This window comes from Phenylobacterium sp., from assembly GCF_004299445.1.
In the GTDB taxonomy this organism is placed as follows: domain Bacteria; phylum Pseudomonadota; class Alphaproteobacteria; order Caulobacterales; family Caulobacteraceae; genus Phenylobacterium.
In genome coordinates this window covers 1-55,520 of record NZ_SCTC01000008.1, presented here as the reverse complement: position 1 = coordinate 55,520, position 55,520 = coordinate 1, and the positions used below count along the sequence as shown (strand labels likewise).

The window sequence follows — 55,520 nt, the reverse complement described above, 5'->3', positions numbered from 1 at the left end:
AGACGCCAGGGGAGGGGTCGCGATGCGGATGCTGCTGGTCTCGGACCTGCACTACGCACTCAAGCAATACGACTGGACGGCGGCGGCGGCGCCGGCGTTCGACCTCGTGGTCATCGCGGGCGACCAGCTCGACATCTCGAGCAGCCTCGACGGGGGCGTGCAGGTGCTGGTGATCCTCAAATACCTGCAACGCCTCGCCCGCTCGACCCGGCTGGTCGTCTCGTCGGGCAACCACGACCTGGATCGCCGCGACGACGACGGCGAGCGGGTCGCGACCTGGATGGAGCGGGTCCGGCGCTTGGGGGTGCCCACCGACGGCGACAGCCTGACGCTCGGCGACACCCTGGTCACCATCTGCCCCTGGTGGGACGGCCCCAAGGCCCGAGAGGCCATCGCCCGCCAGCTCGCCCGCGATGCGGCGACGCCCAAGCGCCGCTGGATCTGGGTGTACCACGCCCCGCCCGAGGGCTCGCCCACCGCCTGGGACGGCCGCCGCTGCTGGGGCGACGCCGAACTTTCGGCCTGGATCGACCTCTATCGCCCCGACATGGTCCTGGCCGGCCATATCCATCAGGCGCCCTTCAAGCGCGACGGCTCTTGGGTGGATCGCATCGGCGACACCTGGGTCTTCAACTCGGGTCAGCAGATCGGGCCCGAACCGCCGCACATCGTGATCGATACGGACGAGCCGGCCGCCGCCTGGTTCTCGCTGGCCGGCGTCGAGATGGTGCGGCTGGACGAGCCCCTCGTGCGCCCTGTTGATTCCCTGTCGCGCCTTCCGGACTGGGCGCCGGCTATCCCGGGTCCCGGTCCGATCCTGGCGTGAACGCCGGCCCCTGCGAGTGGACGAGGCTCTCGAGAATCTCGTCCACGAACCCCAGGTGGCTCTGGTCGTCCGCGAACTGGCGCTTCAGGTCCACGAGGTAGCTGGTCACGCCGTTCAGCCGCTGCGCCAGGGTGCGGGCCAGGTGGTGGGCGATCTGCGGGTGGTCCCGAAGGAAGGCCTCGCCGTCGTCGCAGCGGTAAGCCCGGCAGGCGCTGAGCGCCCGCACGGTGGCCATGTGCGGCATGGCCAGCAGCACCGACATCTCGCCGAAGATGGCGCCCGGCTCGCCCACCACGTTGATCTGGAAGTCGCCCTTCAGGATCTCGACCTCGCCCGCGACCAGCACGTAGAGGCGCCCGGTGGACAGGCCCTCCTGGAGGAGGACGCCGCCCGGCTCGAAATCGGCGATCGGCAGGTCGCGGCAGAGGGCCAGCAATTCGGCGGACATCGGCGCCAGCGTTAGCCGATCCTCGCCGTCCGAGACCCCATGTTTCCGACCCGCAGACACATTCCTGCGGTAGGCGCCTGAATATTAGGCGCCGCGGAGTCGAAGCCGGATTCGCTGCGGTCCGCACACCCTGCGACCGCTTTTGTCGTAGGGGCGTGTTTCCCTCCCGACCATGTCCGCTGGTCTCACCCGCGATGAGGAGATTCTCGCCCGCCTGGCGGAGCGCGACCTCGCGGCCGTGGAACGGACGCACGACAAGCTCATGGCGGCGGAGGACGCCGCCGAGATCGCCGAACTGGGCCGCACCTACACGCGGATGGCGCGCTCCCTGCGCCAGACCCTGGCCCTGAAGGCCAAGCTCGCCCGTGAGCGGGAAGATGCCGCCGCCAAGCGGCCCGGGCCGCCCGGGCCCGAGCTGGTCCGCGAGGGTCTGCGGACCGTCAGTCCGGACCAGCGCGCCCAGATCGAGCGCGCCCGCGACGCCGTCATGCTCCGCTTCGACGTCGAGCGTCCCGACTGGGACGAGCTCGACGAGGCCATGGTCTACGACATCCTGATCACCCTGGCCGAGGAGGACGAGGACTTCCTCGAGGCGCCTGTCGGGACCCTCGTCGCCCGCGTGATTGAACTCATCGCCAGCCTGGAGGACGACGCCGAGCCCGGCGACCGTCCGTGTGAAGAACCCGTCCCCCAGGACTCCGCCTGACCGTCAAATTCGCGCTGAAGCGTCCCTCGCCTGTCGTGGATATGTCCGGACCCGCCCGCCGCCTTCGCTGCGGCGCCGAAACGCGTGCAGAATCAGCCGCGAACCCTATATAGGGAGGCATGGATTTGTAGGCTCCGCGCCTGGCGCGCGGGGCTTCGAGAAGGCGCTCCGGATCCACGGGGTCCGAACCCACCTGCAGGCGCCTCAACTGGACGCGACATGAGCGAAGACAACATCGAGACCAACGGCTCCGACTCCACCGGAGCGGCCGACTACGGCGCGGATTCCATCAAGGTGCTGAAGGGCCTGGACGCGGTGCGCAAGCGCCCGGGCATGTACATTGGCGACACCGACGATGGCTCTGGCCTGCACCACATGGTCTACGAGGTGGTCGACAACGCCATCGACGAAACCCTGGCCGGCTGGGCCACCCGCGTCGAGGTGATCCTGAACGCCGACGGGTCGTGCACGGTCACCGACGACGGCCGCGGCATTCCCACCGACATCCATGAGGGCGAGGGCGTCTCGGCGGCCGAGGTCATCATGACCCAGCTGCACGCGGGCGGTAAGTTCGACCAGAACTCGTACAAGGTCTCGGGCGGCCTGCACGGCGTGGGCGTCTCGGTCGTGAACGCGCTCTCCGACTTCCTGAAGCTCAAGATCCATCGCAACGGCGACGTCCACGAGATGGAGTTCCATCTGGGCGATGCGGTCTCGCCGCTGGTGGTCACCGGCAAGTCGCCGCTGCGCGAGAACGGCGAGCCGCTGACCGGCACCGAGGTGACGTTCCTGCCCTCGCTGGACACCTTCAAGTTCATCGAGTTCGACCTGAAGACGCTGGAGCACCGCCTGCGCGAGCTGGCGTTCCTGAACTCGGGCGTGACTATCTGGCTGAAGGACCATCGCGGGGCCGAGCCCTACGAAGAGGTCATGCACTACGAGGGCGGCATCGAGGCCTTCGTGCGCCACCTCGACAAGGCCAAGACGCCGCTCATCAAGACGCCGATCGTGGTGCGCGGGAAGCGCGAGAACGTCGAGCTGGACCTGTCGCTCTGGTGGAACGACGGCTACCACGAGAACGTCCTCTGCTTCACCAACAACATCCCTCAGCGCGACGGCGGCACCCACCTGGCGGCCTTCCGCTCGGCGCTGACGCGGATCATCACCAACTACGCCGAGAGCTCGGGCGCGGCGAAGCGCGAGAAGGTTTCGGTCAGCGGCGAGGACGCCCGCGAGGGTCTGACCTGCGTGCTGTCGGTGAAGGTGCCCGACCCCAAGTTCTCCTCTCAGACCAAGGACAAGCTTGTTAGCTCCGAGGTGCGCCCGGCGGTGGAGAACCTGGTCGGCGAGGGGCTGGCCTCATGGTTCGAGGAGCATCCCGTCGAAGCCCGGATGATCGTCACCAAGATCGCCGAGGCGGCAGCCGCCCGGGAAGCCGCCCGCAAGGCCCGCGAACTCACCCGGCGCAAGTCGGCGCTGGATATCACCTCGCTGCCCGGTAAGCTGGCCGACTGCGCCGAGAAGGACCCGGCCAAGTCCGAGATCTTCCTGGTCGAGGGTGACTCGGCCGGCGGCTCGGCCAAGCAGGCGCGCAACCGCGACAACCAGGCGATCCTGCCCCTGCGCGGCAAGATCCTGAACGTCGAGCGGGCGCGGTTCGACAAGATGCTGTCGTCGGAACAGATCGGCACGCTGATCATGGCGCTGGGCGCCGGGATCGGCCGCGACGAGTTCAACATCGAGAAGCTGCGCTACCACAAGATCGTCATCATGACGGACGCCGACGTCGACGGCGCCCACATTCGGACCCTGCTGCTCACCTTCTTCTACCGGCAGATGCCCGAGGTGATCGAGAAGGGGTACCTCTATATCGCCCAGCCGCCGCTCTATAAGGCGTCCAAGGGCAAGTCGGTCCGCTACCTGAAGGACGATCCCGAGCTCGAGATCTACCTGATCGACGAGGGCGTGGACCAGGCCACCCTGGATCTGCCGTCGGGCGAGCGCCTGACGGGCGCCGACCTGCTGGCGCTGGTCCAGACCGCGCGCGGCGCCAAGGCCAACATCGAGCGGCTGGCGGCCCGCGCCCCGGCGTTTGCGATCGAGCAGGCGGCTCTGGCGGGTCTGCTGGGCGAGGATGGCGACCCCGCCGCGGCCGCGGCGCGCCTCAACCTGTATGCCGAGGAAGGCGACGGTCCGTGGACCGGGGAGAAGGCCGCCGGCGGCGGCTTCGCCTTCAGCCGCATCAAGCGGGGCGTGTCGGAAAAGGTGGTGCTGGACGACCTGTTGCTGCACGCCGCCGACGCCCGCCGCCTGGCGGAACGGTCCAAGGACCTGGCCCAGGTGTTCTCGGGTCTCGCCACCTTCACCCGTAAGGACCGCACGGCCAAGGTGCGCGGCCCCCTCGACCTGGTGGCCGCCGTCATGGACAACGGCCGCCGCGGCCTCTCCATCCAGCGCTACAAGGGCCTGGGCGAGATGAACGCCGAGCAGCTGTGGGAGACGACGCTGGACGTCGAAGCCCGCACCCTGCTGCAGGTGAAGGTCAACCACTCGGAAGACGCCGACGACCTGTTCGCCCGCCTTATGGGCGACGTGGTCGAACCGCGCCGCGAGTTCATCCAGGAGAACGCCCTGGACGCCGAGGTCGACGTCTAAATCGGCGCCGCTGGTCGCAAAACGAACGGCGTTTTCTACATCTGGTAGAATCGACACAACCAACGGGTGAACTCGTTAGGCCGGCGTTTACGGTTCAGCAACTCTGTTGGCCGGGCAGCGCGGACGGATTCGCGCGAGAGTGGGCAGGTGTACGATGGATATCCGCAAGGTTCTGGCCGCAGGCGCCGCGGCGACGGCTCTTCTGGCGGCGAGCTCCGCCGACGCCGCCATCGTCTTCGTGGGCAGCTGGGAATTGAACAGCGGCGTCGATGACAGCCCGCTCACTGGCCAGCAGGCCGCCGCGCTGATCTTCGGCGGCAACGCGTCCGACTACATGATCTCGACCAGTGGGTCGGACGTGAACCAGATCAACTTCCGCGCCTGGTACGCTTACATCGGCCTGCCCGACACCGTGGGCGTCGACGCCCAGGATGTGAACAGCGCGTTCGGCTTCGACCTGTCGGCCTACATCAACGACGGCGCTCTGGGCAGCTACGTGAACTACGCCTTCAAGGACGACGGCCGGGTGGGCGGCGTGCCCGAGCCCGCCACCTGGGCGCTGATGATCGCAGGCTTCGGTCTCGCCGGCGCGGGCCTGCGTCGCCGACGCTGCGTGGCTCTCGCCTAGAGCTCCGGAACGCGAAGCGCGGGCGAGGGTCCTACGCGCTGCGTCAACCTACCGCAGGCCCGTTTACGGTTTTTATGGTGAACGGTGCTATCCCAATTTCTGATGGGGAAGCCACTTCTGCATAGGGCGGTATCCGTCGGTTTTCTGCTGCCGGCGATCACCGCCCTGATGGCGCTGCTGCTTGTGGCGGGTGGGATCGCCGAGGCGCGCCGCGCCACCGTGCGCTTGGCCGAGGCCGAGCGCGTGGCCTTCGTCACCGACGTTTCCAGCGATCTGTTCTTGGCCATGCAGGAGCTGCGCCTGGAACGTGCGGGCCTGGCCATCGCGCTCATGGCGAAGGAACTGCCCGACGAGGTTTTCTGGCGGGCCGCCACCGCCGAGGCGGCCACCGACCGCGCATTGGCCAAGCTGGCCGGCGGCGCCGAGCGACGCGGTCTGCCGGACGTCAGCGCCGACCTTGCCGACATCCGCGCCCGCCGCGCCGAAGTGCAACGTCTACGCGCGGCGGTCTACGCGGCGATCCGTGATCCTCAGGCCTCTCGTCCCGAGGGGCTGAGCAGCGCCTGGATCACCGCCGACACCGAACTCGTCCGGTTGCTGGACCGGCTGTCGCTTCGCCTCGGCGCCGAGGTCGAGCGCTCGGATCCGTTCGTGACCTCGATGATGAGCGTCAAGCAGGCCGCCTGGGTCACGCGCGATGCGGCCGGCGACGCCTTGCTGCTGATGGGCCAGGCGAGGGGGCGCAACGCGCCGCTGACCGAGGCCCAACGCATCGCCTTCGCGACGCTTGACGGGCGCGTCACCAGCGCCTGGCGTCCGGTGGAGGAACTGGTCGCGCGCCCGGACGCCCCGCCCCGTCTGAAGCGCGCCACCGCCGTGGCGGACGCCGTCTATTTCCGCGAGACGCTCGCCACGCGCGCCGAGGTGCTGGATGAGTTGTCGACCGGCCGTAGGTCCGAGGACACGTCCAGGCGGATGGTCGCTCTCTCGCGCTCCGGCATGAGCGGCCTCATGGGCGTGGCCAACACGGCTATGGCCCTCATGTCCGAGCACGCCGCCGCCAAGGCCGCCGAGGCCCGGCGCGCTGCGGTGGTGGCGCTGACCCTCGCCGCGCTGGCCGCAGCCCTGGGCCTCGCGGCCACGGCCCTGGTGATCTTCCGCGTCGTGCGCCCCATCCGTCGGATCAGCCACACCATGACCATCGTGGCGGAGGGCGACCTGGAGCGGGCCGTGGGCGACCAGACGCGCGGCGACGAGATCGGCGACCTGGCCCGCGCACTGGAGGTGTTCCGCCGCACCGCGCTCGAGAAGCGCCGCGTCGAGCAGGAACTGATCGACAGCCGCGTCGCTCAGGAGGCTGCTGAGGCAGGCAACCGCATGAAGTCCCAGTTCGTAGCCAACATGAGCCACGAGATCCGCACGCCGATGAACGGCGTCCTGGGCCTGCTGCACGTGCTGAGCCGGCGTGGGCTGGACCCTGGTGCGCAGGAGCTGGTTGATGAGGCCATCCGCAGCGGCCGGTTGCTGCAGCGGCTGCTGGACGATGTGATCGACTTGTCCCGCATCGAGGAGGGACGTCTCCAGCTGGATCCGCAGCCGATGGACCCGGTGCGTGCGCTGACTGCCGTTGTGGAGCTCCTGCGTCCCGAGGCTGAGGCCAAGGGCGTAGCCCTGGCGTGCCACGTCGTGGGCGAGCCCGGCTGGGTGACGGCCGACGAACTGCGCCTGTCGCAGATCCTGCTGAACCTCGTGGGCAATGCTGTGAAGTTCACGCTGGCCGGCCGGGTCGACGTGCGGCTGCTGTTCGGAGAGACAGACGCCGACGGCCGCCGCCAGGTCTCCTGCGAGGTGTGCGACACCGGCGTGGGCATCCCGCAGGCGTCGCAGGCGGCGCTGTTCAACCGCTTCACCCAGGCGGACGGAGCGACGTCGCGGCGCTTCGGCGGCTCGGGCCTGGGACTCACCATCAGCCGCTCGCTGGTGGATATGATGGGTGGCCAGATGGGCTTCCACAGCCTGGAGGGGCAGGGCTCGACATTCTGGGCCGCGCTGCACCTGCCGGTGGCGGAGCCCTTCCAGGATGAGACGACGGAGGGCGGCGGTCTGAAGGGCGTGCGACTGCTGGTCGTCGAGGACAATCCCACCAACCGCATGGTCGCCAAGCTGGTGCTTGAGGAACTGGGCGCCGAGGTCGAGACCGCCGACGATGGCGCGCTGGGCCTGGCCGCGGTCCAGGCGCGCCACTTCCACCTGGTGCTGATGGACGTCCAGATGCCCAACATGGACGGCCTGGAGGCCACGCGCTGCATCCGTCAGCTTCCCGGGCCGGTCGGGCGCATACCGATTATAGGTCTCACGGCCAACGTGCTGGAACAGGAGCGCGCCTCATATCTGGCCGCCGGCATGCAGGCTGTGCTGGCCAAGCCGCTGGACATGCTCGAGATGGCAATGACGATCGCCGACACCCTGGATGCCCAGGCCGAGCCGCTGGCGCTGGCGGTCGGCTAGTGGGGGCGCCGCGCGGGGTCCTCCCGCTTGCCCGGGTGTGGCGCCACGATCACGCACGCGAGCATTCATGTGACAGTGTTGTCGGACTATGACCGTTCGGCGACGTCATGGTGTAGCCATTCCCCCGCAGGGCGACTCCCACGCCCGCTGCAATGAGGGATCCCACATGATGACGTCCGCGTCGCTTCGCGCCCTGTTGGCCGCCAGTGTCTCTGTGACCGCGTTCGCCCTGGCCGCCCCGGCCTTGGCCCAGACCGCAACCGCCGATACCGAAGTGGGCGAGGTGCTGGTCACCGCCCAGAAGCGCTCGGAGAACATCAACGACGTCCCGCTGGCCGTGACCGCGGTGAGTGGCGAGAAGCTGGACGCCATCCGCTCGTCGGGCGGCGACATCCGGGTGTTCTCGGCCCGCGTCCCCAGCCTGACCCTGGAAAGCTCGTTCGGCCGGACCTTCCCGCGCCCCTATATCCGCGGCCTGGGCAACACCGACTTCGACCTCAACGCCAGCCAGCCCGTGTCGTTCGTCTACGACGAAGTGGTCATGGAGACGCCGGTCCTGAAGGGCTTCCCGCTCTTCGACATCGACCAGGTGGAAGTGCTGAAGGGCCCGCAGGGCACACTGTTCGGCCGCAACACGCCCGCCGGCGTGCTGAAGTTCGACTCGGCCAAGCCGACCCAGACCTTCGAGGGCTACGCCCAGGGTTCGTACGCGACCTACGACACCATCAACCTCGAGGGCGCGGTCTCGGGTCCGATCATCGAGGGCGTGCTGGCCGGCCGCCTTTCGGCGCTGTACCAGCGCCGCAGCGACTGGGTCGATAACCTGCGGGGCGGCGATAAGAACGACAGCGAGGGCTACAAGCAGTTCGCCATCCGCGGCCAGCTGCTGTGGACGCCCACCGAGAACCTCGATGCCCTGCTGAACCTGCACTACCAGCACCTGAACGGCACGCCGCGCGTCTTCCGCGCCAATATCATCCAGAAGGGTACGAACAACTTCGTCCCCGGGTTCAAGCGCGACGAGATCAGCCAGGACGCCCAATCGCGCGCCGTGCAGAAGATCGAGTCCTCGGGCGCGAACCTCAAGATCACCTACGACTTCGGCGAGGGCATGCCCGAGCTCACGTCGGTCACCGCCTACGAGCGGGTCGACGCCTACTCGCGCGGCGACATCGATGGCGGCTTCGGCGCCTCGTTCGCCCCGCCGTTCGGCCCCGGCTTCATCCCGTTCCCGGCCGAGAGCGCCGACGGCATCCCGTTCCACCGCCAGTTCACCCAGGAGCTGCGGCTGGCCGGAAACAACGGGCCGCTGGGCTACACGGTGGGCGCCTACTACTTCAACGAAAGCATCAAGATCGACAGCTTCGACTATAACACCCTGGGGGGCGGGGCCTTGCAGGGCTACGCCTACCAGAACCAGAAGTCCGAGAGCTGGGCGCTGTTCGCCAACGTCGACTATGACGTGTCGGAACAGCTGAACATCGGCGGCGGCATCCGCTACTCCGACGACAAGAAGGACTTCCTGGCCCAGCGCACGCGCTCGCCGTTCGGCGCCCCGCGAACCGCGATCCTGCGGGCCAACCCCGACACCAGCGAGGTCAGCTTCAACCTCAACGCCACCTATGCCGCGAGCGACACGCTCAACCTCTACGCCCGCGTCTCGCGCGGCTATCGGGCGCCGTCGATCCAGGGCCGCCTGGTGTTCGGCGACACGCTCTCGATCGCCGACAAGGAAACCGTGATGTCCTACGAGGCGGGCATCAAGGGCAAGGTTCCCGAGGCGCGCCTCCGCTACGACGCCGCGGTCTTCTACTACGACGCCAACGACCTGCAGATCACCGCGGTGGGCGGCGGCGCGAACTTCAACCGCCTGCTCAACGCCGACAAGGCGGTGGGCTACGGCTTCGAGTTCAACGCCGAGCTCGAGCCGGTCGATCGCCTGCTGATCACCGCCGGCCTCTCGTACAACAACACCGAGATCAAGGACTCGGCGCTGTTCACCCAGCCCTGCGGCGGCGGCTGCACGGTGCTGGACCCGGCTGGCCCGATCGCCGGCACGGTGCGCATCGACGGCAACAGCCTGCCCAACGCGCCCAAGTGGATCGCCAACGTCACGGCGGGCTATTCCTGGCCGATGGGCGAAGGCGAGCTCTTCGTGTTCACCGACTGGGCCTATCGCTCGAAGGTCAACTTCTTCCTCTACCAGTCGGCCGAGTTCAACGACTCCAAGCTGCTGGAAGGCGGCCTGCGCCTGGGCTACCGCGCGCCCGAGGCCCGTTGGGAAGTGGCCGCCTTCGGCCGCAACATCACCAACGACAAGTCGCTGGAAGGCGGCATCGACTTCAACAACCTGACCGGCTTCGTCAACGATCCCCGCATCCTGGGCGTCGAGGTGAAGACCAAGTTCTAAGTCACACCTGAAACGGGGCCGCGCCGAGCGATCTGCGCGGCCCTTTTCGTCAGGCGAAGCCGCCCACCACTTCCAGCACCGCCTCGCCGTAGTGGGCGAGCTTGGCTTCGCCGACGCCGTTCAGGCTGGCCAGCATGGCGCGGGTGCCCGGCTTCACCACGGCGATCTCGGCCAGGGTGCGGTCGTGGAAGATCACGTAGGGCGGCACGTGCTGGGCCTTGGCCGCCGCCGCGCGCCAGGACCGCAGCGCCTCGAACAGCGGCCGGTCGGTCTCGCTGACCGCCATGGCCTCCTTGCTGCGCTTGCCGCGCCCGCGGGTCGACCGGGCGGCTTCGGCGCCCTCGGGATGCTTGCGCATGGTCACGGCGCGCTCGCCACGGAAGACGGCGCGAACCGCCTCGGCATCGCCCAGGCCGACCAGCGGGCGACCGTCGTTGGGATCCTCCCGGAGCAGCCCCTCGAACAGCAACTGTTCGGTGAGGTCGCGCCATTGGGTCGCCGACAGCTCGGGCCCGATGCCCCAGGTGGACAGCGACGACTCCCAGTCGCTGACGTCCTTGGTCTTGCCCAGCAGGTGGTCGACGACGCGGCCCCGACCGAAGCGGCCGCCCAGCCGATGGACCGCCGACAACGCCTTCTGGGCGGCCTGGGTGGCGTCGGTGGTCTCGACGGTCCCGAGGCAGAGGTCGCACTGGCCGCAGGCCTCGACGCCCTCCTCGCCGAAGTACCGACGCACGGTGGCGGCGCGGCAGCCCGCGCCGTCCAGCAGGGTGTAGAGCTGGCGGACCTTGCGGGCCTGGACCTGCTTGGCCGCCTCGTCCATGTCGCGCTCGGCCACGCGCTTCAGCGCCCAGGCCATGTCGGCGGCGCCGTAGAGCGTGATGCCCTCGGCCGGCTCCCCGTCCCGTCCGGCGCGGCCGATCTCCTGCCAGTAGGCCTCGATCGACCCGGGAGGATCGGCGTGGATCACGAAGCGGACGTCCGGCTTGTCCACGCCCATGCCGAAGGCGATGGTCGCCACCATCACCGCATGGTCGGCCTCCAGGAACTCCTCCAGGCGCGTCTCGCGCAGCCGCTTGTCGAGGCCCGCATGATAGGCCACCGCCGGGACGCCTGCGCTGCGCAGCGCCTCTGCCAGCTTCTCGGTCTTGTCGCGCGAACCGGCATAGACGACGCCCGACCGGTCGGGCCGAGCGGTCACCAGCTCGACGACCCGCTTCTCGGCGCTGCCGCGCTTTCGCTCGGCCGACAGGATCAGCTCGGGGCGGGCGAAGCTGGCGACGAACTCGGCCGAGTCGGTCAGCCGCAGCTCGGCGCGGATGTCGTCACGGGTGCGGGCGTCGGCGGTCGCGGTGACGGCTAGGCGGGGAACCTTGGGGAACAGTTCGGCCAGGCGGCCCAACATCCGGTACTCGGGTCGGAAGTCGTGGCCCCACTGGCTCACGCAGTGGGCTTCGTCGATGGCGATCAGCGCCAGGGGCGTGCGGCTGAGGCGATCCAGCATCCAGGGCTGCATCAGCCCCTCGGGCGAGACGTAGAGGATGTCGAGCTCGCCAGCCTCGATGCGCCGCCAGGTCTCAGCCTTGGCTTCCGGCTCAATGTTGGAGTCAAGCCGGGCCGCCGCCACGCCGGACTGCACCAGGCCGGCCACCTGGTCTGTCATCAGCGCGATGAGGGGCGACACGACTAGGCCCAGGCCGGGCCGCACCAGGCTGGGGATCTGGTAGCAAAGGCTCTTGCCGCCGCCGGTAGGCAACACCGCCAGGGCGTTGCGCCCGGACAGGACCTCCTGGATCACATCGGCCTGCAGGCCCCGGAACTCGGCATGACCGAACGTGCGCCGCAGAATCTCGCGCGCGGCGTCCAGGGGCGAGAGCTCGGCCTCGGCGAGTGCGGCGGGAAGCATTTGGCCCTTATGCCGTGGGTCGGCGCGCGGCGTCCACCCGGCGTTCCGGATTTGATCCGCCGCCGATGCGACGTTCCTGTTGAGGACCTTGCTTTTCTCAGACCCAGGCCGGCGTGAGCCGCCGCACGGGGGCGGTGATCGCCGTCTCGGCGGTGTGGGCGAGCATGCGGCCGGCCACGTCGCAGACGGGCTCGACGACGTCCAGCTGTCGGACCCATTCGTGCGGGACGCCGTCGAGCCCGTGGATCACGCCCCAGATCTGGGCCGCGATCGAGGCTGTAGTGTCGCTGTCGCCATCGTGGATGGCGGCGATCCTGATGGTCTCTTCCAGGCTCCCGGCGCGGAGCACGGCGTAAAGGCCGATGGCCAGCGCCTCCTCGCCGACCCAGCCCTCGCCCAACGACGCCAGCGCGGCCGGCGGCGGCGCATCCGCGTCGGCCAGGCCGCGGGCCAGGCGCACGGCAGTCAGGGTCTCCTCCCCGCCGGCCGCACCTTCGAGCCGGGCCTCCATGCGAGCCAGGGCGGTCGGCATCGGAATCTCGTCCAGCAGATCGCGCAGCAGGCTCGCGAACGCGGCCGCGCTCAGTCGGCCCGACGGATGGCCGTGGGTCAGCGCGGCGGCGGCATGGGCCAGACGGAACGCTTCGTCGGCGTCGATGGATGGGACCAGGCCCAGGGGGGCCACACGCATCACCGCGCCGCTGCCCTTCGAGTCGTTGATCGGCTTGTCGATCGTACCGCGTGCGCCGGCGTGCAGGGCGGTCAGGCATGTGCTGCCCGGCGCGCGCACGGCCCACAGCTCGCGGTGTTGGCTGAGCCCGGTCGCGTTGGGCGTCCAGTCGTCGCGCTGGGTGCGGAACCATGCGAGGTAGGCGTAGCGGATGCGCGCCAGGATCTGCTCCCGCCGCTTCGGTCCGTCAGCCGCCAGGGCGGTCATCAGGCCGTCGGCGGTATAGAGGGTCATTTGGGTCTCGTCGCTGGCGACCAGCCGGCCCTTCGGCTGGGTCAGGCCGGTCTCGCCGTACAGCTTGCGGATCGCCGCGCGCGACTTGAACTCGACCGCATAGCCCAGGGCGTCGCCTACAGCGCCGGCGAAGAGGCCGCCCAGGATCCGGCTGGCCACGTGATGGTCGGCCATCGGCCGTCGCGGGGTCACCGGCGGTGTGGTCGCCAGCGGTCGCAGACGGGCCTTCGCCATCGCCTCGCCGGGGGGGACGCCCAGTTCGGTCAGCAGGCGGGCCGCTGCCCATCGGGCGCGGACGCTCCCCTCGTCGCAGTGGATCAGCACCATGCCACCACGACGGAGAAGCGCCCGCAGCCGATGCCCTGTGTACGTCCAGAGGCGCTCGAACCGCGCGTCTGGCGCGCCACTGGCGCGCAGGGGGACGTGGTGCCATTGCGGCGCCAGGCCCGGCAGGAGATCGGGAAGATCGGATCGCCCGAGGGTCTTAAGCTCATGCGCTGACAGCAGTGTGACGATCGCGTCCGGGCGGACCGCAGTGATCGCCGCCAGGTCCTGGGCCAGCGTCGTCGTCCCGGCGCCCGGACACGCGGCCACGCCGATGGCGCCGCGGCCATAGGCGATCACGTCGATGCGGAACGGAACAGGCGCGCAGGCGAGCCCCATGGCGAAACCCTCGTTGACACAGGGGGGAACTAACTTAGTGTCGGATTCACACTTAGCAGAGGCGACTTAGTGTCGTCAACACACGAACATGCCCTTCACGTACGAATATCCGCACCCCGCTGTGGCGACCGACATCGCGGTGTTCACGCTGCGCCGGGGCGCGCTGAACGTTCTCCTGATCGAGCGGGCCGCCGAGCCGTTTCGGGGCGCCTGGGCGCTGCCCGGCGGGTTCCTGCAGCCGGACGAGGAACTCGACGCCTGCGCGCAGCGGGAACTGAGGGAGGAGACCAGCGTCGACGCCGACCTGCTGGTCCACTTCGGCAACTTCAGCGCGCCGGGGCGCGATCCGCGCGAGCGGGTGATCTCCGTGGCCTACCTGGCGCTGCTGGCCTCGGACGAGCTCCGGATCGCGGCCGACACCGACGCGGCTCAGGCGCGGTGGTTCCCGATCGATGGCCTGCCGGAGCTGGCCTTTGATCACGCGACAATCCTGCGCCGGGCGCTGGAGGCGCTGGGCTCACGGGCGCGGCAGATCTCGCCCTTGTTCGCGCTGCTGCCGCCTCGTTTCACCCTCAGCCAGCTGCAGGGCGCCTATGAAGCGGTGATCGGCGAAGAGGTCGAGAAGCGCAATTTCCGCAAGATGGTGGCCAACCTGGAGTGCGTGCGAGAGACCGACGACTTCGTCCACGGCGCGCACCGGCCAGCGCGGCTCTACGAGCCGGCATGATGCGATTGGACCGGGCCGCGAAGGCTCACGCTTGCTTGACGGCCTTGCTCTGGAAGCCGGCGATGCGGTCCGCCATGTCGGGGCCGCGCCCCTCTCCGCGGTAGATCTCGTGGCTGAGGCCGGCGCCCAGGGGCAGCCCATCGGTCTCGCGGACCAGGCGCTTGTTGGCGCGGTGGCTGAACCAGGAGTTGGCCAGGATCTGCTCGGCCAGGGTCTCCAGCTTCGCGTCGAACTCGGCGTCGGGCACGCAGAAGTCGGCCAGGCCAAGATGGGCGGCCTCGGGGCCCATCACCGTCCGGCAGGTGAACATCATCTCCCGCGCGCGATAAGTTCCGACGCGTCGCGGCAGCCGCTGCGACAGGCCCCAGACCGGAGTCAGCGCCCACTTGGCGTGGGTGTCGGCAAATCGCGCGCCCTCGGCGGCGAAGACAATGTCGCCGGCCAGAGCCAGTTCGAGCGCCCCGGTGTAGCAGTGGCCGTGCACCGCGCTGATCACGGGCTGCGGCAGGTCGGCCAGCCGCTCGATCACCCGCGACTGGAAGAACGGCTCGGGCAGCTTCTCGCCCGCAGCGATGTCCGACAGGTCATGGCCGGCCGAGAAGCAGCGACCCGCCCCGCGCACGATCACCAGTCCGACGGTCTCGGTCTGGGTCGCGAGCTTGCGGGCGTGCGCGTCGAGTTCCTTGAAGAGGTCGACGTTCAGCGCGTTCAGCTTGTCGGGCCGGTTCAACGTGAGCGTGGCGGCGCCATTGCGGTCCGAGCGGGTGACGAGGGTCATTGCCCAACCTTCTCCTGAGCCGCGTCCATACGGCTGATGGTGAGTTTCCTGGCCCAATGCGTTCCCATGCGGTTCACGAACTGGCTGGGCCTGTCGGCCAGCACCTCAGTCTCGAGCCACAGGCGCTTGAGGTGGCGGATCTTCCCCGCGGCGCGGTCGTCCTCGTAGGACGTGCGGCCGTGCAGGACGTGGAAGTTGTTGATGAACTGCATGTCGCCCGGCTGAAAGTCCATGATCACCGAGTACTCGCCGCCCTCGGCCATGTCCTGCATCCAGGCCAGCGCCTCGACGGCCTTTTCGGTCAGGCGCGGGGCGTCGGCGTGGCGCTGGCTGGCCAGTATGTAGGGTCGGATCAGGCGGGTGAAGAGCCGGCCGCCCAGGCGACTGAAGACCGGCATCAGGTACCAACCGGGCTTCCCGGGCGCCTGTTCGCCGCGATAGTCGAAGGGCTGCGGCTTGTAGAGCTCGGCCGCCAGATCGGGCCGTTCACGGACCAGCCGGTTATGCAAAGCCACCGAATTGCAGACGGCTGACAGCCCGCCCGAGACCCCCGTCTGCAGGCACATCAGGCCGACGAGATCGCTGCCATCGCAGTGAAAGTCCAGACCGACCAGACCGATCTCGTTGCCGCGGCTGGTGGGATCGCCCGGCGCCTTGCCGTGGTCGGTCACGTCGCCCAGCACGTGGCCCTTGGCGTTCTGCGGCCACGGCTTGCCCAGGTGCATGCCGACGCCCCAGTAGGCGAGGCTCATCTGGTCGTTGGTCCAGCGCTCACGGGGCAGGCCGCGCAGCAGCACGAAGCCGCGACCGTCGATCAGCTCATTCTCGATCTGCTTCAGACGCGGCCCGAGGGTCGGCAGCGGAAAGTGCGCCTTCCCGATCTCCAGGAAGTTGTCGGAGACGCCCTGGGCGTGAGCGACAGCAGCTTCCAGTTCGGCCACCTCGGCCGGCGACAGGCGCTCGGTCCAGCGCGACGGGTCGGCGACGTCGACCGCCGTCCATTCACAGGCCGTTTCCAGCACCTCAGGGACAAAGTCCGGCGTAACCGCGTTCATGGCCGCTTCCTCCTGCTCGTCTTCGCTACTCCGCCGCCATGCGCTGCGGCGCGCCCTGAGCCCCGCGCAGCAGCCGGCCGGGCAGGGCGTCGGTGGGCGCGCCGTCGCGATAGGTGGTCTGGCCCGCGACGATGGTGGCGGTGTAGCCCTGGGCCCGCTGGATCAGCCTGCGCCCGCCGGTGGGCAGGTCATAGGCCACCTGCGGCGCCATCAGGGTCAGCCGGTCGTAGTCGATGACGTTCAGGTCGGCGCGGTAGCCGGCCTGGATCAGCCCGCGGTCGAACAGGCCGACGGTCTCGGCGGTGTCGCGGCACTGGCCCTTGATCATCCGCTCCAGGCTGAGCTTGGGGCCGCGGGTGCGATCGCGGGTCCAGTGGACGATGTTGGTGGTCGGGAACGATCCGTCGCAGATCATGCCCACGTGGGCCCCGCCGTCCGACAGGCCGGGCACCACGCAGTCGTGGCCCAGCATGGTGTGGACGTGATCCAGGTTGCTGTTCGCGTAGTTCAGCAGCGGCAGATAGAGAATCCCCCGCCCGTCGCCGGCCCCGCCGTCCAGCATGTGGTCCAGCGCGACGGCCCGGGGATCGACCCCGCGGCCGGCGGCGATGGCGGCGATCGATCGGTCGGGCGTGATCTCGTAGTCGGGGCTTTCCAGGCCCATCAGATAGATGCGGTCCCAGGCCCTGGCCGGCGACAGTCCGGGCGCGCGGCCGCTGTCGGGCTCCTGGGCCAGCAGGGTCGCGCGAAACTCCGGGTCGCGCAGCCGGGCGACCCGCTCGCTGAGCGGCAGTTTGGCGATCTCGCGATAGGCCGGGTAGGTGCTGAACGGGTTGGCGGTGAGTTCCAGCCCGAACAGCACGCCCACCGGCCGCGTCGCCACCTGGGCCCGCATCTGCAGCCCCGCGGCCTTGGCGTCGCTCATGTAGCGCAGCATGTCCTGCCACTGGGTCGGGTCGCGCGGGCTCTGCAGCAGCGAAAACGACAGCGGTCGGCCCGACCGCTCGACCACGCGGCGCAGCATGGCGAACTCTTCGGCCGGATCGTTGAAGTCGGAGACCACCTGCAGGACGCCCTTGCCGCCCCCGTTGTTGGCCGCGGCCATGCCCAGGGCGATACCGGTCAGCTCGTCCTCACCGGCGGTCAGGGTAGCGATCGGCGAGCCGTCCGAGCTGCGGTGGTTCAGCGTGCGCGAGGTGCCGAAGCCCAGGGCTCCGGCCTCCATCGAGCGCTTGGCGATAGCGGCCATGGCGTTGATGTCGGCCTCGGTGGCCGGCTCGCGGTCGACGCCGCGCTGGCCCATGACGTAGACGCGCAGCGCCGCGTGCGGCAGCTGGCTGCCGATATCGACGTCGAACCGCCGCGCCGCCAGAGCGTCGAGGTATTCCGGATAGCTCTCCCAGTTCCACGGCAGGCCTTCGGACAACACCGGGAAGGGGATATCTTCGACGCCCTCCATCAGCTGGATCAGCCGATCGTGATCCTCGGGGCGGCAGGGCGCGAAGCCCACGCCGCAGTTGCCCATGACCACGGTCGTCACCCCGTGCCACGACGAAGGCTGCATGCGCCCGTCCCAGGTGGCCTGGCCGTCATAGTGGGTGTGGATGTCGACGAAGCCCGGGGTGACCATCTGGCCCCGCGCGTCGATCTCCTCGACGCCCGATCCGGCGATCTTGCCAACCGCGGCGATCACACCATCCTTCACCGCCACGTCGGCGTCGAAGGCCGGAGCGCCCGTGCCGTCGATCACGGTTCCGCCCCGGATCACGAGGTCCCAGGCCTTTTCCTTGTTGGGGGCCTTCTCCATGGAGCGTCTCCCGTACCGTGTTTTCCGGGAGAGTAGCGCGCTGCCGCAACGTCCGTGAACGAAATTAACCCTGACGGTTCCGGCAGGCTTAACCGTCGCCAAGGCTCATGGCGGGCGAACGCTTGGCCTTGGAGCGCCCCCCATGTTCGTGACCGTGGACCTTCCGATCAGCCTTGAGAGCGAACTGGCCGCCCTGCTGGCCGACTACGACGCCTTCGTCGCGGCTGAAGACACCCTGCTGGCGGCCGACCCGGGCCTCGACGGCGCCGTCGTCGATCCCGTCATCGTCGATCCCCTCTCGGTCGATCCCACGGCCAGCGTCGGCGACGCCGATGCGCCCGTCGATCCGGTCGCTCCGCCAGCCGATGACCCGCCGGCCCCGAACCTCACCGCCACCGACCCGACCCCGGCCGACCCGGTGGACCCGGCGCCTGTCGATCCGGCCGACGGCTTCATTGACCCGGGCGTCGACGCCGCGCCGTTCGATTTCTTCCTGGCGCCCGACGAACTGGCCTTCGACCTCAACGAGGCCGCCCTGGTCGGCCGCCGGATCGGCGGCGAGTTCTTCGACTTCGCCTAGGCGTTCTGCCGCCAAGGCGCTTTTGCGCTGGCCAGATTGACCACAAGCCACACCAGAGGGCTTGCCGCTCCCAGGATCCCGAAAGCGCAAGCGCGCTCGCGTGACTAACCCCCCTCGCGGGGCAGTTCGGCCGTCTTCGCGGCGCAGCCTTTCAGGACCTCGTTGCGCAGCACGACCTGTGCGCTCATGGGGTACTTCAGGTCGCTCATGCCGTCCGAACACGCCGCCATCTTCAGGCTGATCGTCAGCTGTTCGCCGTTGGGGCCCTTGGCGACCCACGTCGCGCCGTCCGGCGAGATGGCCGCTCCTGGCGCCTCGGCCAGCAAGTCGGGTTGATCGGGGCGGGTCAGGCGGAACTTCACGCCATTGGTGATCTCGACGGCCCAGAAGGGCTCGGTCCCGCGCGCCGTGATCGGCTGGCCGATATCCATGCCGCCCGAGGCCGTAGCGGGCGTCGCGGTCGCACTCGCGGCCGGGGCGTCAGCCGGCGGCGCGGCAGGCTTTCCCTCAGGGTCCTGCGGCTGACATGCGCTCAGCGCCAAAAGCGCGAGCGTCAAGGTTATCGGTCTGGCCATCATGATCACGACTTAACCCATCCAGTTGCGGGAGAGTTCACTTCCGGCGGCGTTCATCGGACGAGCGGCGGTAAGGCCGCAGATCCGAGAAGGCCAAGACCATGCCCAAGCTCAGCAAACCGGAAAAGCTCGAACCCGCCGTCGAGACGCGAGGCCAGCCCGAGATCCGCGGCGGCGACCACGTCGGCGAGGGCCCAGGCGGTCGTCGGATCGATCCTCCCGGCCAGGACGACAACGAACACAGCCAGCGGCCGGCGACCCCGCCTGGCCAGACCGGCGTGACCGGCGGGGGGACCGATGGCGACGACGTGCTGCACGGCGGCCATCGCGCCGACAGTCTGGACGGCGGAGCCGGCGACGACACCATATCCGGCGGCCGCGGCGCCGATGACCTGACGGGCGGCGAGGGCGACGACACGTTCTTGATCGAGGCGGTCAAGCGCCTTGGAGACCTGGATCGGATCCTGGACTTCGGGGCGGGCGACAAGCTGGTCTTCGAAGACGGTCCCACCGCGAACGAGGACAACTACGCCGAGGACCAGGCCGACAACTTCGAAGCCGCCGTCGCCCTGGCGCGCGAGCTACTCGACGGCCGCGATGGCTATGTGTCGGTGCAGGTCGGCGACGACGTCATTGTGTTCTCCGGTGACGACGGCGATCTGGACGCCGGAGTCGTCCTGGTCGGCCGGACCCTCGCGGACGTGGGCTTCGGCGACATCGGCTGATGGCGCGCGCCCGTCCGTCCCTGGCGGTCGGGCGCAACCTTCTTTCGAACGGCGCGACGCAGGCTAGACTCTATTCTGGATGAGTCGGCCCTCTCGCACCTTCTACGAGTTCTTCGCCGGGGGCGGCATGGCCCGCCTGGGGCTCGGCGACGGCTGGTCCTGCGGTTTCGCCAACGATTTCGACGCCACCAAGGCCGCCGCCTATCGCGCCAACTTTGCCGACGCCGACGCGCACTTCCGCCAGGGGGACGTCTGGGCGCTGTCGGCCGATGATCTGCCTGGCCGCGCCGATCTCGCCTGGGCCTCCAGCCCCTGCCAGGACTTCAGCCTCGCCGGCGGCCGTGCAGGCCTAAAAGGCGGTCGCTCGTCGGCCTTCTTCGGCTTCTGGCGGCTGATGGAGGCGCTGGACGACGCCGGTCGCGCGCCCCGGCTGATCGTGGTCGAGAACGTGGTAGGCCTGCTCACCAGCCAAGGCGGCGCCGACTTCACTGCCCTGGGCGCCGCGCTCAGCGCCCGTGGGTATCGGTTCGGGGCGCTGGAGATCGATGCGGCGACCGTGCTGCCGCAGAGCCGGCCGCGGGTCTTCGTCATCGCCGCCCGCGACGCCCCCGCCGGCCTCACCGGCGACAGTCCGTTCCACACCCGCGCGGTGAAAGCGGCGCATGCCGGCCTGCCGCCCGAGTTGGCCCAGCACTGGGTCTGGTGGCGCCTCGCCGCGCCGGCCCCGCGCAACACCCACCTGGCCGCGGTGCTGGAGCCCGACGACGCCGTGGCCTGGCACACGCCGGCCCAGACGGCGCGCCTGCTGGACCTCATGGGCCCGCTGCATCGCGCCCGCGTCGAGAGCCGCAGCGGCCGGGCCGTGGGCGCCGTCTTCCGCCGCAGCCGGCCGGAGGACGGCCGCACGGTCCAGCGGGCCGAGGTGCGCTTCGACGGCCTGGCCGGCTGCCTGCGCACGCCGCGCGGGGGCTCGTCGCGCCAGTCGATCGTGATCGTGGAGAACGGCCGCGTGCGCTCACGCCTGGTCAGCCCGCGCGAGGCCGCCCGGCTGATGGGCCTGCCCGACAGCTACGTCCTGCCCAAGACCACGACGGGCGCCTTGCAGGTGGCCGGCGACGGCGTCGCGGTCCCGGTGGTGCGCTGGCTGGCGCAGGAGCTGCTCGAGCCGCTTCTAGGTGGGCGCGCTCCCTCCCTTGATGGGGAGGGACAGCTCACCGTCAGGCGAGCAGGGTGAGGCGATCCTCCCCGACCTCAGAGTTCCGAGGAAATCTATAAGCGTCGCAAGGGCTGACCGCTTCCAATCGGCGCGGGAAGGCTTAGGGTCTGGGGCCTGATCCAGACCTGGGACCACGACCATGGACGCCACCCCCGACAAGACCTACGACGCCGAGCGCTACCGCCGTTCGGGCCGGGGCAAGATCTTCGACTCCGTGCTGGACCTGATCGGCGACACGCCGCTGGTGCGCCTGCCACACCTGACCCAGGCGTTGAAGCCCAAGGGCGAGGTGCTGGCCAAGCTCGAGTTCTTCAACCCGCTGGCCTCGGTGAAGGACCGGATCGGCGTGGCGATGGTGGAATACCTCGAGGCCAAGGGGCTTCTGAAAGAAGGCGGCACTGTCGTCGAGCCCACGTCGGGCAACACCGGCATCGCGCTCGCCTTCGTCTGTGCGGCCAAGGGCTACAAGTGCATCCTGGTCATGCCCGAGAGCATGTCGATCGAACGCCGCAAGATGCTGGCGATCCTGGGCGCCAAGCTGGAGCTGACCCCTCGCGAGAAGGGCATGTCGGGCGCCGTCGCCCGCGCCGCCGAGATCGTTGCGGCCACGCCCGGCGCGGTGATGCCCCAGCAGTTCGACAACGTCGCCAACCCGCTGATCCACCGGGTCTCAACAGCGGAGGAGATCTGGAACGACACGGCCGGCGCGGTCGACGCCGTCATCGCCGGCGTGGGCACCGGCGGCTCGATCACCGGCATCGGCCAGGTGCTCAAGGCCCGCAAGCCGTCGGTGAAGATGATCGCCGTCGAGCCCACCGCCTCGCCCGTGCTGTCAGGCGGCCCGCCCGGCCCGCACCCGATCCAGGGCATCGGCGCGGGCTTCGTGCCCTCGATCCTGGACCGCGGGATCATCGACGAAGTGGTGCAGGTGGTCGCCGACGACGCCATGCAGATGGCCCGCCGCGTGGCCCGCGATGAGGGCATCCCGGTCGGCATCTCGTCGGGCGCGGCCCTGGTCGCCGCCTTCGATGTGGCCAGCCGCGACGACATGGCCGGCAAGACCATCGTCGCCATCATTCCCAGCTTCGCCGAACGCTACATCTCGACCGCGCTGTTCGAAGGGCTGTGACGGAAGGAACCGACGTCTACGGCCCGGAGAAGCGTTCGGCGGTGATGCGCCGGGTGAAGGGCCGCAACACGACGCCCGAGATGAAGGTCCGCAAGGCCCTGACACTGCTGGGCGCCCGCTATCGCCTCCACCGCAAGGACCTGCCCGGCAATCCGGACATCGTGATGCCGGGCCGTCGGCTCGCGATCTTTGTCCACGGCTGCTTCTGGCACGGCCACGACTGCGCGCGCGGCGCCAGGGCGCCCAAGCAGAACCGCGAGTACTGGGTGGCGAAGGTCGCGCGGAACGTGGCGCGGGATGCGCGGAGCGCCGAGGCGCTGGCTGCGCTGGGCTGGCGCGTCGAGGTGATCTGGGAGTGCGAGCTCAAGGACGGCCTCGAAGCCCGCCTTCAAGATCTCCTCTCCCCCGAGACGAAGTCCGAGGGAAGAGGGCAGGGAGGGGGGCGGCGCTGGGCTCTCAGCGGCCAAGCTGGTCCAGCCGATCCTCGGGGAGCTCCCCTCCCACTTCGTGTGGGGGGAGAGGAGGTCTAAGCCGGCACCACCTCTTCCACCACCACCTCGGTCTTCACCGAATTCGCGATGAAGCACTCTTCGTGGGCCTCGTGATGCATCGCATCGCGTTCCGCGTCGGTGGGGCGTTTGCCGGCGTAGGTGATGTCCGGCCGCAGGGTGACGCGGGTCACGGCCATCCGGCCCTCGGCGTTCTTCTCCATCACGCCTTCGGCCGCGTCGCGGTAGCGGGTGATGACGAAGCCTTTCAGGCGCGCCACGTGCAGGAACGTCAGCATGTGGCAGTTGGAGAGCGAGGCGACCAGCATCTCCTCGGGATCGACCGCGCCGGGCGCCGCCCACTTGCCGACGACATGCTTCGACGCCGTCGCGGGCACCACGTGCTCGGCGAAGCTGACCGTGTGCGCGCGGCTGTAGCGGCCGTTCGGGAAGTCCTCGCCGTCGTTCAGGCGCCACTCGATGGTCGCGCGATAGGTGGCCACGGTGGGAACTCCTCTAGAAGGCGTCGGCGGGCAGTTTCATCAGGAGATCGGAGCCCGTCTTCAACTTCGCAAGGCGGCTGGAGGTCTCGGGCAACACGCGTTCGATGTAGTAGCGACCGATGGTGAGCTTGGTCTCGTAGAAGCTGTCGGTGTCGCCCCCGGCGATCCGCGCCAGCGCCGCCTTGGCCTGCAGCGCCCACATGTAGGCCAGCGCCGTCAGCCCGAAGAGGTGCAGGTAGTCGGTGGAGGCGGCGCCCGCGTTGTCGGGGTTGGCCAGGCCGTTCTGCATCAGCCACATGGTGGCCTCCTGCAGTTCGGCCTTGGCGGTGGCGAGGCCGGTCACGAACGGCTTCATGTCGGCCGAGGTCTCGGCCTCGATGAAGGCGTCCAGCTCGGCGAAGAAGCTCATTACGCCGCGGCCGCCGTCGGCCGCGAGTTTCCGCCCGACGAGGTCCAGGGCCTGCACCCCGTTGGTGCCCTCGTAGATCAGCGCGATGCGCACGTCGCGCAGGTACTGGCTGGCCGGGAAGTGCTCGGTGAAGCCCGAGCCGCCGTGCACCTGCATGGCGTCGGAGCAGACGTTGAAGCCGCGGTCGGTGAGGAACGCCTTCACCACCGGGGTCATCAGGGCCATGTAGTCGCGGCCCTTCTGCCGGACGGCCTCGTCGGGGCTCGCGTGGCTGAGATCGCCGTGCAGGGCGGTCCAGGCCATGAAGGCGCGGCCGCCCTCGACGATGGCGCGGGCATCCATCAGCATCCGCCGCACGTCGGGGTGGACGATGATCGGGTCGGCCGGACCGTCGGCGTTCTTGGGGCCCGTCAGCGAGCGGCCCTGCAGCCGGTCCTTCGCGAACGCGGCGGCGGCCTGGTAGGCGGCCTCGGCCTGGGCGATTCCCTGCAGCCCGACGCCGAGGCGGGCCTCGTTCATCATCACGAACATCAGGGCCAGACCCCGGTTCTCCTCGCCGATCAGCCAGCCGGTGGCCTCCTCGTGACTGATCACGCAGGTGGCGTTGCCGTGGATCCCCATCTTCTCTTCGAGGCCCAGGCACTTCACCGAGTTGCGCACGCCGGGATTGCCGTCGTCGTCCGGGATGAACTTGGGCACGATGAACAGGCTGATGCCCCGGGTCCCCTGCGGCGCGCCCTCGATCCGCGCCAGCACGAGGTGAACGATGTTTTCGGTGAGGTCCTGCTCACCGCCGCTGATCCAGATCTTCTGGCCGGAGATCTTGTACGTGCCGTCCGCCTGCGGGACCGCCTTGGTGCGCAGGAGGCCGAGGTCGGTGCCGCAATGGGGCTCGGTCAGGTTCATGGTGCCGGCCCATTGGAACGAGCACAGCTTGGGCAGGTAGAGGTCCTTCTGTTCCTGGCTGCCGCCCACGTGGATCGCCGAATAGCAGCCGTGGGTGAGGCCCGGGTACATGGAGAAGGCCATGTTCGCCGAGCTGCTCATCTCGGAGAACGCCACGTTGACGACGTGGGGCAGGCCCTGGCCGCCATAGGCGGGGTCCGATCCCAGGGCGGGCCAGCCGCCCTCCACCAGCTTGGCGTAGGCGTCCTTGAAGCCGTCGGGCGTCTTGACGGTGTGGTCCGGGCTCCAGACGCAGCCCTGCTTGTCGCCGACGGTGTTCAGGGGGGCCAGCACCTCGGAGGTGAACTTGCCGGCCTCCTCCAGGATGGCCTCGACGGTGTCCATCGAGGCGTCGGCGAAGGCCGGCAGGCTGGCGTAGCGCTCGAGCTGCAGCACGTCGCGCAGCAGGAACGTGTAGTCCCGCACGGGGGCCTGGTAGGTCATGGGTGCTCCGCGGTCACGCGTTAGGACGATCGGACTCGCCTAAGCCGTTCGCCGCGAACTGTCATCCCCCACCGAGGGCGGGGGACGACGGCCGACGCCCTAAGCCTCGGCTCCGTCCAGCCGGTGGCGGAGCACCTGGTCGTAGGCGTCGGCGCGCGGCAGCAGGTCGGGGCGCGTCTCGGTGAGGCGCTTTTCCATCGCCGAGACGCCCGTCTGGAGCTGGGCGATGGCGTCGTCGATGTCCTTCTTCTGCTGCTCGAGGGCGACGATGCGCTCCTGGAACTTCTTGAGGCTCTTGGCGGCCTGGGCGGCGCCGCTCTCGTCGGCCTCGTAGAGGTCGAGGATCTCGCCGATCTCGGAGAGCGACAGGCCCACGCGCTTGCCGCGCAGGATCAGCACCAGCCGGCCCCGATCCTGGTACGAGTAGACGCGGTTCATCCCGTCTCGTGCGGGGTTCAGCAGGCCCTTGTCTTCGTAGAAGCGCAGAGCGCGCGGGGTGCATTTGAACTCAAGGCACAGCTGCCGGATCGTGTAGGTCCGAGCCGGACGACGCAGGTCGTGGGGCAATGTGCATCCTCCTTGTCTTATCGTTGATAACCAACGTGCTCCCCGTTTCCGTTTACGTCAATGCCGGTAACCCGACGTCATCTGCTCCCGACGGGGTGATTCTTTGAGCCTCCACCGCGATTGCGACAGCATCGGGACAGCCGCTCTGGATGACGCCGCCGGGCGCCTCTAGGGTCTCGCGGTTGCAGCTGCGGGGATGTTCAGTGAAGATGAGACTGTGGGTCGGCGCGTGCGGTGCGGCGTTGCTGGCGATGACGCCCGTCGCGGCATTCGCGGCCAAACCGGTGACGCCGCCCGCGGCCACTGCGGGGCTGACGCGCCAGGAGGGACTGGTTCCCGTCTATGTCGACGCGGCCAAGGGCCGGATCCTGGTGTCGCTGCCGGCGCCCGACCGCGATGGCGTCGCCGGACGCTATCTCTACGTCTCGGCGCTGAAGACCGGCCTGGGCTCGGCGCCCGTGGGGCTGGACCGCGCCCGCCTGGGTGACACCCAGGTGCTGGCCTTCCGCAGGGTGGGCGGCAAGGTGGTCGCCGAATTCGAGAATCCGCGGTTCCGGGCCGCCGGGGCGCCCGCCGCCGAGCAGACCGCCGCGCGTGAGGCCTTCGCCACCTCGGTGGTCTGGGCCGGCAAGATCGAAGAGGTCGCGGCCGACGGCCGATTGCTGGTCGACCTATCGGGCTTCCTCGCCCGTGACGTGATCGGCATCGCCGATGCGCTGAAGCAGGCGGGCGAGGCGGGCTACAAGCCCGTGGCGGACCTGACGATGGCCGATCCCGCGGCCGTGAAGGTGTTTCCCGAGAACGTCGAGTTCGAGGCGCTGCAGACCTATGCGTCGGACACGCCGGGTCCGGAAACGCGCAACATCGCCCCGGACCCGAAGCTGATCACCCTGACGGTCCGACACAGCCTGGTGAAGCTGCCCGAACCCGGCTTCCAGCCGCGGGTGTTCGACAACCGCTCGGGCGCGTTCGATCGCGTGGTGCTGGACTACGCCGCCCCGCTCGACCGCGATATCGTCCAGCGGCTGGCCGTGCGCTTCCGCCTGGAGAAGACGGATCCCTCGGCCGCCGTCTCGACCGTGAAGAAGCCGATCGTCTTCTACGTGGACCGCGCGGCGCCTGAGCCGATCCGCACGGCCCTGCAGGAAGGCGCCCAGTGGTGGGCGAAGGCGTTCGAGGCGGCCGGCCTCAAGGACGCCTACCGGGTGGAAATCCTGCCCGAGGGCGCCGACCCGCTGGACGTCCGCTACAACGTCATCAACTGGGTCAACCGCGCCACCCGGGGTTGGTCCTACGGCCAGGTGGTGGCAGACCCGCGCACGGGCGAGATCGTGAAGGGTTCAGTGCTGCTGGGCTCGCTGCGGGTGCGCCAGGACATGCTGATCTTCGAGGGCCTGGTCGGCGCCGACGAAAGCGGCAGGGGCGGGCCGAACGATCCCATCCAGGTGGCGCTGGCGCGGATCCGCCAGCTGTCGGCGCACGAGGTGGGCCACTCCCTGGGCTTCGCGCACAACTTCGCCGCCTCGAGCCAGGACCGCGCCTCGGTGATGGACTATCCCGCCCCGCGGGTGAAGCTGACCGACGGCCGGATCGACCTCTCCGACGCCTATGGCGTGGGCGTGGGCAGGTGGGACAACTTCATCGTCGACTGGCTGTACGGCGACGGCGATCCGGCGGCCAAGGCGAAGGCCGGGCTGGCCAGCCTGCGCTACATCGCCGACTCCGACGCGCGGCCGGTGGGCTCTGGCCAGCCGCACGGCGCGATCTGGGACGATGGCGCGGACCCGGTGGCGGAACTGGCGCGGGTGCTCGCCGTGCGCCGTGTGGCCATCGACCGGTTCGGACCCCAGGCGCTGCGGCCCGGCGAGGCGGCCCAGGCGCTGAAGCGCAAGTACGTGCCGATCTACCTGCTGCACCGTTACCAGCTCGAAGCCGCCGCGAAGGTCCTGGGCGGCGTGGATTTCAGCTATGCGGTGAAGGGCGATGCAGCGATGAAGGCCGAGGTCGTCCCGGCCGCCCAGCAGCGCGCCGCGTTGGCCGGTCTGCTGGCGGCGATGACGCCCGAGGCGCTGGACACGCCGGACGCGCTCATCCCGCTGATGTCGTCGGGCCAGTCGGGCGACAATGACAGGCAGTACGACATCGAGGTGTTCGACGGCGCGGGCGGGCCGGTGTTCGACGCACTGAACGCCGCCGACGTCGGCGCCGGCATGGTGCTGGACAATCTGCTGGCCCCGCCGCGTCTGGCCCGGCTCACCGAGCAGCACCGCCGCGACCCCGCCCAGCCGGGCGTGGGCGAGGTGGCGGACAGGCTGATCGCCCAGGCCTTTTCGCCGGCGAGCGGTCGGTATGCCGAGGTCGCGCGCCGCATCCAGACCCGCACGGCGCTCGAGCTGGCCGCGGCGGCGCGGCGGCCCGACGTCTCGCCCGCGGCCAAGGCCGAGATCGCTCAGCGGCTTGCCGATCTGGCTGTGCGGCTGAAGGCGCAGCCCGGCGCCGACCCCTCTGACCGCGCGCACCGGCTCACGCTGGCGGCGCTGCTGCAGGACAAGGAAGAACTCGTGCGTGTCCTGGGCCAGCCCAAGCGCCGGCCAGAGGCGCCTCCGGGCATGCCGATCGGCTCGGACGAGGACTGAGAATTCCTCCCCCGGGTAGGGGGAGGGGGACCGCGAAGCGGTGGAGTGGGCTTCATCCGCGGCCTGAGCAGAAGCCGCCTCAGTCAGCTGCGCTGACAGCTCCCCCTGAGGGGAGCAATGTCAGGCCGCGATCAGCTCGCCGGCGAGGGCGCGTTCGATCAGCGCCACCGTCCGGTCCACGCCGAAGATCGCCACGAACGAGCCGAAGCGGGGCCCCTGGCTCTGGCCCAGCAGCACCTCGTAGAGGGCCGAGAACCAGGCGCGCAGGGGCTCGAAGCCGGCGGCCTTGCCCACTTCGAACACCTCGTTCTGGATCGCCTCGGCGTCGGCGCCCGCAGGCAGGGCCTTCAGCTTGGCGACGAGGTCCAGCATCGCGGCGCGTTCCTGGTCGGTCGGAGCGCGGAAGCGCTTCGCGGGCTTCACGAAGTCCTCGTAGTAGTTGATCGCGAACCCCGCCAGGCGATCGAGCAGTGGTTCGCTCTCGGGCGTGGCGCCCGGCAGATAGCGGGCGATGAACGCCCACAGCAGGTCCTTGGTCGAGGCGTCGGCCGCCGACACCAGGTTCAAGAGCAGCGAGAAGCTGACCGGGGAGCCCTTCTCGGGCGGGTGGCCGCGATGGACGTGCCAGGCCGGGTTGTCGAGCTGGGCGGCGTTGTCGCCCTCGGCCTTCTTGCGGATCAGCGCGTCCAGCTGCTGGAGATACTCGTCGGTCGCCTTGGGAATGACGTCGAAGTAGAGCCGCTTCGCCGACTTGGGCGACTGGTACATGTAGTAGGTCAGGCTCTCGGGCGCGCCGTAGCGCAGCCACTCCTCGATGGTGAGGCCGTTGCCCTTGGACTTCGAGATCTTCTGGTTGTTCTCGTCCATGAAGAGTTCGAAGTGGAAGGCCTCCGGCGGCTCGGCGCCCAGAGCCTTCACGATGCGGTTCGAGACGCGCACCGAATCCACCAAGTCCTTCCCCGAGGCCTCGAAGTCGACCTCCAGCGCCGTCCAGCGGGCGGCCCAGTCGGGGCGCCATTGCAGCTTCACGCGACCGCCGGTGACCGGGACCTCGGTGAGTTCGCCGTCCTCGTCCGGGAAGGTGATCGTGCCCTTTTCGACGTCGCGGCCCACGGTCGGGGCCTGTAGCACGCGGCCGGTCTTGGGGCTGATCGGCAGGAAGGGCGAGTAGGTGGCACGGCGTTCCTCGCCCAGCGTCGGCAGCATGATCGCCTGGATGGCGTCGAACCGCGCCAGGATGCGCAGCAGCACCTCGTCGAAGCGGCCCGACTTGTACGTCTCGGTCGAGCTCATGAACGTGTACTCGAAGCCGAAGCTGTCGAGGAACGCGCGCAGGCGGGCGTTGTTGTGGGCGCCGAAGCTCTCGTATTCGCCGAAGGGATCGCGGACGGAGGTGACCGGCTTGTCGCGGTCCTCCTCCAGCATCGCCTTGTTGGGCACGTTGTCGGGGATCTTCCGCAGGCCGTCCATGTCGTCGGAGAAGACGATCAGCTGGGTCGGGATCGCGTCCTCGGTCAGGGCGCGGAAAGCGTTGCGAACGATCGTGGGCCGGGTGGCCTCGCCGAAGGTGCCCAGGTGGGGCAAACCCGAGGCGCCGTAGCCGCACTGGAAGACGACCGGCTTCGCCAGCGCGGGCAGCGTCTGCACCGCCTCGGCGAACTTGCCCTGGGCGAACAGCGCAGCCGCCAGATCGCGCTCGGCGTCGGTGAGGCGCAGACGGGTGATGCGGTCGAGCAGCAGGCGCGCCTGTTCGAACGGCCAGCTCTTGGCGTCGCGCGCCTGTTGGGAAAGTCCTTGAAGGGTCGGGCCTTGGGGCATGGCGGGCGGCCTAGCGCTCATGGCTCCCGCGCTCAAGTCCTATCCGCCGCGTCGCCGCGTCTCATACGGGCGCCCCTGTGCGGGCGCTGGGCGCCGGCGGCAGGCCCGGGGGACAATAATCGGCCGTGTCACCGCGCGTTCGCGGAGTCGTCGCGGCCCTGTCATCCAGCCTGCTTAAGCGCGCCCCCAGATCCAACTGGGGGACTCCATGACGCTGCCCAACCCGAGCCGCCGGCCGCGGCCTGACGTTCTGATGTCGGCCTCCATCCTGGTTCTTGCCGCCTTCGCCGGCCCGGCGTCCGCGGCCGATGCCGATGCGCCGGAAGGGCCGGCGGTCGAGGAAGTGGTGGTCACCGGGCAGCGGGAAGCCCAGCGCGCCGCCATCGCGGTCAAGCGGGACGAGTTCGTGGTCTCGGACGTGGTCTCCGCCGACGATATCGGCAAGCTGCCGGACCACAACACCGCCGCCGCGCTGCGACGCATCCCCGGCGTCTCGATCATGGAAGACCAGGGCGAGCCGCGCTTCCCGACCATCCGCGGCCTGCGCTCCACCTACAACCGCACGACGGTCGACGGCGCCATCGTGGGGTCGGTCGACGAAAGCGGCCGCACCGTGCCGCTGGATATCGTCCCGTCGGTGATGGCGGGTCGCCTCGAGGTCATCAAGACGGTGACGCCGGAGAACGACGGCAACGCTATCGGCGGCGTCGTCAACGTCACCACCCGCAGCGCCTTCGACGCCGGTCGCCCGTTCCTGAACGCCATGGCCTCGTATGGCCACTACGAGCGCCACGGCGACGTGCGCAACGACAAGCCCGCCTTCCGGCTTGCCGCCGCCGCCGGCCGCACCTTCGGCGCCGAGGACGAATGGGGTGTGGTGCTGGGCGCTTCGTTCGAACAGCTGGACTACGACATCCCGCAGGTCGAGAGCCAGGACCCCTCGGTTCGCGAGTACACCGCCGCCGGCGCTCCGGTGAGCTCGGGCGCGCCCACCGGCAACGGCATCCAGGTGCCCGCCTTCCAGCGCCTGTTCTGGTACAACAACACCAAGCAGCGGAAGGGCGTGAACGGCAAGGTCGAGTACCGCCCGACCGACGACTTCCGCGCCGAGATCTCGGGCCTCTACGCCAAGATGGAGGACGACGAGGAGCGCATCGAGAACCGCATCGAGCCGCTGGGCAACGTCGCCAACCAGACCCCGACGTCGGGCGCCTTCGCCCGCGGCCGCGGCGTCATCCAGCTGAACCAGCCGATCACCACCCGCGAAGTCGACATCGGCCGCGCCAGCTTCACCTGGGCCTTCGCCCCCGCCTGGACGGCCGATGGCGACCTGATCGTCTCGGAAGCCGCCCTGGACGTGCCGAACCACTCGGTGGAGTTCCGCACCGTGGACGCTCAGGGCGCCAACTACGCTTTCAACTACGACACGACGAACCCGCTCTTCCCGGTCTTCCGGCCGATCAACGACACGGCGTTCCGCACCCCGGCCAACTACAACCTGCAACAGCACCGGGACGCGCTCACGGCCACGAACGAGCAGTCGTACCAGGGCCGGTTCAACCTCGCCTTCGACCAGGATCAGGGCGACAACAACCTGAAGGCCAAGGTCGGCGGCGTGGCCCGCTCGACCCTGCGCAAGTTCATCTCCCGGCAGACCAACTACACGGTCAACCAGGCGACGTTCCCCTACACCCTGGCCGCCGTCGCCGGTCAGGGCCCCCGCGAGCTGATCGCCGACCGCTACCTGCTGAACCCGCGCATCGACGCCGACCTGGCGAGAGAGTTCTTCAACACCAACCGCGCGCGCTTCAATACGACGGTCGCCGCGCCCACCGGCGACTACAAGGTCAAGGAAGACGTCCTGGCCGGCTATGCCCAGGCCAGCTACGAGTTCGGCCCCTTCACGGTGCTGGGCGGGGTCCGCTACGAGCACACCGATATCCGCGCCAACGTGAACCGCGTGGCCGGCGGCGTGCTGACGCCGGTGACCAACGACGGCGGCTATTCCAACTGGATGCCCAGCGCCCACCTGCAGTGGAAGCTGCGCGACGACCTCATCGTCCGCGCCGCCTGGACCAACACGATCGGCCGCCCCGACTTCGGGCAGCTGGCCGGCGCCGAGAACGTCACCTTCGACGGCGCCCAGGCGATCCTGAGCCGCGGCAACCCGGACCTGAAGCCGCGCGAGAGCGAAGGCTTCGACCTCTCCGTCGAGTTCTATCCGCCGGACGGCCTGATCTCGCTGGCCGTGTTCCACAAGGACATCAAGAACGAGATCTTCACGCTGACCTCGACCGAACTCCTGAACGTCGGCCGCGGCGTCGAGTCCGTGCAGGTGCGCACCGCGCGGAACGTCGAGAGCGTCAAGCTGAAGGGCCTGGAGTTCGGGGTCCAGCAGGCGTTCACCTTCCTGCCCGCGCCGTTCGACGGGTTCGGCTTCAACGGCAACGTGACCCTCGTCGACAGCGACGCGACGTACATCACCAGCGCGGGCCGCCGGAAGCGGGGGCTTTTCCAGCAGCCCGAGATCACCACCAACGAGTCGGTCTACTACCAGCGCGGCCCCTTCGAGGCCCGCGTCTCCCACAACTACATCGGCGGCTTCCTCGAGACGATCGTCGACGCCGTCCCGAACTCCGACCAGTACTGGAAGGGCCGCCACAGCTTCGACGCCTCGGTCAGCTGGCGCGTCCGCGAGAACTTCACGATCTTCGCCGAAGGCCAGAACCTGTCGAACACCGGCCGTCAGGAAGTGACCGGCCCCAACCAGCGGAACCTCCAGGAGTGGGCGAACTACGGCCGCACCTACTGGATCGGCCTGGCGGCGTCGTTCTGATGTGTCGCCTCGCCGGAGCCGGGCGTCCTCTACGGGATCAGCCGGCCGAAGCGCGAGGTCGTGGTCCTGCGGCTGCCGACCCTGTCCAAGAGATGAACCTGCGAACGGCGCTTGCCGGCGCCGGCCCGCCAACGCCAAGGTAGCGCATGCACAGTCCCTCGCGACGCCACCTCCTGGGCCTGACCGCCGCAGCGGCGAGCATCGGCCTCGCGCCGGCCGTCTGGACGCGCGCCGCTGCGCAGGCGCGGGCCGGCGAAAACCCCTTCAGGCTGGGCGTCGCGTCCGGCGAGCCGCTGCCCGACGGCGTGGTGCTGTGGACCCGCCTCTCCACTGACCCCCGAGCGCTCTCAGGCCTGGGTCCTCAGGCGTTCGATGTGGCCTGGGAGATCGCCGAGGACGACGGCTTCCGGCGCGTGGTCGGCAAAGGCGAGACCAAGGCGCGGGCGGCGGACGGCCACGCCGTCCACGTCGAGGTCGCCGGCCTGAGGCCCGGCCGCGAGTACTGGTACCGCTTCAACAGCGGTGGCCACGCCAGCCCGGTCGGCCGCACCCGCACGACGCCCGAACGCGGCGCGCAGGTCGATCATCTGCGCATCGCCTATGGCTCGTGCCAGAAGTGGGAGACCGGCTACTACGCCGCCCATCGCCACCTGGCGGCGGACAATCCCGATCTCGTCCTGTTCCTCGGCGACTACATCTACGAAGGCGCTCTGGGTCGTGAGGAGGTGCTGCGGCCGCATCCCGACGTCGCCGCCCGCGACCTCGACAGCTATCGCCAGCGCTACGCTTGGTACAAGCAGGACGCCGACCTCCAGGCGGCCCACGCCGCCGCGCCATGGGTGGTCATGTGGGACGACCACGAGGTCTCCAACGACTACGGCGGCGACGCCGACCGCACGCCCGCGACGCCCGGGCAGTTCCTGCGGCGCCGCGCCGACGCGTACCGCGCCTACTGGGAGAACATGCCGCTTCGCCGCGACGCGCACCCGGACGGAGCGAAGATGCGCCTCTATCGCAGCCTGGACTGGGGCCGCCTCGCCCGGCTCGCTGTCGTGGACGATCGGCAGTACCGCGGTGCGCGCACCTGCAGGGCGGTCGAGGAGAAGAAGCGCATCCCCTACGACTGCCCCGAGCGCCTGGACCCGAAGCGCTCGCTGCTGGGCGAGGACCAGGAGAAATGGCTGGCCGGCCGGATCGCCGACAGCCAGGCCCAATGGAACCTGCTGGGCCAGCAGACCCTGATGGGCGAGCTGCGACTGCAGGAGGGCAAGGTCAGCAACGACGGCTGGGACGGCTATCCCGCCACGCGCCGCCGCATCCTGGAGACGTGGCGCGACGCCAAGGTCGCGAACCCCATCGCGCTGGGCGGTGACGTGCACTGCTTCTTCGCGGGCGAACTCTCCGTCGAGCGGGGACAGCCGCCGATCGCCACTGAGTTCGTCGGCGGCTCGATCAGCTCGCTGGGCGAGACCAACGCCAACCTGAACGCCGCCCGGTTCGTGAACCCTCACCTGAAGTACGCCGAGGGCGAAGTCCGCGGCTACGGCCGCGTCGACCTCACGCCGAAGGGCGGTACGGTCACGTTCCGGGGCGTCAATGGGCTGGACAAGGGCTCGCCGGTCCGCGACCTGGCCACCTTCGTGGTCGAGAACGGCAAGGCCGGGGTCGTCCGTGCTTGAGGCGCTGATTGGGTTCGCCGCGCTGCTTCAGGCCCAGACGCTATCGCGGCTGCCGGCGCCCGAGGCGAACCAGGGCGTGGCGGCCGACGGCGCCTATGTCTATGCGGTCGGAAACTCCGAGATCGGCAAGTACGACCGCGCAACCGGCCAGCGCGTAGCGCTGTGGACCGGCGATCCGGCGACCTTCCCGCACCTGAATTCCTGCGCGGTGCTTGGGCCCGAGCTGGTCTGCGCCAGCTCGAACTATCCGGCTGTGCCGATGACCAGCACGGTCGAGGTGTTCGATCCGGTGAACATGGTCCACCTGCGCTCGGTCGCCCTGGGCAAACAGCCGGGGTCGCTGACCTGGATCGACCGTAAGGACGGCGCCTGGTGGGCCTGCTTCGCCAACTACGACGATCGCGGCGGTGAGCCGGGCCGTGACCACCGCTTCACCACCCTGCTGCGGTTCGACGACAAGTGGCGGGTGACGGGCGCCTGGACGTTCCCGAAATCGGTGCTGGCCAGGTTCAAGCCGCGCAGCTCGTCGGGCGGCGCCTGGGGCGCGGACGGCCGCCTGTACGTGACCGGCCACGATCTGCCGGAAGTCTATGTTCTGGAGATTCCGCGGCTAGGGAACGAGCTGCGCCACGTGGCGACGGTCGACGTCGCCATCGAGGGTCAGGCGATCGCGTTCGACCGCACCCGGCCCGGCGTGCTCTACGGGATCAGCCGCGCGAAACGCGAGGTGGTCGAGATGCAGCTGCCGCTCGTGGAGGGGAAATGAACCGCCGATCGATCCTGGGACTGAGCCTGGCGGCTGCGTTGGCTCTGGCCGGCTGCGGGCAGCCGCAGGGCGGGGAGCCGGAACGCAAGGAGCTGGTGTTCTCGATCCTTTCGGCCGAGAGCCAGTCCAGCGCCGAGAAGGACTGGCAGCCGTTCCTCGACGACATGGCCAAGGCCGTGGGCCGGCCAGTCAGGGCCTACTACGGCTCGAACTACACCGCGCTCGTCGAGGCCATGCGCTTCAAGCAGACCGACCTCGGCTGGTTCACCAACCAGTCAGGCCTGGAAGCCGTGCGCCGCGCGAACGGCGAGGTCTTCGCCCGCTCGGTGAACCCCACGGGCGTCGACGGCTACGAGGCGGTGATCATCGTGCCCAAGGGGTCGGGCCTGACGCTCGACAAGCTCCTGAGCTGCGACAAGTCGCTGAACTTCGGCATGGGCGATCCCAAGTCGACGTCGGGCACCCTGGCGCCGATGACCTACCTGTTCGCGCCCCGCAACATCACGCCCGACGCGTGCTTCAAGACCGTGCGCTCGGCCAATCACGAAACCAACCTGTTCTCGGTGTCGGGCAAGCTGCTGGACGCGGCCACCAACAACACCGCCTCGATGGACCGCCTCAAGCTGCTGGACACCGACGTCGCGCGCCGGACCCTGGAGAATGTCGAGATCATCTGGCGCTCGCCGCGGATCCCCGAAGACCCGCTGATCGTGCGCAAGGACCTGGACCCCGAGCTGCGCAAGCGGGTGATGGACTTCATCTTCAGCTACGGGGTCGGCGACACGCCCGAGGCGGCCCGGCAGCGCAAGATCCTGGAGCAGATCCAGACCAAGCCCTTCATCCCTGCCGACGCCAGCCACCTGATCCCGGTGCGAGAGATGGAGGCCACCGGCCAGCTGCTCGAGGCGAAGAACCGCAACGACGCCGCCGCGATCGCCAAGGCGGATGCGGCGCTGGCGCAGATCGCGAAGGACAAGGCGACGAAGTAGGCGGCTATGCCTCGTCGTTCCGCAGCAGGAAGTGGCCGGTCATCCCCGCCACCGGCTTGGCGCGGCTTTCCTGCCAGGCCTCGACCTGCACGTTCGCGACACGGCGGCCCACCTTGCGCAGGATGGCGCGGGCGTAGACGTCGCGCGGCCCGGCCGAGCGCAGGTACTCGATCGTGATGTCGATGGTCTTCGGAACCCGTCGCGCCGGCTCGACCAGAGACAGCTGCGCCAGCGCGGTCAATTCCAGGAACGCCCCGATCGCGCCGCCGTGGATGGCGGGCAGCATCGGGTTGCCGATCAGGTGCTGGCTGAACGGCAGGACGGTGGTCATCTCGTCGCCCGCCAGCTCGACCCGCATGCCGAGGAAGCGGACGTACGGCACGCGCTGGAGGAAGGTGTCCAGGCCGTGGATCTCGCTCACGACTTGGCTCCCAGCGGTTGCGCGCGGGTGTTGAGCATGAAGGCCGCCTGCGCCGTTGCCACCAGATCGCCGCGCTCGACATCCCAGGCCTCGGCCCGCACGAAGCCCACCGTGCGGGTCAGACGATAGGCATGCGCCTCGGCGGTCAGCCCGGTGCGGGGCGCGGCCGGCCGCAGGTAGTCGATGCGCAGGTCCAGGGTCGCGATCGGGACCATCTCATCCATGGCGGAATTGATCGCCAACCCGCAGGTGTGATCGATCAACGCCGTCACCACGCCCGAGGCGATGACGCCGGACTCCGGGTCGCCCACGAACTCTTCGCGCCAGGGGACCGACATGATCCCTCGGCCCTTCTCGATGGAGACCAGGTTCATCCCCAGGGCGGCGGCGTGTGGCGACAGGTTCATTTTCAGATGCAGCGGCGCACTGTCGAAGTCGGACATGCCCCCTGGTAGACGCCCTGCCGCTTGCGGAAGTCAATCGTGCGGAGCCTTCGGCGCGCGTCTACATTGAACAGGCATGATCCGACCGCAGGACCTTCTCTGTCCCCGACCCGAAGGGCTCTACTGCGCGCCGGGCGACTTCTATGTCGACCCTGTACGGCCCGTGGACCGGGCGGTGATCACCCACGGCCACTCGGACCACGCGCGAGCGGGGCACTACAACGTGCTGGCGACGCCCCAGACCCTCGACATCATGCGCGAGCGCTATGGCGGCGAGTTCGCCCACACGACCGAGGCGGTCGTCTATGGCCAGACGGTGGCGCGCAACGGCGTCGAGGTGACGCTGGTCCCGGCCGGACACGTGCTGGGCTCGGCCCAGGCGGTGGTGCGGTGGAGGGGCCTGACCATGGTGGTGTCGGGTGACTACAAGCGCCGGCGCGATCCCACCTGTCCGCCATTCGAGCCCACGCCCTGCGACGTCTTCATCACCGAGGCGACGTTCGGTCTTCCGGTGTTCCGCCACCCCGACGACAAGGGCGAGATCGCCCGGCTGCTGCGCTCGGCGGCGCAGTTCCCGGAGCGCAGCCACATCGTCGGCGCCTACGCCCTGGGCAAGGCTCAGCGGATCATCCGGCTGCTGCGCGAGGCTGGCTGGAGCGACGTGATCTACGTCCATGGCGCCCTGGAGCGGCTGAACGCCCTTTACGAGCGCCACGGCGTCGACCTGGGACCGCTGGCGCCCGCCACCACCGAGAAGAAGGGTGACTTCGCGGGCGCGATCATCGTCGCCCCGCCGTCGGCGATGCAGGACCGCTGGAGTCGCCGGTTCCCCGAGCCTGTCGCCGCGTTCGCCTCAGGCTGGATGCAGATCCGCGCCCGCGCCAAGCAGCGTGGAGTGGAGCTGCCGCTGGTGATCTCGGATCACGCCGACTGGGACGAACTGACCGCCACCGTGGACGACCTGCGCCCCGGCGAACTCTGGATCACCCACGGCCGCGAGGAGGCCCTGGCCCGATGGGCGACCCTCAACGGCATCGAGGCGAAGGCCCTGGCCCTGGTGGGCTACGAAGACGACGACGACTGAGCCGAAGCCGGGCGGCATCTGCGCCAGCGCTGCACATGTCGATCACGAAGTCGTGATCACGAAGGCGTTACCGTCACCTCGCGCCACACAGGAGGTGATCCATGCGCAAGACCCTGACCGCCCTCGTTGTTTTCCTGGCCGCCGGCTCACTCGCGGCCTGCAAGATGCCCTGGGACAAGACCGAGACCCCGCCGCCGCCCGTGGCTGCGACGGCAACGCCGACGCCGCAGACCACGGCGAGCGTCGATCCGGCGAAGCCCGTCGAGCAGACCGCCTCGGTCGATCCGGCCAAGCCCGCGACGCCGGAAGCCGCCGCGGCTCAGCCGACGTCCTCCGCGACCAAGTAGTCTGCGTAAGCCTCCGGCGTGACTTCGCGCCACGCCGGAGCGCGTCCGTTCGCGCCCCTGTCGCGTTGGGCCCTTCGCGTCCTATGTGTGGGACGTCGTTGAGACGGGAGCCGGATGCGCGCCTTCGCCGAACTGTTGGACCGCCTGTCGCTGACGGCCTCGCGAAACGCCAAGCTGACGATGGTGCGCGACTATCTGCGCGAGACGCCCGATCCCGACCGCGGCTGGGCGCTGGCCGCGCTCACCGGGGATCTGACCTTCGACGCGGCCAAGCCGGCGTTCATCCGCAAGGCGGTCGAGAGCCGGATGGACCCCCAGCTCTTCCGGTGGAGCTATGACTATGTGGGCGACCTGGCCGAGGCGGTGTCGCTGGTCTGGCCGGCGCGGCCGGGCGCCAATCGCGAGCCCCAGCTCTCCGAGGTGATCGATGCCCTGCGCGGCGCGTCGCGCGCCGAGGTCCAGCGGCTGATCGAGGGCTGGCTGGACGCGATGCGTGAGCCGCGCGAGCGGTGGGCGCTGCTGAAGCTGATGACGGGCGCGATGCGGGTGGGCCTTACCGCGCGGCTGGCCAAGCGCGCGGCGGCCGAGATGGCCCATCCTGACCTTGGCGGGGTCGAGCCCGCCGAGATCGAGGAGCTGTGGCACGCTCTGGCGCCGCCCTATGGCGACCTGTTCGCCTGGCTGGAGGGTCGGAGCGGCAAGCCCTCCTCGGCCAATCCGGCTCGCTTCCGGCCGGTCATGCTGGCCCAGGCGATCGACGAGGCCGTCGATTTCGGCAAGCTGGATCCCAGCGACTACGCCGCCGAATGGAAGTGGGACGGCATCCGCGTCCAGGCCGCGCACGAGGGCGGCGTCCGCAGGCTCTACACCCGGACCGGCGACGACATCTCGAAGACGTTCCCCGATGTGCTGGAGGCGCTGGAGGATGAAGGCGTCCTCGACGGCGAACTGCTGGTGATCCGTGACGGCAAGGTCGCCCCCTTCGCCGACCTGCAGCAGCGACTGAACCGCAAGACCGTGGACGCGAAGCTGATGGCCGCCCATCCCGCCGCGATCCGGGCCTACGACGTCCTGCAGGTCGGCGCCGAGGACACCCGTGGCCTGAGTTTCGCCGAGCGCCGCCGGCGTCTGGAGGCCTTCGTGGCGAAGGAAGGCAGTTCGCGCATCGATCTGTCGCCGATCCAGCCGTTCGCGACCTGGGACGAACTCGCGACCCTGCGCGCCAGCCCGCCCGAGGGCGATCCGCAGGCGGCCGAGGGGCTCATGCTGAAGCGCCTGGACTCCGTCTACGAGGCCGGCCGGCCCAAGGGGCCGTGGTTCAAGTGGAAGCGCGATCCGTTCCTGGTGGATGCGGTGCTGATGTACGCCCAGCGCGGCCACGGAAAGCGATCCAGCTACTACTCGGACTACACCTTCGGGGTGTGGACCCAGAACGATATGGGCCAGCGGACGCTGACCCCGGTGGGCAAGGCCTACTTCGGCTTCACCGACGAAGAGCTGCTGCAGATCGACAAGTTTGTCCGCGACAACACGATCGAACGGTTCGGACCCGTGCGGTCGGTGCGCGCCGAGCCGCACCACGGGCTGGTGCTCGAGGTGGCGTTCGAGGGGCTCCAGCGATCCACCCGCCACAAGTCGGGCGTCGCCATGCGCTTCCCGCGCATCAGCCGGCTGCGCTGGGACAAGCCGCCGGGGGAGGCGGACGAACTGGAGGCGCTGGAGCGGATGCTGGCGCAGATGGAGGGGCGCTGATCTGGCTAGCCGGAGGGAGGCAGGAGCGCTTCCGCCGCGAGGAAGGCCTTCAGGTTTCCGCCGCCGAACAGCACGCTGCGGACGCCCGCGCGCATAGCGGCTTCCAGGTCGGACGGCTTGTCGCCCACCAGGAACGAGGCCTCGCGGTCGATGGGCCACTCGGCCAGCGCCTGCAGGATCATGCCGGGGTTGGGCTTGCGCAGGGGCGGGTCGGGGTGGCGGTAGGCCTCGACCGGCGCCTCCGGGTGCTGGGGCGCATGGTAGAAGGCGTCGATGCGGGCGCCCGCCCTGGCCAGGTCCTCACGCATGCGGTCGTGGAGGGCGAAGACGTCGGATTCGGGGTAGTAGCCGCGCCCCACGCCCGACTGGTTCGTGACCACGATCACCAGCCAGCCCGCCCGGTTGAATGTCGCCACCGTCTCGATCGCGCCCTCGATCCAGACGAAGTCTTCCCAGCGGTGTACGAAGCCCCGGTCCTCGTTCAGCACCCCGTCGCGGTCGAGGAACAGGGCCGGCTTCAGCGGGGGTACGGACACGGGCGCTCTTTGCGGTTGGACCGACACGCCTCTACGGTCCTTGGGCGAGAGATCAAGAGGCGGTGTTGGCCGACGTCCTAACGATCAAAGACCTGCGGGTCGACTTCGAGACGCACGATGGCGTCGTCGACGCCGTCCGTGGCGTATCGCTCAGCGTGGCGCGCGGCGAGACGCTAGGCGTCGTGGGCGAGAGCGGCTCGGGCAAGAGCCAGACCTTCATGGCGGTGATGGGCCTCCTGGCGGGCAACGGCCGGGCTTCTGGTTCGGCGATGCTGCACGGACAGGAACTGCTCGGCCTCAAGCCGCGCGACCTGAACCGGGTGCGCGGTTCCAAGATGACCATGATCTTCCAGGACCCGCTCACCGCGCTGACGCCGCATGTGAAGATCGGCGAGCAGATCGCCGAGCCGTTGCGGCTGCACCTGGGGCTTTCGCATGCGCAAGCCGACAGGCTGGCCCGCGAATGGCTGGGCAAGGTGCGCATTCCCGACGCGGCGCGGCGGATGGGCCAGTATCCGCACGAGCTGTCGGGCGGCATGCGCCAGCGGGTGATGATCGCCGCGGCCATGGCGCCGGGGCCGGAGCTGTTGATCGCCGACGAACCCACCACGGCGCTGGATGTCACCGTGCAGGCCGAAATCCTGGACCTGATGGCCGAGCTGCAGCGCGAGACGGGGACGGCGCTGGTGCTGATCACTCACGACATGGGCGTGATCGCCAGGCTGGCCGACCGGGTGTGCGTGATGAAGGATGGCGCCTACGTCGAGGCCGGCGCTGTGGCCGACGTCTTCCATGCGCCCGACAGCGACTACACCCGCGCCCTGCTGGCGGCGATCCCGCGACTGGACCGCGCCGACCGGGGCGGGCGGCCGCAGATCGCGCCGGCGCCCGAGGCCGCGCCGGTGCTGGTCGAGGGGCGCGACGTCAAGGTTCACTTCCCGATCCGGCAGGGGATCTTCGGACCGCCGAAGGTGCTGCGCGCTGTGGACGGGGTGTCGTTCTCAGTGCGCGAGGGCGAGACGCTGGGCATCGTGGGCGAGAGCGGCTCGGGCAAGTCGACCCTGGCGCGGGCGGTGCTCAACCTGCTGCCGGCGACCGGCGGGGCGGTCACCCTGATGGGCCGCGACATCACGAATGCCGACCGGTCGGCGATGCAGGCGGCCCGCCGCGATCTCCAGATTGTTTTCCAGGACCCGCTGGCCAGCCTGGACCCCCGGATGACCATCGGCACGTCCATCGCCGAGCCGCTCACCGCCTTCCGCCCCGACCTGAACGGCGCCGCCCGCGAGGCCGAGGTGCGGGCGATGATGGTCCGGGTCGAATTGGATCCGGCGCTGATCAACCGCTACCCGCACGAGCTGTCGGGCGGCCAGAACCAGCGGGTGGGCATCGCCCGGGCGATGATCCTGAAGCCCAAGCTGGTGATCTGCGACGAGGCGGTCTCGGCCCTGGACGTGTCGATCCGCGCCCAGATCATCGACCTCCTGATTCAGCTCCAGAAGGACATGGGACTGTCCATGATCTTCATCAGCCACGACCTGGCGGTGGTCCGCGAGATCAGCCACAGGGTGCTGGTCCTCTACCTGGGCCGCGTGATGGAGCTGGCGGACCGCGACCGCATCTGGCAGGCGCCGCAGCACCCCTACACCCGCGCCCTGCTCTCGGCCGCTCCGATCCCCGACCCCGCCGTCGAGCGCACACGCCAGCGCCTGAAGCTCGACGGCGAGCCCCCCAGCCCCATGGATCCCGCCGCCGCCTTCCGCTTCGCCCCGTCGAAGCTGGCCAGCGGCGTGGCGCCCGAGTTGAGGGAGGTGGCGCCGGGTCACCTCGTGGCGGAGTTCGACAGCTAGGTATCTCGCCCGCCGCGCCTTTCCGTCGCCGTCGTGAGGGGCGGCGTTGCCCTAACTGGGCGCCGTCGTTAGGTTGCGCGCCTTTCCAGACCCCGGCCGCACCCATGACCCTTGCCTTCGACGATATCCTTGCCGCGCAAGAGCGGCTGAAGGGTCATATCGAGCGCACGCCGTGCCGCTACTCGCGGACGCTGTCCGAGATCACCGGCGCTCAGGTCTGGGTGAAGTTCGAGAACCACCAGTTCACGGCCGCCTACAAGGAGCGCGGGGCCCTCAACAAGCTGCTGCAGCTGGGCGAGAACGTCCGCTCGCGCGGCGTGATCGCCGCCTCGGCGGGCAACCACAGCCAGGGCCTGGCCTACCACGCCGCCCGCCTGGGGATCCCCGTCACGATCGTCATGCCGAAGGGCACGCCCTTCATGAAGGTGCAGCAGACCCGGGCTCATGGCGCCGATGTGGTCATTGAAGGCGACGGCTTCGACGAGGCCGCGGCCACAGCCGACCGGCTCTGCGCCGAGCGCGAGCTGACCTACGTCCATCCGTTCAATGATCCCGACGTCATGGCTGGCCAGGGCACCGTGGCGCTGGAGATGCTGGAAGACGTGCCGGACCTGGAGATCCTGCCGATTCCGATCGGCGGCGGCGGACTGATCGCCGGCATGGCCACGGCCGCGAAGCACATGCAGCCGGACATTCAGGTGGTCGGCGTTGAGCCCGCCATGTTCCCCTCGTTCACGGCCAAGATGCGCGGCGTCAACACGACGCGGAATGGCGCCGCCTCGACCATCGCCGAGGGCATCGCGGTCAAGGAAGTCGGCGACCTGAGCTACGCCGTCGCCCGGCCGCTGATCGACGACGTGCTGCTGATCGAGGAGCCGTTCTTCGAGCGCGGCATCGCGCTCTACTGCAATGTTGAGAAGACCGTCGTGGAGGGCGCCGGCGCTGCCTCCCTGGCCGCCCTCTTGGCCTATCCCGAACGGTTCCGCGGAAAGAAGTGCGGCCTGGTGATCACCGGCGGAAACATCGACACGCGCCTGCTGGCCTCGGTGCTCACCCGCGAGCTGGTGCGCGAAAGCCGGATCGTCAGCCTGCGGATCATCGGCGACGACCGGCCGGGCCTGCTGGCCAACGTCTCGGCGACCATCGGGCAGATGGGCGCGAATATCATCGAGGTGGCGCACAACCGCCTGGCGCTGGACGTGCCCGCCAAGGGCGCCGAGTTCGACGTGATGATCGAGACCCGCGACGCCCAGCACACCCAGGAAGTCATGGACGCCCTGCGCGACCGCGGTTACCCGCCGCGCGTGGTCTAGAGAGGCAGCAATGAAGCGTATCCTCATCGTCGCGGTCGCCGCCCTGGCGCTCGCGGCCTGCCAGCAGAAGTCCAAGCCGGCCGAGCCCGGCGCGCCGGTGGCCCAGTCCGAGGTCTCGAAGACCTTCATGGCCAAGATCGGCAAGGAGGCGGGCGTCGTCGTCCTGCCGTCGGGGCTAGCCTACAAGGTCACCAAGTCGGGCCCCGCCACCGGCCTGAAGCCGGGCCCGAAGGACGAGGTGAAGGTCCACTACGAGGGCAAGCTGGAAGACGGCACGGTCTTCGATTCGAGCTACGAGCGCGGCGCCCCGGCGGCCATGCCGCTCGACCGGCTGATCCCCGCCTGGCAGGAGGCGCTGCAGCTGATGCGTCCCGGCGACGAGTGGACGCTCTACGTGCCCTCGAACCTGGGCTACGGCGAAGAGGGCGCGGGCCAGATTCCGCCGGGCGCGCCGCTGATCTTCCGCATCGAGTTGATCGACGTGCTGCCGGCCCCGGGCCGAATCCAGCAGGGGTAATGGCGGCCGAGCGGCCGCAGGTCTTCCTGGTCACCCTGCAGGCCGTGGAGGCGCCGGGTGCGCCCGCGCTCAGCGTGCTGGCCTTCGCCCGCGCCCACGACGAGAACACGGCCCGCGCGGTGGCGACCGCCGATCTGGAGGGCCTGGGCTGGACGGACATCGCGGTCGCCCGCGTGGGCGAACTGGTCGACTGGGACGCCCTGCCCGATGACTTCCGCAGCGCCGTCGGCACCGCCGTGCGTTTCGGCTGCGGACTGATCATCTACGACGAGCCTTGAGCCGCCATTGGGTTGTTGGCGGGCGCTCCGCGGGTCTAAGTCTTCGGGATGACCACCGACCTCTATCCTCCCGCCCGCGATCTGCTCGCGAAGCTGATCAGTTTTGACACCACCTCGCGGGGTTCGAACCTCGAACTGGTGGAATGGGTGGAGGGCTATCTCGACGCTTTGTCCGTGCCGCACCGCCGCGTGCCCAACGCCGACGGCACGAAGTCGAACCTGATGGCCACCATCGGGCCGGCCGTCGAAGGCGGCGTCGTACTGTCGGGCCACACCGATGTGGTGCCGGTCGACGGTCAGCCCTGGACCACCGATCCCTGGACCCTGACCGAACAGGGCGGCCGCCTCTACGGTCGGGGGACCTGCGACATGAAGGCGTTCCTGGCCCTGGCCCTGGCCGCAGCGCCTGAACTCTCCAAGACCGCGAAGAAGCCGGTGCACCTGGCCTTCTCGTACGACGAGGAGATCGGCTGCTTGGGCGCGCCACACATGATCGACGTCATCCGCCGTGAGCTGCCGACGCCCTCGGTTGTGGTCGTGGGCGAGCCCACCAACATGGAGGCGGTGAACGGCCACAAGGGCATCGCCACCTTCCAGGTCACCGTCACCGGCCGTGAATGCCACTCCAGCCAGCCGCACCTTGGCGTGTCGGCGGTGATGGAGGCGGTCAAGCTTATGGGGTCCCTGAACGCGCTTTCGGCCAGGCTTCAAGACGAGGCCGACCCCGCCTCGCCCTTCACGCCGAAGGGGCCGACGCTCACCATCGGCATGGTCAACGGCGGCACCGCGCACAACATCATCGCCCGCGAATGCCAGTTTGTGTTCGACGTCCGCTCGCCGGGGCCGCGGACACCCAAGGAAATCGTCGCGCCGTTCCTGGCCGAGGCTGAGGCGATGGACCGGGCGCTCAAGGCGCGGTTCCCCGAATGCGGCGTGGTGGTCGAGATGCGCACCGACGTGCCGCCGTTCGTGCCCGAACGCGACGGGGCCGCCGAGGCCTTCGCCCGCCGCATGGCCGGCGACAATGGCCCGCCCCGCGTGGTGGCCTTCGCCGCCGAGGCCGGCCAGTTTCAGCAGGCTGGCTTCTCCACCGTCATCTGCGGCCCTGGCTCCATCGACCAGGCCCACCAGCCCAACGAGTTCATCGAGATCGCCCAGCTGCAACGCGGCGCGACGTTCATGCGCCGCCTGATCGAGTGGGCCGCCGAGGGCTGAGTTAACGCCCCGCCCGCAGCGGCCTGATGACGGGGCGGCGACCCGAGAGGTCCTTCGGGTTCCAGGTCATGGCGCCGGCGATCTGTCCGATCGAAGCTCGGCGCAGCTTCTGCACTTCGCGCCGGGTGCGGAAGATCTTCGGCGCTCCGACGAACGCGGCCTTCACCGCGCGCAGGATCAGCCGGATATGGGGCCGGTTGTCCCGTTTGAGATAGACGAACACTAGAACAGCCAGATGCAGCGGCACGACCAGCGGCATCAGCGGCCAGGGCGTGTTCTTGAACAGCACCCAGAAGCGGTTGCGGGACCCATGAAAGACGGCGAACTCCGACTTTGCGCCGCCGGTCGAGGCCGAGCCCACGTGATGGATGACGGCGTCCGGGACCAGCAGGGTCGGCTCGCCCGCCAACTGCAGGCGGTATCCGAGGTCGACGTCCTCGCCGTAGCAGAAGAAGTCCTCGTCGAAGCCCCCCAGGCGCAGGAACAGCGCCCTGTCGATCATCATCGCCGCACCGCAGGGGCTGAACACCTCGCCCTCGCAGGCCTGGCCTTCGTCGCGGTTGAGATAGCCACCGCGGTAGGGGATGCCGGTGATGCTCATCACGTCGCCCAGGCCGTCCAGCACGCCGGGCTGCTCGGCCACCATCTGGCGCGAGGTGAAGGACCGAACCCGCGGATGGCGTCCGGCCGCGGCGACCAGCGTTTCCAGCCAGTCCGGCTCGGCGTAGGCGTCGGGGTTGAGCAGCACGTACCACCGGCCGCGGCCCTCGCGGGCGCCCTGGTTGCCGGCCCCGGTGAACCCCAGGTTCTCGGTGTTGCGGATCAGCCGCGCCCAGGGGAACTCGGCGGCGATGGCCACATCGCCGGGATCGGGCGAGGCGTTGTCGATGACGATGGCTTCGAAGTCGCGGAAGGTCTGTGCGCCCAGCCGCTCCAGGCAGGTGCGCAGGGTCGGACCCGAATTGTAGGCGACGACGCAGACGGTGAGCTGCGGGACGCCTGACGGGTGTTCGGTCTTGTCATCGCTCCCGCGCTGCGCCATGCGACAGCATCACTCCCATAGCTGGTGACCATGACGACGATCACGCCGCTCGCCATCCCTGACGTGCTGCTTATCACGCCCAAGCGCCATGGCGATGCGCGGGGCTGGTTCGCCGAGACCTGGAGCGAGAAGGCCCTGGCCGGCACGTCGGCCGAGACCACCTTCGTGCAGGACAACCAGGCCTTCAGCGCCGCCAAGGGCACGCTGCGGGGTCTGCACTTCCAGAAGGGCGCTTTCGCCCAGGGCAAACTGATCCGGGCGCTGCGTGGCTCGATCTTCGACGTGGCGGTCGACCTGCGCTCCGGCTCGGCCACCTACGGCCAGTGGGTCAGCGCCGAACTGACCGCCGAGGGCGGCGAGCAGCTTTGGGTGCCGAAAGGCTTCGCCCATGCCTACTGCACGATCACCCCGGACTGCGAGATCTTCTACAAGGTCGACGCGCCTTATGCCCCGCAGAGCGAAGGCGGCGTCATCTGGAACGATCCCGATCTGGCGATCCCGTGGCCGGTCGACGGCGAGCCCCTGCTGTCGGCCAAGGACCAGGTGCTGCCGCGGGTGAAGGACCTGGGCGACGTCGGCTTCTAGTAGCTGAGCTTGGGGTACCAGTCCGGCTGGCGGCCGTTGGGCGTCATGTCCAGCACGTTCCACAGCGGCGACAGGTCGGGCGCGCCGCGCGGGTCCTGACCAGGATCGGCCATCTCGCCGCTCATCTCGCCCGAGTAGAAGTGACGGATAACGCCGTCGCGGCGCGTGAAGACATTGACGCCCGGGTAGTCACTTTTCCCCTCGGCGTCGGTCGCGCGGAAGTCACGGCTGAAGGCGTCATCGAGATCGGCGTACAGCGGCAGGTTCTTCCAGCCCTGCTCGACCTTGAAGGCCACGAGGCGCGCGATGGGCGACCGGGCGACTACGGCCAGCGCGACCTGCTGGCGGATATCGGCCCCCACCGCGTCCCAGGCGTTCAGGACATTGGCGCACATCGGGCACGAGCGCTCCCGCTCGGGACCGAACATCCAGCTGTAGAGAACCAGGGTGTCCTTATCGCCGAACATGTCGGCGAGGCTGGCCGGCCCGTTTTCGCCCATGAACCGGTAGCCGGCCGTCACTTCGCCGCCGGGCGGCAGAGCGCGCCGCTGAGCCGCCACCCGCTCCAGATGGCGGCGTAGCTCGATCTCCTCGGCGAGCAGAGCGTTTCGCGCGGCGCGGTAGGCCGCGCTTTCATTCGGATAGCGGGCGGTGTTGGCGGCCGCGAGCGTGGCGGCGTCGATGAGGCCTGCCTCGTTGTCCATGGCGTCGACTCCCATATGTGTCTGCCGGCGACAGCGAGCCTAGATGTCCGCCGCGATCGCCCATTCCCCCAGGACGGCCGGATCGGCTTCGTTCCGACAATTTTCTTGGCGAAGTGTCGCGAAGGCTTCAGCCGACACCAGCCGCGACACGGCCCAGACCGCTGCGCCTCTCACCAACGGCGAGGGATCGGCCAGCAATCGCCGCGCGTCGTCGGCCAGGGCGGCCTCACCGGAATTGCCGATGGCGTAGAGGACGTTGCGGACGAAGCGGTCCCGGCCGATCCGCTTCACGGGATTCTTGGCGAAGAGCGCGCGGAAGGCCGCATCGTCCAGCCGCGCCAGGTCGGCGAGAGACGGCGCGGTCAGAGACTCGCGCGCCGCCAGCTTCTGCTCCCGACCGGCCTGGGCGAACTTGTTCCAGGGACAGACGGCCAGGCAGTCGTCGCAGCCGTAGATGCGGTTGCCCAGGGCCTCGCGGAACTCCCGCGGGATCGGCCCCTTCAGCTCGATGGTCAGGTACGAGATACAGCGCCGGGCATCCAGCTGGAACGGGGCCGGGAAGGCGTTCGTCGGGCAGACGTCCAGGCAGGCGTGGCAGGTCCCGCAGTTCATCGGCTCGGCGGCGTCGGGCGCGAGCTCCAGGGTCGTCAGGATCGAGCCCAGGAACAGCCACGAGCCGAACTCGCGGCTGACGAGGTTGGTGTGCTTGCCCTGCCATCCCAGGCCCGCCCGCTCGGCCAGCGGCTTTTCCAGCAGGGGCGCAGTGTCGACGAACACCTTCAGCTCGCCGCCCAGGGCGGCCACCATCCAGCGGGCCAGCGCCTTCAGCCGGCTCTTGATCACCTCGTGATAGTCATCGCCCTGAGCGTAGACGCTGATCGCGCCCTTCGAGCGGTCGCCAAGGATCGCCAGCGGGTCGTGGTCGGGCCCGTAGTTCACGCCCAGCACGATGGCCGACCGGGCGCCATCCCACATGGCGCGGGGGTGTTTGCGCCGCTCGACGGTGTCGGCCATCCAGCCCATCTCGCCGTGGCGACCGGCGTCCACGAACTCCAGCAGGCGCGCCGCGGCGGGCCAGGCCTCGTCGATGTCGGTGAAGCGGCAGAGGTCGAAGCCGAGCCTCTCTGCTTGGCTTCTGATCTGAGCCTCGGCCCGGATCAGCCCTTCGCGCTCAGAAATCGAGGTCGTCATAGTGGCCGGCGGGCGCCAGCCCCGGCCAGCGATCCGCCAGCAGCGGCCGGAAGCACGGCCGGGACTTCATCTTCATGTACCAGGTCTTCACCGCCGGGGCTTCCCGCCAGGGCACGTCGCCGAAGTAGTCGATGACCGACAGGTACGAGGCCGCCGTGAAGTCGGCCAGTGACAGCCGCTTGCCGGCCAGCCATTCGCGGGCCTGCAGAAGGTCGTCCAGCATGAAGAGGTGGCTCTTCAGCGCGTCCTTGCCCTGGCGCAGGTTGGCGAGCTCGGGCGCGCCCAGGCCCAGCAGCCGCTTCTCGATCTTTTCGTGCAGGATATAGCTGGACGCTTCGAACTCGAACTTGCGCTCGAACCAGGTGATCAGCCGGCGCGCCTCGGCCCGCTCGGCGGGATCGGGACCGAACAGGCTGGGCTCGCGGCAGGTCTCTTCCAGGTGGTCGACAATGGCGCGGGTCTCGCACAGCACCAGCGGCGGCGCGTCGCCGTCGGTCTCGACCAGGATCGGCACCATGCCCGATGGGTTCATCTTGGTCAGCTCGCGCGGACGCTCCCAGTAGCGGACCGAGTGGTCGACGAACGGCAGTCGCTTCTCGCCCAGCACCAAGCGGACCTGGCGCGAGGCCGGGTCGAGCGGGAAGTGATGAAGGGTGCGTTCGACGGTCATTGGGGTAAGGGCGCGCTCATACGCGAATCAGCGAAGTCCCAACAGACGCCGCACGCCTTAAGAGGGCGTTTACTTTGTCTCGCCGGCCTCGGCGAATGCGCCGCCATGCGGCTCGGCCCGCCCGCGCGGGTCGGCGTGGATGATGATGTCGGCGGCGGGGAAGGCGGTCAGGATTCGCTTCTCGGCGGCTACGATCACCGCATGCGCGGCCTCCAGGGTCAGCTGCGGGTCGAGGTCGGCGTGCATCTGGATGTGGACGTAGGGGCCTGAGGCGCGCGTGCGCAGCTGATGGACGTCGGTCATGCGGGGGTCTTCGGTGGCGAGGCGGACGATCTGCGCGCGATCGTCCTCGGGCAGCTCCCGGTCCATCAGCTGGCTGGCGGCCTCGCGGAAGACGCCGATGGCGCCCCAGAGCAGCAGCGCGGCGATCACCAGGGCCGCCGCGGCGTCCAGTCCGTTGAGCCCCAGCAGGGCCGAGGCGGCGATGCCCGCCAGCGCGATGACGTTGGACGCCAGGTCGGTGGCGTAGTGGGCCCGGTCGCCCGAGACGGCCACCGAAGCGGTTTGCCTCAGCACCCGGGTCTGGGCGGCGACCAGGGCCAAAGTCATCACGGTGGAGGCCGCCATCACGGCGATCGCCCAGCCCTCCTGGCGCAGGGGGTGGGGGTCGAGGAGATCGGTCGCCGCCTCGCGGGCGATGAGCGCCGCCGAGGCGAACACGAGGCCGGCCTGCATCAGGCTGGCGAACGCCTCGGCCTTGCCGTGGCCGAAGCGGTGCTCGGCGTCGGGCGGGGCCACGGCGTAGCGGACGGCGAAGGCGGTGGCGATGGAGGCGACGAGGTCGAGGCCCGAGTCGGCCATCGAGGCCAGGAGCGCCGTCGAGCCCGAAGCCAGCCAGGCCGCCAGCTTGATGACCACCAGCACCGCCGCCGTCCCCACCGACAGCAGCGTGACCCGCCGGGTGAGGGCGGCGGTCTCGGCGGATGTCAGGCGAGGCGCACTCATGGCCCCTAGGTAGCGGCTGGCGCGGTGCGCTGCACGTCCTGCTTGGGGGGCGCTGTCGGCGGAGCCTCGCGGGGGGACGACAGTGCGGCCCTTTGGCGCGCGCCATTGGACGTTTTCTTGCGGCCTTCCTTGGTATATTGCACCGCAGCATGACGCTTCGCCTCGCCATCGCGGCCTTCGCCGCCGCCCTGACGTTCGCACCGGTCGCCGCCGGCGCCATGACCGTCGAGCCCACCGGCCGCATCGAGCTCTCCAAGATGATGGGGCGCTGGTACGAGGTGGCCCGGGTGCCGAACCAGCTTCAGAACGGCTGCACCGCCGGCGCCTCCGACTGGACCGCCCAGGCCTCGGGCTTCGCCGTCGTCCAGACGTGCAAGAAGGAAGGCCCCTCGGGCCAGCTGAAGGTATGGAAGGCCAAGGCGACGGTCGCCGATCCGCGCACCAATGCGAAGATCAAGATGAGCTTCTTCGGCGGCGTGGTCAGCCAGGACTACGTGGTGGTCGAGCATCGTCCTGAACAGGGGTGGCTGGTCCTTGCCACGGCCAACGGCAAGTACCTGTGGCTGATGTCGCAGCGGCCGGTGCTGCCCGCGGCGGTGAAGAGCCAGGCGATCAGTCGCATCCGTCAGCTGGGCTTTGACGTCGGGCGTCTCGAGTTTCCGCTGCCGCGCAGCTGACCTCTGGAGTTCGGCCCCCTCTTGAACTCAGAACGAAGGCGGAACAGGGTGGCGCAATGGACGTCACGCTCGTCACCGTCTCGCGGCCCGAGACCACCGCCACCGTCACGCGCGGCGCCGCGCGCCTGCTGACCGCCCTGGGCTATGCGCCGCTCAGCGAGGTGACCCTGCCCAATGGCCGCCGCGCCGACCTGATGGCGCTGGGACCCAAGGGGCAGATCTTCATCGTAGAGGTGAAATCGGGGATCGAGGACTTCCGGGTCGATCTGAAGTGGCCCGAGTACCTCCCCTACTGCGACGCCTTCGCCTTCGCCGTCGCGCCCGAATTCCCCCGCGAGATTCTGCCGGAAGCGCCAGGCCTCATCGTCGCCGACGGCTTTGGCGGGGCCATCCTGCGCGAGGCGCCCGTCGAGCCGCTGGCGGGCGCACGGCGCAAGGCGCTGACCCTGGCCTTCGCCCGCCTGGGCGCCATGCGCGCCGCGGGGGTGGCCGTCAGCGAGTTATGAGCACCGGCGCGCACGACCCTTCTCCTGCAAGGGGAGAAGGAGATTTCTGAACTACTTCGGCGCGCGCTTGGCCAAAATCCGCTGGAGGGTGCGGCGGTGCATGTTCAGGCGGCGGGCGGTTTCCGAGACGTTGTGATTGCAGAGCTCGTAGACGCGCTGGATGTGCTCCCACCGCACGCGGTCGGCGCTCATCGGGTTTTCGGGCGGCGCGGGGGCCGCGTCGCCCCGGGCCAGCAGGGCGCGGACCACGTCGTCGGCGTCGGCGGGCTTGGAGAGGTAGTCCACCGCCCCGGCCTTCACCGCCTGCACGGCCGTGGCGATGTTGCCGTAGCCGGTCAGCATGATGATCTTGGCGTCGGGGCGGGCGTCGCGCACCGCCTCCACCACCTTCAGGCCCGAGCCGTCCTCGAGGCGCATGTCGAGCACCGCGTAGGCCGGCGCGCGCACCTTGACGGCCGCTATGGCCTCCTGGACGCTGCCGACGAGCGTGGGCTCGAAGCCACGCTGTTCCAGCGCCCGCCCCAGCCGCGTCCTGAGCGGCGCATCGTCATCTAGGACAAGAAGACTCTTGTCGGCGAGCGCGGTGACTTCGGCGGACAGGTCGGTCATGCGTGTTCCCTCTTCGGGGCCGTAGGACAGAATGTCGCACCTAAACGCAAATCTGCAAGCTTTTGCTGCGCCTAGGTCAAGTGGCTTCAACTAGTGAGCGAGGCCAGCGCGCCGCTACAACGGCGCCGCGAGGTTTCGCATTGTGAAAGGTCACGACCGCCCCGGTCCGTTCCAGAAGCGTCTTTGAAATAAAGAAGCCCAGCCCCATGCCGATGTGGCCGGTGCGCGAACCCTCGGCCCCCGGACGGCTGGTGACATAAGGCTCGCCCAGCTTCGCCAGGATCTCGGGCGCGAACCCGGGGCCGTCGTCGCGCACCTCGATCGAGATCGAGTCGGCGTCGAAGCGGGCCGACACCAGGATCTCGGAGCGGGCGAAGTCGACCGCGTTCTCCACGAAGGTGCTGAAGGCGTGGGTGATTTCGGGCAGTCGGCGGACGTCGGGCGTCTTCACGTCCTTGGCGCCGGTGACGATGGCCTCGACGCGCACCTCCTTCGACGCGTTGGCGTGGGGCTCGATCACTTCCTGCACCAGCTGGCGCAGCGACAGGCGCTCATGCACCGCGTCGGTGGCCTTGTCGGGGGTGGCGGCGAGACGCTGCAGGATCTGGCGGCAACGCTCGGCCTGGCTCATCAACAGCTCGGCGTCCTCCTTGACCTGGGGGGTTACGGCCTCGCGAGCCATCTCCTTGGAGACGATCGAGATTGTGGCGAGCGGAGTGCCCAGCTCGTGCGCCGCCGCGGCGGCCAGGGCGCCCAGGGCCGACAGGCGCTGCTCGCGCGCCAGCACCTTTTGGGTCACATCCAGCGCCAGCGCCATGCGCGCGGCCTCCTCCACCGATTGTCGGACGTAGCTCGCGATCAGCGCGATGCCGGCCACGTTGGCTAGGCCCGCCACCAGCCGGAACTGCAGCGACAGGGTCGTCTCGCCCATGGAGGGATAGGGCAGGGTGACCACCGCCAGCAGCATCGAGGCGACCGAGGCCATCACCCCCAGAACCCATACGGGCCGCAGCGGCAGGGTGGCCGCCGCCAGCGTGGGCGGCGCGATCAGGATCAAGGCGAACGGATTGGCCGTGCCGCCGATCAGGGCCAGCAGCGCCGACATCTGGACGATATCGAGCGACAGCTGCAGCACGGCCTCGCGATCGCCCATCACCCGCTGGGGCTGGGCGGCCATGGCCGTCACCACGTTGATGAGCGCGCCGATCGCCACGACCACGGCGCAGGCGAAGTAGGGCGCATCGAACCCCAACACGAAGGCCATCAGCGCGAGCAGGGCCACCTCGCCTGCGACGACCACCCAGCGCAGCCGCACCAGCGTGCGCAGCCGCAGGTGTCCCCGGCGGATGTCGGCCGAATCCCAGACGTCTTGCGTGTCGTCGGAGCCCGCCTTATCGAGGCCAGCCGGCAATGTGGCGTGGGGCGCGACGGCGTCGGCCATGCTCAGCTCCCACCGGCGGCGTGAAGGTCGAGGTATACACCCATGTCCAGGCGGATCCTGGCCCTCATCGCGGTCCTGGCGCTAGCCCTCGCCATCCTCACCGGTCTCGCCGTCCGCAAGGGTGTCCTCGGACCCCAACCGCAAACCGCCGCCGTGGGCGGACCGTTCCAGCTGGTGGACACCAACGGACGCACGGTTGACCAGTCCGTGCTCAAGGGCAAGTGGAGCGTGGTGTTCTTCGGGTTCACCCACTGTCCCGATATCTGCCCGACCACCCTGTTCGAGCTGGGCCAGGTCGAGACCCTGCTGGGTCCGAAGGCGGGAGAATTCCAGTCGGTGCTGATCAGCGTCGACCCGCAGCGCGACACGGTGGCGCAGATGAAGGCCTACATGGCCAACCCGGCCTTTCCGAAGCGGTCGCTGGGACTGACAGGCACGCCGGCCCAGACCGATGCGGCGGCCAAGGCCTACAAGGTCTACTACCAGAAGTCCGGCGAAGGCCCCGACTACACGGTCAACCACGCCGCCTACAGCTACCTGATGAACCCCAAGGGCCGCTTCGCCTGCGTCCTGCCGTACGAACTGACCCCGGAACAGACGGCGGCGAAGATCCAGGCCGCGATGAAGCAGGGCCCGAACGCCGAGAGCTGCTGAAGGCTTCGCAGTTGGCTGTCAGTCGTCGGATTTCCCGCGAACGAGAGGCTGGAATATGATGGGGCAAGACGCCAAGTCGTCTGGGAGATTCTCTGTCTCGATCTCGCCTGTCGCTAAGCCTGTGAGGAAGTCGGTCAGGCCGCAATCGATCGTCTCGAATTCCTGAAGGCCACGTCCCCAGATAACAATCGGCCACGAATCTGGCGGACCGCGGGGTCGCCAGAACAGGAAGTCAGAGTAGTCCGTCTGGCCAAAAGGTATGAGCCCCTCAGGGTCCGGCCACAGCGGCTCTTC

At 69.3% G+C, this 55,520-nt stretch carries 51 protein-coding genes; 29 read left to right on the top strand and 22 right to left on the bottom strand.

Translation table 11 applies throughout. The features are described from left to right. The first annotated feature begins 22 nt into the window (after window positions 1–22). Entirely contained in the window at window positions 23–826 is an 804-nt protein-coding gene (locus tag EPN98_RS03080) for a metallophosphoesterase (RefSeq protein WP_293360158.1), read from the top strand. Here EPN98_RS03080 and EPN98_RS03075 read toward each other — a convergent pair. Continuing rightward, on the bottom strand, window positions 795–1,274 hold the full coding sequence (locus EPN98_RS03075; RefSeq protein WP_293360155.1) for a Crp/Fnr family transcriptional regulator: 480 nt from the start codon (window positions 1,272–1,274) through the stop codon (window positions 795–797). The two genes, EPN98_RS03080 and EPN98_RS03075, sit on opposite strands and share 32 nt — an antisense overlap. Window positions 1,275–1,446: 172 nt before the next feature. Between EPN98_RS03075 and EPN98_RS03070 the strand changes: the two genes are divergently transcribed. From EPN98_RS03070 to EPN98_RS03050, 5 genes are all read left to right on the top strand, one after another. Continuing rightward, window positions 1,447–1,980 (top strand): hypothetical protein, encoded by a 534-nt coding sequence (locus tag EPN98_RS03070; protein ID WP_293360152.1) that lies wholly within the window; start codon window positions 1,447–1,449, stop codon window positions 1,978–1,980. 219 nt (window positions 1,981–2,199) lie between these two features. Beyond that, a complete protein-coding gene (gene gyrB, locus EPN98_RS03065) occupies window positions 2,200–4,635 on the top strand; it encodes a DNA topoisomerase (ATP-hydrolyzing) subunit B (protein WP_293360150.1) in 2,436 nt (811 codons plus the stop codon). A gap of 154 nt (window positions 4,636–4,789) precedes the next feature. Next, window positions 4,790–5,263: a PEPxxWA-CTERM sorting domain-containing protein gene (locus tag EPN98_RS03060; RefSeq protein ID WP_293360147.1), complete on the top strand. Its 474-nt coding sequence runs from the start codon at window positions 4,790–4,792 to the stop codon at window positions 5,261–5,263. Between the two features lie 168 nt (window positions 5,264–5,431). Then, on the top strand, window positions 5,432–7,771 hold the full coding sequence (locus EPN98_RS03055) for an ATP-binding protein (protein ID WP_293360145.1): 2,340 nt from the start codon (window positions 5,432–5,434) through the stop codon (window positions 7,769–7,771). A gap of 166 nt (window positions 7,772–7,937) precedes the next feature. Continuing rightward, entirely contained in the window at window positions 7,938–10,181 is a 2,244-nt protein-coding gene (locus EPN98_RS03050) for a TonB-dependent receptor (RefSeq protein WP_293360142.1), read from the top strand. Between the two features lie 49 nt (window positions 10,182–10,230). On the opposite strand, the gene recQ is transcribed toward EPN98_RS03050, so the two are convergent. After that, window positions 10,231–12,087 (bottom strand): DNA helicase RecQ, encoded by a 1,857-nt coding sequence (recQ, locus tag EPN98_RS03045; protein WP_293360139.1) that lies wholly within the window; start codon window positions 12,085–12,087, stop codon window positions 10,231–10,233. 97 nt (window positions 12,088–12,184) lie between these two features. After that, complete coding sequence (locus EPN98_RS03040) at window positions 12,185–13,714, bottom strand: ADP-ribosylglycohydrolase family protein (RefSeq protein ID WP_293360137.1); 1,530 nt, start codon at window positions 13,712–13,714, stop codon at window positions 12,185–12,187. Between the two features lie 88 nt (window positions 13,715–13,802). Here EPN98_RS03040 and EPN98_RS03035 point away from each other — a divergent pair, with 88 nt between their 5' ends. Next, window positions 13,803–14,441 carry an NUDIX domain-containing protein gene (locus tag EPN98_RS03035; protein ID WP_293360134.1) on the top strand — a complete coding sequence of 213 codons (639 nt, stop codon included), beginning with the start codon at window positions 13,803–13,805 and terminating at the stop codon, window positions 14,439–14,441. Between the two features lie 25 nt (window positions 14,442–14,466). Here EPN98_RS03035 and EPN98_RS03030 read toward each other — a convergent pair whose 3' ends face one another. From EPN98_RS03030 to EPN98_RS03020, 3 genes are read right to left on the bottom strand one after another with little or no spacing between them, the layout of a single operon-like run. After that, complete coding sequence (locus EPN98_RS03030; protein ID WP_293360131.1) at window positions 14,467–15,219, bottom strand: enoyl-CoA hydratase/isomerase family protein; 753 nt, start codon at window positions 15,217–15,219, stop codon at window positions 14,467–14,469. Further along, the gene (locus EPN98_RS03025) at window positions 15,216–16,274 is read right to left on the bottom strand and encodes a TauD/TfdA family dioxygenase (protein ID WP_293360128.1); all 1,059 of its coding nucleotides are present in this window, start codon (window positions 16,272–16,274) and stop codon (window positions 15,216–15,218) included. Before EPN98_RS03025 ends, EPN98_RS03030 begins: the two co-directional genes overlap by 4 nt. 25 nt (window positions 16,275–16,299) lie before the next feature. Next, a complete protein-coding gene (locus EPN98_RS03020; protein ID WP_293360126.1) occupies window positions 16,300–18,081 on the bottom strand; it encodes an amidohydrolase family protein in 1,782 nt (593 codons plus the stop codon). Between the two features lie 142 nt (window positions 18,082–18,223). Here EPN98_RS03020 and EPN98_RS03015 point away from each other — a divergent pair, with 142 nt between their 5' ends. Beyond that, complete coding sequence (locus EPN98_RS03015; protein ID WP_293360124.1) at window positions 18,224–18,661, top strand: hypothetical protein; 438 nt, start codon at window positions 18,224–18,226, stop codon at window positions 18,659–18,661. A 104-nt stretch (window positions 18,662–18,765) separates the two neighbouring features. Here EPN98_RS03015 and EPN98_RS03010 read toward each other — a convergent pair whose 3' ends face one another. Then, on the bottom strand, window positions 18,766–19,218 hold the full coding sequence (locus tag EPN98_RS03010) for a hypothetical protein (protein WP_293360121.1): 453 nt from the start codon (window positions 19,216–19,218) through the stop codon (window positions 18,766–18,768). Window positions 19,219–19,337: 119 nt separating this feature from the next. Between EPN98_RS03010 and EPN98_RS03005 the strand changes: the two genes are divergently transcribed. From EPN98_RS03005 to vsr, 4 genes are all read left to right on the top strand, one after another. Beyond that, entirely contained in the window at window positions 19,338–19,961 is a 624-nt protein-coding gene (locus EPN98_RS03005) for a calcium-binding protein (RefSeq protein WP_293360118.1), read from the top strand. Between the two features lie 79 nt (window positions 19,962–20,040). Next, entirely contained in the window at window positions 20,041–21,195 is a 1,155-nt protein-coding gene (locus EPN98_RS03000) for a DNA cytosine methyltransferase (protein ID WP_293360115.1), read from the top strand. A 121-nt stretch (window positions 21,196–21,316) separates the two neighbouring features. Next, a complete protein-coding gene (cysK, locus tag EPN98_RS02995; protein ID WP_293360113.1) occupies window positions 21,317–22,306 on the top strand; it encodes a cysteine synthase A in 990 nt (329 codons plus the stop codon). After that, complete coding sequence (vsr, locus tag EPN98_RS02990) at window positions 22,303–22,836, top strand: very short patch repair endonuclease (protein WP_293360110.1); 534 nt, start codon at window positions 22,303–22,305, stop codon at window positions 22,834–22,836. The genes cysK and vsr overlap by 4 nt, the downstream gene beginning before the upstream one ends. On the opposite strand, the gene EPN98_RS02985 is transcribed toward vsr, so the two are convergent. From EPN98_RS02985 to EPN98_RS02975, 3 genes are all read right to left on the bottom strand, one after another. After that, window positions 22,833–23,297: an OsmC family protein gene (locus EPN98_RS02985; RefSeq protein ID WP_293360107.1), complete on the bottom strand. Its 465-nt coding sequence runs from the start codon at window positions 23,295–23,297 to the stop codon at window positions 22,833–22,835. The two genes, vsr and EPN98_RS02985, sit on opposite strands and share 4 nt — an antisense overlap. Window positions 23,298–23,310: 13 nt before the next feature. After that, window positions 23,311–25,095, bottom strand: a complete 1,785-nt coding sequence (locus tag EPN98_RS02980) for an acyl-CoA dehydrogenase C-terminal domain-containing protein (RefSeq protein WP_293360104.1) — start codon at window positions 25,093–25,095, stop codon at window positions 23,311–23,313. A gap of 99 nt (window positions 25,096–25,194) precedes the next feature. Continuing rightward, a complete protein-coding gene (locus EPN98_RS02975) occupies window positions 25,195–25,662 on the bottom strand; it encodes a MerR family DNA-binding transcriptional regulator (RefSeq protein WP_293360101.1) in 468 nt (155 codons plus the stop codon). A gap of 209 nt (window positions 25,663–25,871) precedes the next feature. Between EPN98_RS02975 and EPN98_RS02970 the strand changes: the two genes are divergently transcribed. Further along, the gene (locus EPN98_RS02970; RefSeq protein WP_293360098.1) at window positions 25,872–28,298 is read left to right on the top strand and encodes a zinc-dependent metalloprotease; all 2,427 of its coding nucleotides are present in this window, start codon (window positions 25,872–25,874) and stop codon (window positions 28,296–28,298) included. A 120-nt stretch (window positions 28,299–28,418) separates the two neighbouring features. On the opposite strand, the gene EPN98_RS02965 is transcribed toward EPN98_RS02970, so the two are convergent. Continuing rightward, the gene (locus EPN98_RS02965; RefSeq protein WP_293360260.1) at window positions 28,419–30,116 is read right to left on the bottom strand and encodes a lysine--tRNA ligase; all 1,698 of its coding nucleotides are present in this window, start codon (window positions 30,114–30,116) and stop codon (window positions 28,419–28,421) included. Between the two features lie 208 nt (window positions 30,117–30,324). Here EPN98_RS02965 and EPN98_RS02960 point away from each other — a divergent pair, with 208 nt between their 5' ends. The 4 genes from EPN98_RS02960 to phnD all read left to right on the top strand — a co-directional run bounded on the left by EPN98_RS02960 (window position 30,325) and on the right by phnD (window position 36,386). Beyond that, a complete protein-coding gene (locus tag EPN98_RS02960; RefSeq protein WP_293360096.1) occupies window positions 30,325–32,952 on the top strand; it encodes a TonB-dependent receptor in 2,628 nt (875 codons plus the stop codon). Window positions 32,953–33,098: 146 nt separating this feature from the next. Then, window positions 33,099–34,631, top strand: a complete 1,533-nt coding sequence (locus EPN98_RS02955; RefSeq protein ID WP_293360093.1) for an alkaline phosphatase D family protein — start codon at window positions 33,099–33,101, stop codon at window positions 34,629–34,631. Beyond that, window positions 34,624–35,397, top strand: a complete 774-nt coding sequence (locus tag EPN98_RS02950; RefSeq protein ID WP_293360090.1) for a hypothetical protein — start codon at window positions 34,624–34,626, stop codon at window positions 35,395–35,397. Before EPN98_RS02955 ends, EPN98_RS02950 begins: the two co-directional genes overlap by 8 nt. Further along, window positions 35,394–36,386, top strand: a complete 993-nt coding sequence (gene phnD, locus EPN98_RS02945) for a phosphate/phosphite/phosphonate ABC transporter substrate-binding protein (RefSeq protein ID WP_293360087.1) — start codon at window positions 35,394–35,396, stop codon at window positions 36,384–36,386. The genes EPN98_RS02950 and phnD overlap by 4 nt, the downstream gene beginning before the upstream one ends. A 4-nt stretch (window positions 36,387–36,390) precedes the next feature. Here phnD and EPN98_RS02940 read toward each other — a convergent pair whose 3' ends face one another. Continuing rightward, window positions 36,391–36,807, bottom strand: coding sequence for a PaaI family thioesterase (locus EPN98_RS02940; protein WP_293360084.1), 417 nt, complete (start codon window positions 36,805–36,807; stop codon window positions 36,391–36,393). Beyond that, window positions 36,804–37,250 carry a PaaI family thioesterase gene (locus EPN98_RS02935; protein ID WP_293360081.1) on the bottom strand — a complete coding sequence of 149 codons (447 nt, stop codon included), beginning with the start codon at window positions 37,248–37,250 and terminating at the stop codon, window positions 36,804–36,806. The genes EPN98_RS02940 and EPN98_RS02935 overlap by 4 nt, the downstream gene beginning before the upstream one ends. Before the next feature lie 76 nt (window positions 37,251–37,326). On the opposite strand from EPN98_RS02935, the gene EPN98_RS02930 reads away from it, so the two are divergent. The 3 genes from EPN98_RS02930 to EPN98_RS02920 all read left to right on the top strand — a co-directional run bounded on the left by EPN98_RS02930 (window position 37,327) and on the right by EPN98_RS02920 (window position 40,433). Further along, window positions 37,327–38,334 (top strand): ligase-associated DNA damage response exonuclease, encoded by a 1,008-nt coding sequence (locus EPN98_RS02930; RefSeq protein ID WP_293360078.1) that lies wholly within the window; start codon window positions 37,327–37,329, stop codon window positions 38,332–38,334. Window positions 38,335–38,435: 101 nt separating this feature from the next. Then, window positions 38,436–38,681 (top strand): hypothetical protein, encoded by a 246-nt coding sequence (locus EPN98_RS02925; protein ID WP_293360075.1) that lies wholly within the window; start codon window positions 38,436–38,438, stop codon window positions 38,679–38,681. A gap of 114 nt (window positions 38,682–38,795) precedes the next feature. After that, window positions 38,796–40,433 (top strand): cisplatin damage response ATP-dependent DNA ligase, encoded by a 1,638-nt coding sequence (locus tag EPN98_RS02920; protein WP_293360072.1) that lies wholly within the window; start codon window positions 38,796–38,798, stop codon window positions 40,431–40,433. A 5-nt stretch (window positions 40,434–40,438) separates the two neighbouring features. Here the strand turns inward: EPN98_RS02920 and EPN98_RS02915 are convergent, their stop codons facing one another. Beyond that, complete coding sequence (locus EPN98_RS02915; protein WP_293360070.1) at window positions 40,439–40,969, bottom strand: HAD family hydrolase; 531 nt, start codon at window positions 40,967–40,969, stop codon at window positions 40,439–40,441. A 65-nt stretch (window positions 40,970–41,034) separates the two neighbouring features. Here EPN98_RS02915 and EPN98_RS02910 point away from each other — a divergent pair, with 65 nt between their 5' ends. The 5 genes from EPN98_RS02910 (at window position 41,035) to argE (ending at window position 46,142) form a co-directional block, all read left to right on the top strand. Beyond that, complete coding sequence (locus EPN98_RS02910) at window positions 41,035–42,819, top strand: dipeptide ABC transporter ATP-binding protein (RefSeq protein WP_293360068.1); 1,785 nt, start codon at window positions 41,035–41,037, stop codon at window positions 42,817–42,819. Between the two features lie 104 nt (window positions 42,820–42,923). Continuing rightward, window positions 42,924–44,132, top strand: a complete 1,209-nt coding sequence (locus EPN98_RS02905) for a threonine ammonia-lyase (RefSeq protein WP_293360065.1) — start codon at window positions 42,924–42,926, stop codon at window positions 44,130–44,132. Between the two features lie 10 nt (window positions 44,133–44,142). Further along, window positions 44,143–44,649 carry an FKBP-type peptidyl-prolyl cis-trans isomerase gene (locus EPN98_RS02900; RefSeq protein ID WP_293360063.1) on the top strand — a complete coding sequence of 169 codons (507 nt, stop codon included), beginning with the start codon at window positions 44,143–44,145 and terminating at the stop codon, window positions 44,647–44,649. Next, on the top strand, window positions 44,649–44,927 hold the full coding sequence (locus tag EPN98_RS02895) for a hypothetical protein (protein ID WP_293360061.1): 279 nt from the start codon (window positions 44,649–44,651) through the stop codon (window positions 44,925–44,927). The genes EPN98_RS02900 and EPN98_RS02895 overlap by 1 nt, the downstream gene beginning before the upstream one ends. 48 nt (window positions 44,928–44,975) lie before the next feature. Then, window positions 44,976–46,142: an acetylornithine deacetylase gene (gene argE / locus EPN98_RS02890; RefSeq protein WP_293360058.1), complete on the top strand. Its 1,167-nt coding sequence runs from the start codon at window positions 44,976–44,978 to the stop codon at window positions 46,140–46,142. A 1-nt stretch (window position 46,143) separates the two neighbouring features. On the opposite strand, the gene EPN98_RS02885 is transcribed toward argE, so the two are convergent. Next, complete coding sequence (locus tag EPN98_RS02885) at window positions 46,144–47,184, bottom strand: glycosyltransferase family 2 protein (RefSeq protein ID WP_293360055.1); 1,041 nt, start codon at window positions 47,182–47,184, stop codon at window positions 46,144–46,146. A gap of 30 nt (window positions 47,185–47,214) precedes the next feature. Between EPN98_RS02885 and rfbC the strand changes: the two genes are divergently transcribed. Then, a complete protein-coding gene (gene rfbC / locus EPN98_RS02880; protein WP_293360052.1) occupies window positions 47,215–47,769 on the top strand; it encodes a dTDP-4-dehydrorhamnose 3,5-epimerase in 555 nt (184 codons plus the stop codon). On the opposite strand, the gene EPN98_RS02875 is transcribed toward rfbC, so the two are convergent. The 4 genes from EPN98_RS02875 to EPN98_RS02860 form a co-directional block, all read right to left on the bottom strand. Next, complete coding sequence (locus EPN98_RS02875) at window positions 47,766–48,473, bottom strand: DUF899 family protein (RefSeq protein WP_293360050.1); 708 nt, start codon at window positions 48,471–48,473, stop codon at window positions 47,766–47,768. The genes rfbC and EPN98_RS02875 overlap by 4 nt on opposite strands. A 39-nt stretch (window positions 48,474–48,512) precedes the next feature. Further along, a complete protein-coding gene (gene queG, locus EPN98_RS02870; protein ID WP_293360047.1) occupies window positions 48,513–49,664 on the bottom strand; it encodes a tRNA epoxyqueuosine(34) reductase QueG in 1,152 nt (383 codons plus the stop codon). Then, entirely contained in the window at window positions 49,645–50,334 is a 690-nt protein-coding gene (locus EPN98_RS02865) for a glutathione S-transferase family protein (protein ID WP_293360044.1), read from the bottom strand. Before EPN98_RS02865 ends, queG begins: the two co-directional genes overlap by 20 nt. 69 nt (window positions 50,335–50,403) lie before the next feature. Further along, window positions 50,404–51,339, bottom strand: coding sequence for a cation diffusion facilitator family transporter (locus EPN98_RS02860; RefSeq protein ID WP_293360041.1), 936 nt, complete (start codon window positions 51,337–51,339; stop codon window positions 50,404–50,406). 149 nt (window positions 51,340–51,488) lie between these two features. Between EPN98_RS02860 and EPN98_RS02855 the strand changes: the two genes are divergently transcribed. Both EPN98_RS02855 and mmcB read left to right on the top strand, forming a co-directional pair. Further along, window positions 51,489–52,016, top strand: coding sequence for a lipocalin family protein (locus tag EPN98_RS02855; RefSeq protein ID WP_293360039.1), 528 nt, complete (start codon window positions 51,489–51,491; stop codon window positions 52,014–52,016). A 56-nt stretch (window positions 52,017–52,072) separates the two neighbouring features. Further along, complete coding sequence (gene mmcB, locus EPN98_RS02850; protein WP_293360036.1) at window positions 52,073–52,522, top strand: DNA repair putative endonuclease MmcB; 450 nt, start codon at window positions 52,073–52,075, stop codon at window positions 52,520–52,522. A 51-nt stretch (window positions 52,523–52,573) separates the two neighbouring features. Here the strand turns inward: mmcB and EPN98_RS02845 are convergent, their stop codons facing one another. After that, complete coding sequence (locus EPN98_RS02845) at window positions 52,574–53,131, bottom strand: ActR/PrrA/RegA family redox response regulator transcription factor (protein WP_293360033.1); 558 nt, start codon at window positions 53,129–53,131, stop codon at window positions 52,574–52,576. Between the two features lie 76 nt (window positions 53,132–53,207). Then, window positions 53,208–54,572, bottom strand: a complete 1,365-nt coding sequence (locus EPN98_RS02840; protein ID WP_293360030.1) for an ActS/PrrB/RegB family redox-sensitive histidine kinase — start codon at window positions 54,570–54,572, stop codon at window positions 53,208–53,210. A gap of 42 nt (window positions 54,573–54,614) precedes the next feature. On the opposite strand from EPN98_RS02840, the gene EPN98_RS02835 reads away from it, so the two are divergent. After that, window positions 54,615–55,226, top strand: a complete 612-nt coding sequence (locus EPN98_RS02835; protein ID WP_293360027.1) for an SCO family protein — start codon at window positions 54,615–54,617, stop codon at window positions 55,224–55,226. Between the two features lie 18 nt (window positions 55,227–55,244). Here the strand turns inward: EPN98_RS02835 and EPN98_RS02830 are convergent. Beyond that, a partial coding sequence (locus EPN98_RS02830) for a hypothetical protein (RefSeq protein ID WP_293360024.1) occupies window positions 55,245–55,520 on the bottom strand: 276 nt, incomplete at its 5' end.

What these genes read in the sequence shown, in the direction of transcription:
- EPN98_RS03030 (WP_293360131.1), bottom strand. Translation starts at nt 15,219, where the DNA reads ATGACCCTCGTCACCCGCTCGGACCGCAATGGCGCCGCCACGCTCACG.
- EPN98_RS02900 (WP_293360063.1), top strand. Translation starts at nt 44,143, where the DNA reads ATGAAGCGTATCCTCATCGTCGCGGTCGCCGCCCTGGCGCTCGCGGCC.
- EPN98_RS03075 (WP_293360155.1), bottom strand. Translation starts at nt 1,274, where the DNA reads ATGTCCGCCGAATTGCTGGCCCTCTGCCGCGACCTGCCGATCGCCGAT.
- queG (WP_293360047.1), bottom strand. Translation starts at nt 49,664, where the DNA reads ATGACGACCTCGATTTCTGAGCGCGAAGGGCTGATCCGGGCCGAGGCT.
- recQ (WP_293360139.1), bottom strand. Translation starts at nt 12,087, where the DNA reads ATGCTTCCCGCCGCACTCGCCGAGGCCGAGCTCTCGCCCCTGGACGCC.
- EPN98_RS02845 (WP_293360033.1), bottom strand. Translation starts at nt 53,131, where the DNA reads ATGACCGACCTGTCCGCCGAAGTCACCGCGCTCGCCGACAAGAGTCTT.
- EPN98_RS03070 (WP_293360152.1), top strand. Translation starts at nt 1,447, where the DNA reads ATGTCCGCTGGTCTCACCCGCGATGAGGAGATTCTCGCCCGCCTGGCG.
- EPN98_RS03040 (WP_293360137.1), bottom strand. Translation starts at nt 13,714, where the DNA reads ATGGGGCTCGCCTGCGCGCCTGTTCCGTTCCGCATCGACGTGATCGCC.
- EPN98_RS03005 (WP_293360118.1), top strand. Translation starts at nt 19,338, where the DNA reads ATGCCCAAGCTCAGCAAACCGGAAAAGCTCGAACCCGCCGTCGAGACG.
- phnD (WP_293360087.1), top strand. Translation starts at nt 35,394, where the DNA reads ATGAACCGCCGATCGATCCTGGGACTGAGCCTGGCGGCTGCGTTGGCT.
- EPN98_RS02855 (WP_293360039.1), top strand. Translation starts at nt 51,489, where the DNA reads ATGACGCTTCGCCTCGCCATCGCGGCCTTCGCCGCCGCCCTGACGTTC.
- EPN98_RS02965 (WP_293360260.1), bottom strand. Translation starts at nt 30,116, where the DNA reads ATGCCCCAAGGCCCGACCCTTCAAGGACTTTCCCAACAGGCGCGCGAC.
- cysK (WP_293360113.1), top strand. Translation starts at nt 21,317, where the DNA reads ATGGACGCCACCCCCGACAAGACCTACGACGCCGAGCGCTACCGCCGT.
- EPN98_RS02875 (WP_293360050.1), bottom strand. Translation starts at nt 48,473, where the DNA reads ATGGACAACGAGGCAGGCCTCATCGACGCCGCCACGCTCGCGGCCGCC.
- EPN98_RS03080 (WP_293360158.1), top strand. Translation starts at nt 23, where the DNA reads ATGCGGATGCTGCTGGTCTCGGACCTGCACTACGCACTCAAGCAATAC.
- mmcB (WP_293360036.1), top strand. Translation starts at nt 52,073, where the DNA reads ATGGACGTCACGCTCGTCACCGTCTCGCGGCCCGAGACCACCGCCACC.
- EPN98_RS02905 (WP_293360065.1), top strand. Translation starts at nt 42,924, where the DNA reads ATGACCCTTGCCTTCGACGATATCCTTGCCGCGCAAGAGCGGCTGAAG.
- EPN98_RS02865 (WP_293360044.1), bottom strand. Translation starts at nt 50,334, where the DNA reads ATGACCGTCGAACGCACCCTTCATCACTTCCCGCTCGACCCGGCCTCG.
- EPN98_RS02840 (WP_293360030.1), bottom strand. Translation starts at nt 54,572, where the DNA reads ATGGCCGACGCCGTCGCGCCCCACGCCACATTGCCGGCTGGCCTCGAT.
- gyrB (WP_293360150.1), top strand. Translation starts at nt 2,200, where the DNA reads ATGAGCGAAGACAACATCGAGACCAACGGCTCCGACTCCACCGGAGCG.
- EPN98_RS02955 (WP_293360093.1), top strand. Translation starts at nt 33,099, where the DNA reads ATGCACAGTCCCTCGCGACGCCACCTCCTGGGCCTGACCGCCGCAGCG.
- EPN98_RS03035 (WP_293360134.1), top strand. Translation starts at nt 13,803, where the DNA reads ATGCCCTTCACGTACGAATATCCGCACCCCGCTGTGGCGACCGACATC.
- EPN98_RS03025 (WP_293360128.1), bottom strand. Translation starts at nt 16,274, where the DNA reads ATGAACGCGGTTACGCCGGACTTTGTCCCTGAGGTGCTGGAAACGGCC.
- rfbC (WP_293360052.1), top strand. Translation starts at nt 47,215, where the DNA reads ATGACGACGATCACGCCGCTCGCCATCCCTGACGTGCTGCTTATCACG.
- EPN98_RS02925 (WP_293360075.1), top strand. Translation starts at nt 38,436, where the DNA reads ATGCGCAAGACCCTGACCGCCCTCGTTGTTTTCCTGGCCGCCGGCTCA.
- EPN98_RS02920 (WP_293360072.1), top strand. Translation starts at nt 38,796, where the DNA reads ATGCGCGCCTTCGCCGAACTGTTGGACCGCCTGTCGCTGACGGCCTCG.
- EPN98_RS02860 (WP_293360041.1), bottom strand. Translation starts at nt 51,339, where the DNA reads ATGAGTGCGCCTCGCCTGACATCCGCCGAGACCGCCGCCCTCACCCGG.
- EPN98_RS03055 (WP_293360145.1), top strand. Translation starts at nt 5,432, where the DNA reads ATGGCGCTGCTGCTTGTGGCGGGTGGGATCGCCGAGGCGCGCCGCGCC.
- EPN98_RS03050 (WP_293360142.1), top strand. Translation starts at nt 7,938, where the DNA reads ATGATGACGTCCGCGTCGCTTCGCGCCCTGTTGGCCGCCAGTGTCTCT.
- EPN98_RS02895 (WP_293360061.1), top strand. Translation starts at nt 44,649, where the DNA reads ATGGCGGCCGAGCGGCCGCAGGTCTTCCTGGTCACCCTGCAGGCCGTG.
- EPN98_RS03060 (WP_293360147.1), top strand. Translation starts at nt 4,790, where the DNA reads ATGGATATCCGCAAGGTTCTGGCCGCAGGCGCCGCGGCGACGGCTCTT.
- EPN98_RS02970 (WP_293360098.1), top strand. Translation starts at nt 25,872, where the DNA reads ATGAGACTGTGGGTCGGCGCGTGCGGTGCGGCGTTGCTGGCGATGACG.
- argE (WP_293360058.1), top strand. Translation starts at nt 44,976, where the DNA reads ATGACCACCGACCTCTATCCTCCCGCCCGCGATCTGCTCGCGAAGCTG.
- EPN98_RS02935 (WP_293360081.1), bottom strand. Translation starts at nt 37,250, where the DNA reads ATGTCCGACTTCGACAGTGCGCCGCTGCATCTGAAAATGAACCTGTCG.
- EPN98_RS02930 (WP_293360078.1), top strand. Translation starts at nt 37,327, where the DNA reads ATGATCCGACCGCAGGACCTTCTCTGTCCCCGACCCGAAGGGCTCTAC.
- EPN98_RS03020 (WP_293360126.1), bottom strand. Translation starts at nt 18,081, where the DNA reads ATGGAGAAGGCCCCCAACAAGGAAAAGGCCTGGGACCTCGTGATCCGG.
- EPN98_RS02885 (WP_293360055.1), bottom strand. Translation starts at nt 47,184, where the DNA reads ATGGCGCAGCGCGGGAGCGATGACAAGACCGAACACCCGTCAGGCGTC.
- EPN98_RS02960 (WP_293360096.1), top strand. Translation starts at nt 30,325, where the DNA reads ATGACGCTGCCCAACCCGAGCCGCCGGCCGCGGCCTGACGTTCTGATG.
- EPN98_RS03000 (WP_293360115.1), top strand. Translation starts at nt 20,041, where the DNA reads ATGAGTCGGCCCTCTCGCACCTTCTACGAGTTCTTCGCCGGGGGCGGC.
- EPN98_RS03015 (WP_293360124.1), top strand. Translation starts at nt 18,224, where the DNA reads ATGTTCGTGACCGTGGACCTTCCGATCAGCCTTGAGAGCGAACTGGCC.
- EPN98_RS02835 (WP_293360027.1), top strand. Translation starts at nt 54,615, where the DNA reads ATGTCCAGGCGGATCCTGGCCCTCATCGCGGTCCTGGCGCTAGCCCTC.
- EPN98_RS02980 (WP_293360104.1), bottom strand. Translation starts at nt 25,095, where the DNA reads ATGACCTACCAGGCCCCCGTGCGGGACTACACGTTCCTGCTGCGCGAC.